This is a genomic window from Pedobacter petrophilus, from assembly GCF_009674725.1.
Taxonomy (GTDB): Bacteria; Bacteroidota; Bacteroidia; order Sphingobacteriales; family Sphingobacteriaceae; genus Pedobacter; species Pedobacter petrophilus.
In genome coordinates, this window is record NZ_WKKH01000037.1 from 1 (window position 1) to 43,886 (window position 43,886).

The 43,886-nt window shown below is 36.1% G+C and carries 31 protein-coding genes; 8 read left to right on the forward strand and 23 right to left on the reverse strand.

Annotated elements, in window-relative coordinates; all coding sequences use genetic code 11:
* Positions 1–65: 65 nt before the first annotated feature.
* Entirely contained in the window at positions 66–1,943 is a 1,878-nt protein-coding gene (locus GJU39_RS18100) for a phosphoketolase family protein (RefSeq protein ID WP_154282410.1), read from the reverse strand.
* 267 nt (positions 1,944–2,210) lie between these two features.
* Complete coding sequence (locus tag GJU39_RS18105) at positions 2,211–3,086, reverse strand: universal stress protein (RefSeq protein WP_154282411.1); 876 nt, start codon at positions 3,084–3,086, stop codon at positions 2,211–2,213.
* 263 nt (positions 3,087–3,349) lie between these two features.
* Here GJU39_RS18105 and GJU39_RS24210 point away from each other — a divergent pair, with 263 nt between their 5' ends.
* Genes GJU39_RS24210 through GJU39_RS18115 form a run of 3 tightly spaced genes read left to right on the forward strand, consistent with a single transcriptional unit; the run spans position 3,350 to position 5,595 of the window.
* Positions 3,350–3,661, forward strand: coding sequence for a PAS domain S-box protein (locus tag GJU39_RS24210; protein WP_342448226.1), 312 nt, complete (start codon positions 3,350–3,352; stop codon positions 3,659–3,661).
* Positions 3,618–4,568, forward strand: coding sequence for a sensor histidine kinase (locus tag GJU39_RS18110; RefSeq protein WP_342448227.1), 951 nt, complete (start codon positions 3,618–3,620; stop codon positions 4,566–4,568). Before GJU39_RS24210 ends, GJU39_RS18110 begins: the two co-directional genes overlap by 44 nt.
* Positions 4,543–5,595, forward strand: coding sequence for a response regulator (locus tag GJU39_RS18115; protein ID WP_154282412.1), 1,053 nt, complete (start codon positions 4,543–4,545; stop codon positions 5,593–5,595). Before GJU39_RS18110 ends, GJU39_RS18115 begins: the two co-directional genes overlap by 26 nt.
* 77 nt (positions 5,596–5,672) lie before the next feature.
* Here the strand turns inward: GJU39_RS18115 and GJU39_RS18120 are convergent, their stop codons facing one another.
* The 3 genes from GJU39_RS18120 to GJU39_RS18130 form a co-directional block, all read right to left on the reverse strand.
* On the reverse strand, positions 5,673–6,545 hold the full coding sequence (locus GJU39_RS18120; RefSeq protein ID WP_154282413.1) for a universal stress protein: 873 nt from the start codon (positions 6,543–6,545) through the stop codon (positions 5,673–5,675).
* A gap of 247 nt (positions 6,546–6,792) precedes the next feature.
* Complete coding sequence (locus tag GJU39_RS18125; RefSeq protein ID WP_154282414.1) at positions 6,793–7,125, reverse strand: single-stranded DNA-binding protein; 333 nt, start codon at positions 7,123–7,125, stop codon at positions 6,793–6,795.
* Between the two features lie 721 nt (positions 7,126–7,846).
* A complete protein-coding gene (locus tag GJU39_RS18130) occupies positions 7,847–9,379 on the reverse strand; it encodes a hypothetical protein (protein WP_154282415.1) in 1,533 nt (510 codons plus the stop codon).
* A gap of 183 nt (positions 9,380–9,562) precedes the next feature.
* Between GJU39_RS18130 and rbsK the strand changes: the two genes are divergently transcribed.
* From rbsK to GJU39_RS18145, 3 genes are read left to right on the forward strand one after another with little or no spacing between them, the layout of a single operon-like run.
* The gene (rbsK, locus tag GJU39_RS18135; RefSeq protein ID WP_154282416.1) at positions 9,563–10,489 is read left to right on the forward strand and encodes a ribokinase; all 927 of its coding nucleotides are present in this window, start codon (positions 9,563–9,565) and stop codon (positions 10,487–10,489) included.
* 9 nt (positions 10,490–10,498) lie between these two features.
* Entirely contained in the window at positions 10,499–11,500 is a 1,002-nt protein-coding gene (locus GJU39_RS18140; protein ID WP_154282417.1) for a GRP family sugar transporter, read from the forward strand.
* A 48-nt stretch (positions 11,501–11,548) separates the two neighbouring features.
* Positions 11,549–14,128: a beta-L-arabinofuranosidase domain-containing protein gene (locus GJU39_RS18145; protein WP_167515718.1), complete on the forward strand. Its 2,580-nt coding sequence runs from the start codon at positions 11,549–11,551 to the stop codon at positions 14,126–14,128.
* Between the two features lie 232 nt (positions 14,129–14,360).
* Here the strand turns inward: GJU39_RS18145 and GJU39_RS18150 are convergent, their stop codons facing one another.
* The 16 genes from GJU39_RS18150 to GJU39_RS18225 all read right to left on the reverse strand — a co-directional run bounded on the left by GJU39_RS18150 (position 14,361) and on the right by GJU39_RS18225 (position 38,000).
* Positions 14,361–15,188, reverse strand: a complete 828-nt coding sequence (locus GJU39_RS18150; protein WP_154282419.1) for a sugar phosphate isomerase/epimerase family protein — start codon at positions 15,186–15,188, stop codon at positions 14,361–14,363.
* 213 nt (positions 15,189–15,401) lie between these two features.
* Positions 15,402–15,977, reverse strand: a complete 576-nt coding sequence (locus GJU39_RS18155) for a gluconate 2-dehydrogenase subunit 3 family protein (protein ID WP_154282420.1) — start codon at positions 15,975–15,977, stop codon at positions 15,402–15,404.
* A 64-nt stretch (positions 15,978–16,041) separates the two neighbouring features.
* Positions 16,042–17,736, reverse strand: a complete 1,695-nt coding sequence (locus GJU39_RS18160) for a GMC oxidoreductase (protein ID WP_154282421.1) — start codon at positions 17,734–17,736, stop codon at positions 16,042–16,044.
* 14 nt (positions 17,737–17,750) lie between these two features.
* Positions 17,751–18,944 carry a Gfo/Idh/MocA family protein gene (locus GJU39_RS18165; protein WP_154282422.1) on the reverse strand — a complete coding sequence of 398 codons (1,194 nt, stop codon included), beginning with the start codon at positions 18,942–18,944 and terminating at the stop codon, positions 17,751–17,753.
* Between the two features lie 30 nt (positions 18,945–18,974).
* Positions 18,975–19,913, reverse strand: coding sequence for a sugar phosphate isomerase/epimerase family protein (locus GJU39_RS18170; protein WP_154282423.1), 939 nt, complete (start codon positions 19,911–19,913; stop codon positions 18,975–18,977).
* A gap of 16 nt (positions 19,914–19,929) precedes the next feature.
* Positions 19,930–20,766: a phytanoyl-CoA dioxygenase family protein gene (locus tag GJU39_RS18175; RefSeq protein ID WP_154282424.1), complete on the reverse strand. Its 837-nt coding sequence runs from the start codon at positions 20,764–20,766 to the stop codon at positions 19,930–19,932.
* An 812-nt stretch (positions 20,767–21,578) separates the two neighbouring features.
* A complete protein-coding gene (locus tag GJU39_RS18180; protein ID WP_154282425.1) occupies positions 21,579–22,502 on the reverse strand; it encodes a DMT family transporter in 924 nt (307 codons plus the stop codon).
* A gap of 47 nt (positions 22,503–22,549) precedes the next feature.
* Entirely contained in the window at positions 22,550–23,512 is a 963-nt protein-coding gene (locus GJU39_RS18185) for an ROK family protein (protein ID WP_154282426.1), read from the reverse strand.
* Positions 23,513–23,657: 145 nt separating this feature from the next.
* A complete protein-coding gene (locus GJU39_RS18190; RefSeq protein ID WP_154282427.1) occupies positions 23,658–24,575 on the reverse strand; it encodes an SIS domain-containing protein in 918 nt (305 codons plus the stop codon).
* 306 nt (positions 24,576–24,881) lie between these two features.
* Positions 24,882–26,225: a right-handed parallel beta-helix repeat-containing protein gene (locus tag GJU39_RS18195; protein WP_154282428.1), complete on the reverse strand. Its 1,344-nt coding sequence runs from the start codon at positions 26,223–26,225 to the stop codon at positions 24,882–24,884.
* An 83-nt stretch (positions 26,226–26,308) separates the two neighbouring features.
* Positions 26,309–27,190 carry a PKD domain-containing protein gene (locus GJU39_RS18200; RefSeq protein WP_154282429.1) on the reverse strand — a complete coding sequence of 294 codons (882 nt, stop codon included), beginning with the start codon at positions 27,188–27,190 and terminating at the stop codon, positions 26,309–26,311.
* 27 nt (positions 27,191–27,217) lie between these two features.
* Complete coding sequence (locus GJU39_RS18205) at positions 27,218–29,065, reverse strand: RagB/SusD family nutrient uptake outer membrane protein (protein ID WP_209437685.1); 1,848 nt, start codon at positions 29,063–29,065, stop codon at positions 27,218–27,220.
* A gap of 34 nt (positions 29,066–29,099) precedes the next feature.
* Positions 29,100–31,949: a SusC/RagA family TonB-linked outer membrane protein gene (locus tag GJU39_RS18210; RefSeq protein ID WP_154282430.1), complete on the reverse strand. Its 2,850-nt coding sequence runs from the start codon at positions 31,947–31,949 to the stop codon at positions 29,100–29,102.
* Positions 31,950–32,025: 76 nt separating this feature from the next.
* Positions 32,026–33,942, reverse strand: a complete 1,917-nt coding sequence (locus tag GJU39_RS18215; protein ID WP_154282431.1) for a RagB/SusD family nutrient uptake outer membrane protein — start codon at positions 33,940–33,942, stop codon at positions 32,026–32,028.
* Between the two features lie 9 nt (positions 33,943–33,951).
* Positions 33,952–37,206: a SusC/RagA family TonB-linked outer membrane protein gene (locus GJU39_RS18220; protein ID WP_154282432.1), complete on the reverse strand. Its 3,255-nt coding sequence runs from the start codon at positions 37,204–37,206 to the stop codon at positions 33,952–33,954.
* 218 nt (positions 37,207–37,424) lie between these two features.
* Positions 37,425–38,000, reverse strand: coding sequence for an RNA polymerase sigma factor (locus GJU39_RS18225; protein ID WP_154282433.1), 576 nt, complete (start codon positions 37,998–38,000; stop codon positions 37,425–37,427).
* A 647-nt stretch (positions 38,001–38,647) separates the two neighbouring features.
* On the opposite strand from GJU39_RS18225, the gene GJU39_RS18230 reads away from it, so the two are divergent.
* Together GJU39_RS18230 and GJU39_RS18235 are read left to right on the forward strand one after the other, a co-directional pair.
* Positions 38,648–39,193 (forward strand): gluconate 2-dehydrogenase subunit 3 family protein, encoded by a 546-nt coding sequence (locus tag GJU39_RS18230; RefSeq protein WP_209437686.1) that lies wholly within the window; start codon positions 38,648–38,650, stop codon positions 39,191–39,193.
* Positions 39,194–39,202: 9 nt separating this feature from the next.
* A complete protein-coding gene (locus GJU39_RS18235) occupies positions 39,203–40,885 on the forward strand; it encodes a GMC oxidoreductase (RefSeq protein WP_154282435.1) in 1,683 nt (560 codons plus the stop codon).
* Positions 40,886–40,919: 34 nt separating this feature from the next.
* Here GJU39_RS18235 and GJU39_RS18240 read toward each other — a convergent pair whose 3' ends face one another.
* Together GJU39_RS18240 and GJU39_RS18245 are read right to left on the reverse strand one after the other, a co-directional pair.
* Positions 40,920–42,089 carry a DUF4861 family protein gene (locus GJU39_RS18240; protein ID WP_154282436.1) on the reverse strand — a complete coding sequence of 390 codons (1,170 nt, stop codon included), beginning with the start codon at positions 42,087–42,089 and terminating at the stop codon, positions 40,920–40,922.
* Positions 42,090–42,199: 110 nt separating this feature from the next.
* The gene (locus GJU39_RS18245) at positions 42,200–43,744 is read right to left on the reverse strand and encodes a family 16 glycoside hydrolase (protein ID WP_209437687.1); all 1,545 of its coding nucleotides are present in this window, start codon (positions 43,742–43,744) and stop codon (positions 42,200–42,202) included.
* Between the last annotated feature and the right edge of the window lie 142 nt (positions 43,745–43,886).

Genomic DNA, 43,886 nt, shown 5'->3' on the forward strand with positions numbered 1-43,886 from the left:
ATATAAGAAAATAAACCCATAAAAACAAGTCAAATAGTTGGTAATCAGATATTTAAACACTTAACTTAATGACATTGAGCGCATGCCAGGATCACCTCAGGATCACCAAGATCATTTCCAGCCCATTCCCAAACGGATGCACCGCTTTCACAATGCGCTACAGCTTCTTCCATCCCTAACCACTGCAGTTCAGGCTGTTTTCCGGCAATCACAACATTAACATAGTTCTTACTCCTCAGGCAATGGTCCATTACAGATAGCAGCGTATTGGCATCGGGCGGTAAATAGATCCTGATTACGCTACTTTTTTTATTGACCACCGTATCGATAAAACCTGGCCCCTGATGACTGTAACCATTATTATCCTGCCTCCATACATGAGATGTTAAAAGGTAATTTAACGAAGCGATTGGCTTACGCCAGGGGATTTCCTGAGTGGTCTTAAGCCATTTTGCATGCTGGCTGACCATAGAATCGATAATGGTTACGAAAGCTTCATAACACGGAAACAGGCCATGTCTGCCCGTTAACAGATAACCTTCCAACCAGCCCTCGCAAAGGTGTTCGCTCAATACCTCCATCACTCTGCCATCCGGAGATAATTTCTCATCTGTATTGATGATTTTCTCCATGAAGCAGCGATCAGTTACCTGAAAAACGGCCTCTAATCTATTAGAGTTCGTTTCATCAGGACAGAACAGCCTAAAGTTCTTATTAGCTGCATTCATGGTAAATATTTCACGCAAAAACTTACCTAGATTACGGGTACTTTCTGCTTCTATTGTTCCCGGATGCGCCACTTTGATACCGTAATGTTTGAAATCTGGCAGAATAAGTTCCTTTAACAATATTCCCCCGTTTGCATAAGTTAATGCGCTCATTCTTTTATCCCCAACGGGCGAGAGGCTCCTAAGGTCAGCGTTTAGTGTACCGTGTTCATCAAAAAGTTTTTCCGGCTCATAGCTGCGCATCCATGCCTCAAGTGCTTGCAATTTTTCAGGATTCTCCTTAACTCCTGCCAATGGAACCTGGTGCGAACGGAACGATCCTTCGATAGGCAGATTATTCCAGGATTTGGGTCCGGTCCATCCCTTGGGGGTTCTTAAAATAATCATAGGCCACTTTCTCTGGTGTATCATACCTTCAGCCCTGGCATTATACTGGATTTTCCTGATCCTATCATAAACGATATCCAAAGTAGAAGACAGCTGATGGTGAACATTGTGTGGATGTTCCCCTTCAACGAAAAATACCTCATATCCATAGCCTTTGAATAATTCACTTAATGTTGTATCATCCATGCGGGAAAATATTGTAGGGCTTGATATTTTGTATCCGTTTAGATGAAGTATAGGTAGTACAGCGCCATCTCTGGCAGGGTTTAAGAAAGCAACTGAATTCCAGCTTGCTGCCAGAGGTCCTGTTTCTGCCTCTCCGTCGCCGATCACGCAGGCGGCAATTAGGTTTGGATTATCAAATACAGCGCCGAAAGCATGCATCAGGGAATAGCCCAATTCACCGCCTTCATTGATTGATCCCGGTGTATGTGCACTTACGTGACTGGGAATTCCTCCGGGAGTAGAAAACTGCCTGAAAAGCTTAAGCATGCCTTTCTCATCCATTGTTACCTCAGGAAAAAGTTCGGTGTACGTACCTTCCAGGTAGGTATGGGCTACTATGGCTGGTGCTCCGTGACCAGGTCCGCACACATACAGAATATCCGCATTTGTATCTTTTATCAATCTGTTTAGATGGACATAGATAAGGTTCAATCCTGGAGAGGTACCCCAGTGGCCGAGCAATCTGGGTTTAATATCATCAGGAGTAAGGCGGGTACGCAATAAGGGATTGGCCTGTAAATAAATCTGACCGGCAGATAAGTAATTTATTGCTTGCCAATATTGGTGTATTTTATCGATTTCTGCTTCTGAAATTTCTTGCATGGTATTTTGTATATAAGGCTTGGAACAGATGTACTGAAATAATCTTTGTGTATAATAATTCTATAGGTTGAACCATATGATTAAATAGGTCCGGAAATAAAAAGCATAACCTTATCTGATAAAATCACCCAACAAACCGTTGTTAAATGTATGTACAGTATGTGAATCAAATATCCTCAACTATTCTGAGCCAGGAAATGATAAGGATCATGTGTAAAGGAGATATTAACCCTGATATATGAAATCAGATCTGACAGGTGGTACTATTTACTCGTCCTGATTATAAACGAGCATTGGAACGCTCAGTTGCCCGGCAAGTTTTTTGGTCACGCTACCCTTTAATAACCTACTAAAGAAGCCATGCTCCCGATGAACCACTACCAATAGATCCATGCGTTTTTCGATCATCATTTTTTCAAAAGTGGAGACCTCATTATCTCCGTTTATTTCCCAAAAATGTATACCGGGATAGCCCAGTTCGCGTCTGAGATCATTTATCATATCATAAATTTTTTCTTTTATTGTTCCATCTGCTTTCCGGGAAGAAATATGAACTATAAATATTTCGGCCATAAACGATCTGGATAGCTTAACAAGCTGACTGAGGAAAACGCTGTCCCCTGGAAGGTCACTGAGGTCTGATGCAAAATAAATGCTCCGGATAGGTTCAAATTTTGATTTCAAAGGAATTATCAATACTGGCGCTTGCAGGGAGTCAATCATCTTTCTTGCCTGGTCTATTTTTAAAAAACTATCCATGCTATTATTATCATGGGTGCCCATAGCAAGTAGATCTATCGGTGTATCTGAAATAATTTCGGCAACAACATCATGGAGGCTTCCAGACTGATTTATAATAGTCAGTTGCGGCTTTTTCATATGAGATTGATCCCGTTCCCGCAGGTGTACCCTCAGTTTATTGAGATTTACTTCGCTCCGGTTCTGGATGACCTCCGGGGATTCGACTGGCCACAAAATCAGGCCCGAACTTGGAAGTTCTGACGGAATAGTCACTGCATTACAAAGGGTAATATTAGCCTGGATCTTTTTGGCAAAATCATAGGCATAGGCTGCAATATGGTTTGCATTAGCGGAGAAATCCGTTAACAATAGTATATTTTTAATAGCAGGTATTTTATTCATTCCGTACTTGTTTTATTTTTTGTAAGCACTGACTGTACCGCATACAGTACCACATTTAGCAAAAGTACCTCAACCTATCGTAGTTAGAAATGATATTCCCCACCTTGATTGGTGATGTTTATCACGAGCGGTTGACCATTTTCCATTTTTGAATGACTATCTTACAAGAGTTGATATTCTTTGTTAGAATAAAAACAAAACAATCACCCTTGGTGATCGTTCTACTAATGCTGCTAAAATATTTAGCTGTTAATCAATAAATTATGGAAAATGCCGTATTGTTAAAAGCAATTATTGACAATGCAATTGACGGATTGATCACTATTGATGACCGGGGCATTGTAGAATCCATAAACCCCTCTGCATGCAAGCTTTTTGATTATGCTCCAGAAGAAGTAATCGGACAAAATATATCAATACTGATGCCCCAGCCAGATAGATCTTACCATGACCGTTATCTTTTCAACTATAAACAAACGGGCAATGCAAATATCATCGGCATTGGCAGAGAGCTGATTGGCATGAAGAAAAATGGAAGTTATTTTCCATTTCGTCTTGGCGTTAGCGAGGACTAAGTACTCAGGCAGGATAGTTTATGCTGGCTTCATTCACGATCTGACCAGAGAAAAAGAGGCAGAAGGAAAGTTACAGGATTATGCGGCACAACTTGAGGTTCAGGTAGAGGAGCGAACACATTCGTTGAGAATGAGCGTAGATGCATTGAAGCGCACACAGGTAGAACTGAACCAGTCACTTGATAAGGAGAAAGAGCTTGGCCAGCTAAAAAGCAGGTTTGTGTCCATTGCTTCGCATGAATTTCGGACTCCATTAAGCCTGGTTCAACTATCCGCATCCTTGATCGACCGGTATGCAGAATCACTGGATCAAAAGAACATCGGAAAACATGTGGGTAAAATTAAAGATGCGGTACTTAATATCACAGCGATTCTTAATGACTTTTTATCCCTGGAAAAATTAGATAGCGGAATGATCAAGCCATCACTAAGTCACTTTAATTTATCGGAGATGGCAGAAGAAATTACCAGGGAAATGCAGATAGTTTTACGGGGAAAGCAAAAAATTATCTTTAAACACAGGGGTACGGGGCAAAAAATCACCCTCGATCAAAACCTTCTGAAAAACTGTATCATCATTTTAATAGACAACGCCATTAAATATTCGGGGGACGATAGTCAGATTCAGTTTTATACTAAAATAAATGACCATAATTGTACTATCAGGATTTGCGACGATGGGATTGGCATCCCTGAAAGTGATCATAAGCATCTTTTCGAAGCCTTTTTCCGGGCACACAATACCGGAAACATATCAGGTAATGGACTGGGATTAAGCATACTATCAAGATATACAGGATTGATGGATGGACAGGTCAGTTTTAAAAGCAGAGTTAACAGGGGAACGTTATTTACACTGACCTTCGCACAAAAGAAAAATCATGAGCAAAAAAGTATTGATAATTGAAGACCATGATGAGATCCGGGCAAATCTGGTTGAAATTCTAGAAATGGCCCGCTATACTGTGTACCAGGCGGAAAATGGTAAGTTGGGCGTTGATCAGGCCATCAGTCATATTCCGGATATAATTCTTTGTGATATCATGATGCCAGAACTCGATGGATATGGCGTACTTTATATGCTCAACAGATATGAGCAGACGACAGGCATTCCATTTATTTTTCTAACTGCAAAGGCTGAGCATGCAGATCTTCGCAAAGGTATGGAATTGGGCGCAGATGATTATTTGGTAAAACCTTTCGATGATATGGAATTGCTAAATGCAATTGATATCCGTTTAAAAAAGAAAGCCGCCAATGATCTGTCCCACAAGAATAAAACTGAGGAGTTCAAAGTTCTGGTTGAGAAAACGGATGGTCTTGCTGAATTCAAGAAGATTATCGGAGAAAAAAAAACCAGGGATTTTAAAAAGAACCAGGTGATCTATTATGCAGATGATCATGGCAAGGGACTCTATCTGGTAACGCATGGTAGGGTTAAAACAATAAAATTGGCAAAAGATGGCAGAGAGCTGATGACCGGGATTTATGCCCAGGGGGATTATTTGGGGATTAATGCCATATTAAATGATAGCGCTTATGCAGATACCGCTACAGCCCTCGAGGATAGTAGTGTTTGCTTGATTCCCTCAGAACAAATGGAAACTATTTTTAATTTATACCCTGAGGTAGCAAGAAAATTTATCCATTTGCTTTCCAGAGACAATAGAGCAAAGGAAGAACAGCTGTTGGAATTAGCTTACCATTCAGTGAGAAAAAAAATGGCCGGTACGCTGCTCCGACTTTATAAACAGAAAAACTCAAATGACGATTTAATCAACATAACCCGGGAAGACCTTGCCGCTATGGCCTGCATGGCTACGGAAACAGTGAGCCGTACCTTGTCTGATTTCAAGGATGAGCTGCTCATTGATAGAAACGGCACAAAGATTAAGGTTCTTAATCACGAGGGGCTTTCTAAAATGAAAAATTAAAGTCTTTTAAAGCTAGCATCATAAATACTCTAGCAAAGTATTTTACGGTGTTACTGCTGGCTAATTGTAACCTACCACTAAAAAAGCATTCCTTTATAACCTTCCGGGATGACCATTAAGGGAATATTGGTATGTCTTGCCATTTTTTGAGAGTGGCTGTTATGTAAAACATCCGACGTCAAACTATGTTTTCTATGGATAACAGCCAGGATATTTGAACCGCCATGACTGCTCAACCAGTTTAACCCCTTTTCTATTTTAGATTGGTATACATTTTCGTAATAGATTTTGTTATAAGTAACCTTGGATTTAAGTTCCTTCATAAAAGTTTCTATTCGATGTGGCAACAAATTGTCTTCACGATTGGTAATCACATGGACAATCAGCAATTCTGCATCTAGTTTACCAGCAAGCAGAGCCAAAAGTTGGATAGTTTCCATATCGCTGATATTCAAATCTGTAGCAAAGGCTATCTTTTTAACTGGCTTAAATTCCGAACCCTTTGGAATAAGCATTAGCGGGTATTCGGAAAAATCGATGCTGTCTCTACTACAGCTACCTTCAATTAAGCGTTTCATGTCGCCATTACCGGAAAGGCCAAGGATAACCATTCCGATATCCTTCATCTGAACAATCTCCCTTAGGAGATCATTTATAGGCCCAAGTGAGGAGCTAAAATTAATTTTAGGGATATGCCCCTCACCGTTGCATGAAACAACAAATTCATTATGTAGCTTTTCGGAAAACTTCTCTAACAACGCATCATTGCGATTGATCATTGTCTGGTGGTTTTCTATTGGCCAGATTATCTGTAAGGGAGAGTCAGCATTTAAAGAAGCTGCATGAATTAGTTGGACGTTGGAGCCTAGCTGCTTGGCAAATTTGCATGCATAATCTGCTGCCTGGTTTGCATTTTCAGAGAAGTCGGTTGCTACAAGGATTGTTTTCATCTTTCCATTTATTTAGGGCAAAGTTTGTCAAACCCCTAAAGAGATACCATGATGACCATCACGAAAAAACATGATGTAAGATTTTAAACGTCCATTCAATTTATTATTAATAAATTCAGAACAAACGCCGAAAATGGCACTCAGAAGAACTACACCTGGATGCACCATTGATATTAAAAACACAAAGGCCTTAAAGTTGTCTTATAGAACATGCAGCATAATCGACTATCACTTACAGCAATACCTATTAACCGGAATTCAAGTAAAGATACAAACATACTCCCCCGAACAACTTGATTTCAGAAACGTGGAACGTCAGCACACCCTTTGCCTCTCCGTCCCGTCCGATATATGCATTAACCCCAACCCTGCCATATATCTGCACTAAACCACCTTTTTTAAGGTATTCGGCAATCCCCTCATTGCGCCAGTACGAACACTCAAAGAATTTGGTAACCTCCCTGCGCTCCTCCCCGCTTCTAAAACTATCATTTACCGCAAGCGAAAAAACCACAACCTTTTTGTCCCCTTGGACAATCCTTGTAACCGCATCTGCGGTCAATCTTCCTACAATTTCCATAACTGCATTTTTTAAGTAAAAACTTGAACCATTTGCTCCCCTTTCCGCCAGTCCAAAAGAATTTTTTCAAAAGAAAAACCGGAAAAAAAGAAAGCAATGAAGACCGTGACCCTTTAAGCTGGTCGGAGAACTAGAATTTACGGGACGGAACCGCGAAGCGGTAAATTCGCTGTTCGTAGCCTGCGGGGGTCACGATATTCGCAGCCTTTCTTTCCGTTTCGATTGAAAAAAATAAATCACCCCCTTCTCTGAAAAAGGCGCTCTGCAATACCCATCACGGCAACTATGGTCGCTGCCTTCGCTTATCGAAAAAAGTTACGTATCTTAATAGCTTATTCGAAAAAATATAGTTTCGTGAAGTAATAGGCGAGCATTTTGGGTAAGGCTTATTGATTTGGACTTTTCTTGTTTATTAGAAAACCAATATCTTAAATGCTTGAGGCAAATTTTGGTTAATTGTTTGATGTTTTATTGATACGTAAAAAATTTATGATAAAAATCTGATGGATGTTATTGGGTAAAAAACAGACGATACTGTTCCCATATATGATGCCGAATTTGAAGAAGAGATAGCAAAAACATTCTTTACTCCTCTTAGAAGCTAGCTTTGTGCTGCTTTGAAAATCAAAGGTAGAAAAATAAATGTTTTTATTGGATGTTAACCCAGAACCTCAGGTTCTTAAAGGCAGTTGAAATTCAATTTCTCCAATGGCTTTGATTTTTAGAATGGATAATCTTCCTCATATTTTTCTTTCAATATAGTTGCCAAAGGTTTTTTAAAAAGCTGACCTTCAGTCCACGCATCAAAATTAAAGATATTTAACACTTGGATTTCGTATTTATCAGTTTTTAGTTTATCAAATGCTTTTTTTGTTTTATTCCAAAGGGCAGTCTTTTCTTTGAAAAGCGTTGGCAAATTGTCTTGTATTAGAAATTTAAACATCAGTTTTTCTAACAAATAAGTTTGATGATTGCTTCCGCTCAAGGTTCTCTTTATAGATCTTATTTCATGTTTAATATAATCATGGTTACCCATTTCAAAATGCACCATTAAGCGTATCAATCTAAAAGTACGGTAAACCGGTAAAGTGTAGTATAATTTGCTCTCCAACAAAATTTCATTTAGTGTAATATGCGCTTTTTCCAAATTGCCTTCTACTAAATAAATTAAAGCGGTATACATGTAAACTTCAGCTTGTTTACTCAGTTCTAACAAATTTAGCTTTTCAAAAAGTATCGTTTTGTTTTGCTCAATCAACAATTTGGCATCGCCAAAATTTCCTTTTTCCAGATAACCAATAGTGGTATAAATGTAAATGATGCGGCGCCTGTTAATTTCATAATGATTTCCAATGGATTTTTGTTGTTTCAACTTTTCTATAAAAAAATGCATCTCATCATATCTTTTAATGCTTTTTAAACTGTCTAATATACCTTCAATGGTTAACAGATAATCTATTTCTGTACCTTCAAATACTTGCGAGCGTTCTTCAAAAAGTTGGTTTAGTTCATAAAAAGTTTTCAGTGCCGAGGAGTAATTTCCTATGCTCATAAAATAATATGATTGAAATAGGTAGTGTGTTTTCTTGCTTTCAAAATTTTCTGCAAAAGATTTAGATAACAGGCCTAGCTCGGTAATTAATAAATCGTTCAGTTCTTGCTTTTGTTCTTTTGTTCTTACATTTCCTTTATAAATTAACCTGTGGTGCAATAACTGATAAAGAGATTGATGTTGGAAAGTATGCTGGGAACTTTTCAGCAAACCCTGTAGTTTCATTTGTTTATTGATAAGCCCCTCCTCTGCAATGGTATGAAAGCTTAATGAGTTAATATAGTGCAATTCAAGCGCTGCAGCCCTTAAATGTATGGTCGGTAATTCCGATTTTTCGGCTACAAACTGTATATTTTTTAAACTCTTAAATCCATCTTCATACAACCCCTTTTCAAATAAAATAGGAATTTTTAGTATTTCTATATTTAATTTGATGTTGATATCCTTTTCTGTTCTTACATGCAGCAATGCATTTAAAAGAAGCTTATAGAGGTAATTGCAAGTAACATCAAAAGAAGAATCTAACTGTTTTTGTGAATATGCTTTTTTAGCTTCATTAAGGCTGAGGCCTTTTTGTATTTCATTAAAAAGCCTTAAATAATCTTTCGTTCCCTGTTGTAAATTACTGTACAGCTTAAAATATCGTTTCTCTCCCTTTGACAGTGAATTAATCAACAAAACTAATGATGAAAATTTTGACATAATTATTTAGGATTATTATTTATTGAACAAAAACATAACAAATTTAATATTTAATTTCTACCTAAAATAATTAATATAGATATATTGACAATTTAGGATTATGTTTTTAACCCTATTATTGGTAACGTTGTTAATTGATTTTTTTTTATTTTTATCTATCCGATTATAAACTATTCTATTATTATGATAAAGTTTGAGATTCTCGTTGTGGGAAGTTCCAATACCGATATGGTAATTAAAGCCGGCCATCTCCCATCTGCTGGAGAAACTATTTTGGGCGGTGTATTTTTTATGAACCCAGGTGGCAAAGGTGCAAACCAAGCTGTTGCCGCTGCCCGGCTAGGAGGTAAAATTACTTTTATCTGTAAAACAGGAAATGACATCTTTGGTAAACAATCTGTCCAGCTTTTTGAAGAAGAGGGAATAAATACTTCCTACCTTTTATCTGACCCTAAAAACCCATCTGGTGTAGCTTTAATTACTGTGGACGATGATGCAGAAAACTGTATTGTTGTTGCTTCAGGAGCAAATGCAACGCTAAGTCCTAATGATTTGCAAAAAACACAAGAGGTAATTGGCAATGCAGGAATTGTACTAATGCAACTGGAAATTCCTCTGGAAACAGTAGAATACGTGGCAGAAAAAGCCATAAATGCTGGAGCAAAAGTTATTTTAAATCCGGCACCAGCTTGTAAATTACCAGACTCGCTATTAAAAAAGCTATTTATCATTACGCCAAACCAAACAGAAGCCGAAATGCTTACCGAAATAAAGGTAATAGATATTGATACTGCAAAACAAGCAGCAAAAATTATTCAGGCAAAAGGAGTAGAAAACGTAATTATCACGTTAGGACAAAACGGTGCGCTGGTTTTAACTGAAGATGTTTTTACACACGTTAAAGCGCATAAAGTAAACGCCGTAGATACAACCGCTGCTGGTGATGTTTTTAACGGAGCGCTTTCTGTTGGCTTAGCAGAAAATTTAGACTTAATTGCTGCAACCGAGTTTGCCTGTAAAGCAGCTGCAATTGCAGTTACCCGTTTAGGTGCACAATCATCTGCTCCTTATCGCAATGAAATTAGCCAGGTGTTTAATAATAATATTTAACATAAAATTATGTTCATCATTCAATCGTACACTACAGCCATCCTATTTTGCATCATCACTATGCTATGTTGGGGTTCATGGGCCAATACCCAAAAATTAGCCAGTAAAACCTGGCGATTTGAATTATTTTACTGGGATTATGTAATCGGTATTTTGCTTTTTTCTATCGTTTCTGCTTTAACTTTAGGGAGTTTTGGTAATGAGGGAAGAAGTTTTATAGATGATTTAAAACAAGCCAGCTTATCAAATATTGGAAGCGCATTATTAGGTGGAGTAATATTTAACGCAGCCAATATTTTATTTTCTGCCGCTATCGCTATAGCTGGCATGTCGGTAGCTTTTCCAGTTGCAATTGGTTTGGCATTGGTACTTGGTGTGCTAATTAATTATTTCGCAGCGCAAAAAGGCGATCCAGTAATGTTGTTTATTGGAGTAGGCTTGGTCATGGTGGCCATATTGCTAAATGCGGCAGCCTACAAAAAGAAAAACGTTGGCGAACAAAAGGTTTCTGGAAAAGGCATAGTACTTTCACTAATTGCAGGTTTGTTAATGTCCTTCTTTTACCGTTTCATTGCCGGCTCTATGGATTTGGATAACTTTGTTTCTCCAGTTGTTGGAAAAATGACTCCTTACACTGCTGTCTTTGTGTTTTCTGTAGGTATATTTTTAAGCAACTTTATTTTTAATACCATACTTATTAAAAAACCATTTATTGGAGAACCAACCAGTTACACCGCTTATTTTAATGGCAATTTTAAAACCCACCTAACCGGCATTGCTGGCGGATTAATATGGGGACTCGGTAATTCTTTTAACCTCATCGCTGCAGGCAAGGCTGGCCCTGCCATTTCTTATGGATTAGGCCAGGGAGCTACTTTAATAGCTGCTTTATGGGGAGTTTACGTATGGAAAGAATTTAAAAATGCGCCAAAAGGAACAAATACGTTGGTAACGGCCATGTTTTTCTTTTTTGTTATAGGATTGGCATTATTAGTTTACTCTGGCTCTTAAATAAAAGTCCATTGATTAAAAATTTCACACATTTTAATGCAAGCTCAAATGAAAATTTCATATTTTAAAACAGCTCTTTTTTTTATTCTCCTATTCTCTTCGGGTAACCTTTTTGCCCAACTTCCTATAAATGGTAAATGGGCATATTCTTTTGAGGATGATAAATCTAGTGCATTGCCCTCTTTTGATGATACCAAATGGAAAACAAAGGAAAGTAAAGACCTAAAATGGGAAAAGACAGATTTACCTGCAAAAGGCAATGTAATATGGATTAGGAAAACAGTTGTTATTCCCTCTTCTCTTAAAAAGGAATTGGATAAAACTGGAGCGCTAGTATTTTACCTTGGCCGCATAAAGCAGGAAGACAAGACTTATTTTAATGGAAAATTAGTAGGAGAAACCACTTCCGGTGATTTAAAAAGAGCTTATATCCTTAATGACAAAGATATAATATGGGATAAGCCAAATACATTTGCTGTGCGTATCACGCATTGGGGCGACAGAAGTACTGTTGATGGAGAAATTGCATTGATGGCAGCAAAGCCAGCACAAATATTTGAAATAAAAGCTAATGCTGAAGGTGTAACCAATAAACAGCAGGTAAATAACAAAAAAACTGTGTACAATGCAATCATTAAAAACAATGTAAACAGAAAGGTAGCCGCAAATTTACTGACTAATTTTTATGACTTGAATAATAAAAAAATCAAGACAGAAAGTAAAAATATCACTTTAAAACCAGGAGATAATATCTTCAGCATACCTTTTCAGTCGCCATCAAAATTTTTAAAAACACAGTATTCCCTTTCCATTCCTGTTTATAGTTATCATAAAATATGGAATGCAGAATATGGGTACATTGACATAAGTTATAAAGCTGCACAACCTAAATTGGCGTATAAAGCTAAAGAGACATTTACTCCGGCATTGCTTGGTAAACAAACCATTAATGGCTGGTTAGGCCAAAGGCTTAATGCAAATAAAGAACAGCGTTTATATAAAGTTGATGAGACAGCATTACTTGCCGGATTTATAAATAAACCAGGTGCACACCCATGGATTGGCGAGCATGTTGGTAAATTTTTAGAAGCGGCCTGCAATAGCTATCAAAATAATAAAGACCCGTTATTGAAAATTAAGATAGACCGTACAGCACAGCAATTAATTGCATCACAATTAAATGATGGCTACCTTGGAACTTATGATACATCTAGCCAATGGACAAGTTGGGACGTATGGTCGCATAAGTATGATCTGGTAGGCTTACTTAGTTACTATGAGCTTTCTGGCTATGAACCTGCATTGGCTGCTTCACAAAAAATAGGCGACTTGTTATCTAAAAGATTTGGAGACAAACCTGGCCAGTTAGATATTATCAAAGCAGGTGCTCATGTAGGTATGGCAGCTACTAGTGTAATAGATCCCATGACTGACCTCTACCGTTTTTCTGGCAAAAAGGAATACCTAGATTTTTGCTACTACATTACCAAAAGTTATAACGGGAAAAATGGTCCTCGGATAATTGCCACCCTTGATTCTATAGGCAGAGTAGATAAAACCGCCAATGCAAAAGCGTACGAAATGATGTCTAACTTAGTTGGTTTGGTAAAGCTATATCGAGTTACAAATGACGAGCAATTTTTAAAACCCGTATTAGCCGCTTGGAAAGACATTACTCAAAAAAGATTATATATTACGGGTACTACTAGTTCTTTTGAGCATTTTCAGGATGATTATTTACTACCCGCAAGTAATAAAGACAATATGGGTGAAGGTTGTGTAACCACTACCTGGCTACAATTAAATTTTCAGTTGCTCAGCATATTTGGTAAAATGGAATATGTAGACGAACTGGAACGCTCTGTATACAATCACTTAACCGGTGCAGAAAATCCACAGACGGGCTGCGTTAGTTACTATACTCCTTTAATGGGTACCAAACCTTATAGATGTGTAATAACGTGTTGCATGTCTAGCGTTCCACGTGGCATTGCCATGATTCCCCTTTTCACAAACGGAAAAATAAACGGAAGCCCCTCCATTCTTTTCTATCAGCCAGGCGTATATAAAACAGTAATAAATGGAAATACATCGGTAGAATTTACAACTAAAACTACTTTTCCTGAAAACGGAGACGTTACCATAGAAGTTAACCCTTCGGTAAGTGGTAAATTTGAAGTATTACTTCGTAAGCCATATTGGGCCGCTGACTATAAATTATCAGTTAATGGAGTATCACAACCGGTAACAGCTACAGAAACTGAATCTATAAATCGAGTTTGGAAAAAAGGCGATAAAATAAATGTGAATTTCAGCCTCCCTGTAAAAGTATTAGATGGAGGTATCAGTTACCCTGGTTCCATTGCTTTTCAACGTGGTCCTCAGATATTGGTATTTGATAAAATGTTAAATCCAAACTTGCCAGTAGAATTTAGCGTTCAGAATAATGCTTTTGAAATGCAACAAATTTTTGATGCATTGCCAGCAAAATGGGTAGGTACACAGGCGTATCAGGTAAAAGTAGTAGCAGACGGTAAACCGACTAACATTATTTTAGTTCCTTATGCAGATGCCAGTCAAACCGGTGGCGATGTAACCACCTGGATTAAAAGCAATAATCTTAAATGATAACACAAACACCAGTGAAGTTTGGGGTATACAATTTTAACTTTTAACTCAAAACATCGATAAAATAAGAAATTTTGCAAGGTAAATCAGATAGCCACATAAACTATTATCAAAAAATTGATCACCCAAGGAATGGAATTGTAATAGTAAAGTAGAGAGATTTAAGATAGCTTCTGTTCATTTTTTATCCTCTACCTACATTTTCTAAATCATTGCGAGGCAATTTATAGGGCTAATAACCAAAATAAGTCTTATACCTATCCATTAATAATTGCATCATGTATACATTTATATCCCACTGGTTTGCCATGGGCATTCCTGTAAATGGAATTGATGGCATATATGGGTATGGCCCAAACTCTGGAGTGATGGTTAGTAAGCTTGTATTTTTAACGAGGTGACTTTTGACAATTTTATCCCACCAATTTAAATGGGCACTGAGCTCTGCCTCCCATTCCTTACCTCTTGGATCTGTTACTTGTGCAGATTGTGCATGACCTACCCTAGCATGAATGTGAACAGTTCGTTCAATTGCCACTTCTACGGCATCATTTTGTTGCTCTAACAGGCTTTCAGATACATTACACCAATGCGAAAAATCGGCAGTGATGACAATACTTGGGTTTTGAAAGAGTAATTCCTTGGCGATGTGTGCCGCAAAAAGAGCCTTGTTTCTGTGCGTCTCATGGGCTATTACCACCTTTGATTCGTTTGATATCCTCAAGGCAAGCTCAAAAAGTTCTTTATTATCTTGAGCGCTGAAATAATCCTTGCCAGTTTGAGAATCTATTAAGATTGGTTTTAACTCCAATATGTTATAAAGATGCTTTTCAAATTCAATTTTATGAAGTTCTAGATTGTCCTCAAAAGATTGATAATATTGCCCAATAAAACGCAAATCATGCTTTACCAAAGCCGCTCTCATTTCCATCCTTTCGTCTGTCAACATAGATACGGGCGATTCAATTCCACTATAACCGGCTTTTTTCGCCTTATGACAAAACGCATCCCAAGAAAGGTTCTCAGAGCCCCATCTTGGGCAAAAAAACTTAATTAACATATCACTTTAGTTTGTAAAATGTACATGATTTTTTTTATAAAAGTGAAATACAATGATTGTAAGTTGAGTATCCAATTAAAATTTCTATGCGTCTACAATACCATTTGATAGAACCTTGGTACCATGTGTTTTCTAATGGAGCACTACTGTGCAGGAAATTCTTTAGCATATTTCCATAAAATTGAAGGAGAGCTTTTAATTTAATAGAGGTTATTAACTGGTGGCCCAAGCTTTATCTCCCTTTTTGTAGCTAATGCAACCCTTATATTTACCAGGTACTGCTTGGTAACGTCGAGCCTTTGTGGCTCCTATTTCTGATGTAAAGTAACCATCAACCGTTAATTTTTTAAATAAGTCAAAATAGTGGATTGAATTTGAGGCAAGATTATTTCCTTTATTCTTATTATATGTTTCTGCCTGGGTCTGAAGGTTCAAAAATAATTTCTTTTTTTGAGCTGGATTTAGTTTTAGGAAGTTATCCTTAAATTGTTCCATTGCTGAATTTTCCATTAGGGTTAAACCCTCTAGAAAAATCCTTCTGTCTTCTTTTGTAAGGCACTCATCAACCATTAGCCTCATGTATATACCGATCTTGGCAGCCTTTGCTCCCCCACACTTGTCCGTTTCAGGAATAATTGTCTCTCCTATTTGATCCAGCAGTACTATATCCTCTTCAGAAAGCTGATCTCTTGACGCTGATTTTGTACAACTAGGCATTATGCCAGCAGAAAGAAAGATAACTCCTCCGGTAAATATGGTTATTTTTTTTATCGCGTCTCTTCTTTTCATAATGGAGCTATTTATTAAAAGGCGTTGCTGTGATGGATGAAATGTTCAATGAATTTACGATTGACTATAAGGTATTTTTCTTAAGCTCTTCTACCGCAAAACTAGCTGCCCTTGCGGTTAAGGCCATATAGGTAAGGGAAGGGTTTTGGCATGCACCGGATGTCATACAAGATCCATCAGTTACGAATACATTTTCTGCTCCCCATATTTGGTTATTTCCATTTAGCACAGATGTTTTTGCAGAACGTCCCATTCTGGCTGTACCCATTTCATGAATGCCCAATCCCATGGCATTTCCTGTATCAGTGGTCTTTATATTTATAAAGCCAGCCTTATCAAGCATCTCAGCACCACTTTTCAGAATATCATTCATCATATTATGTTCATTATCCCCAAATGCTGCATCAATTTCCAATAAAGGCATTCCCCATTTATCGACTTTGTCTTTGCTCAAAGTAACCTTGTTATGATGTGTGGGCAAACATTCTCCCATGCTCACCAAGGTAACTTTCCAAAGGTCAGGTTCGCTCAAGGTCTCCTTTAATGCCGTACCAATTTCCACGCCTTTATCTTTACCTGTTGGCCTGGAGGCACTGCATGCAAAAGCGTAACCACGTAAAAAATCTACCTGTTTCTCACTTCCTAAATTCCTAAATCTTGGCAGATAAGTCCCAGTAGGTCTTCGGCCTTCATAATATTGGTCTTCATAACCTTTGAATTCTCCCGAAATTCTTCCATTGTAATTATGATCCATCAGATTGTGTCCTAATTCACCACTATCATTACCCATGCCATTTGGGAAACGAGAAGATTTAGAGTTTAACAAAATCAAAGTAGAGTTAAGCGTACCAGCATTCAAAAAAATCACCTTCGCAAAATACTCTTTCGTTTCATTTGTAAGGGCGTCAATTACTCTCACTCCTTTAGCCTTCTGTGTAGTTTCATCATAAATAATAGAGTGAACAACCGAATTGGTAATTAGACTTAAGTTCCCTGTTTTTTCGGCAGCAGGTATAGTGGTAGAATTACTGCTAAAGTAACCCCCAAAAGGACATCCCCTAAAACAAAGATTTCTATACTGGCATGGCCCTCTACCTAATAAGGCTTGAGAAAGATTTGCTGTTCTAGAAATTATCAAGTGTCTATCTGAATAGTTTGATGCTAAACTTTTTTTCAAATGGGTTTCGATGCAATTCATGTCCATTGGCGGAAGAAATTCACCATCTGGAATTTGGGGCAAGCCATCTTTATTGCCACTTATGCCCACAAAACGTTCAACGTAACTATACCACGGCGCCAAGTCGTTGTACCTAATGGGCCAGTCAACTGCAATTCCTTCCTTTGCATTTGCTTCAAAGTCCAAGTCACTCCATCTTTGAGTCCATCTTCCCCACATGATAGACTTGCCACCAACTTGGTAACCTTTTATCCAATCAAAAGGTCTTTTTTGGATATAAGGGTGATCGGCATCCTTTACAAAAAAAAGTGCTGTCGATTCCTCATAAGCATAACAACGGCTCAATATGGGGTTTGCTTCCCTGTCTTTTAACGGTAAGATGTTTCTATGCTTAAATTCCCATGGATTCAAATTGGCCGTTGGGTAATCTTTTATATGCTCTATCATCCGGCCCCTTTCAATCATCAGGGTCTTCAAGCCTTTTTCACATAATTCCTTTGCTGCCCAGCCTCCAGTAATTCCAGAACCGATTACAATTGCATCGTAGCTAATCTCAGCAGCTGCGCTTCCATTAATGTTCATCGCGATTAAATTTATTAAGCTTTAAAAATTTTTTGGGTTACTTTTCCTGTAATCTTGTGCTTCAAGATTTTTTTCAAGTCTTTATTGGGCATCACTTCTTCCTTGATTAGAAAGTGTTCATCATCAAATGATGCAAGAACTTCTTCCTGCGCTGTAAATTCCTCTCCCCTCCAATCCTCTATCAGTACAGGTTCCCATTTTTTTGTCTTGGCCGATAAAAAGGCTGCATCTAAAATGGCATTTACTACATAGCCATCATAAAAGGTTTCCAAGGGTTCCCTTTTTTCTTCAATGGCATCAAACATATCGGTAAACATATGTGGATAACCAAGTTCATGGGCTTCATCTCCAACAGGAAACAACCAGCCATTACTTACCTCTGCTTTTTCAGCTACATAAGCATCCGGTTTCCCAACGCTAAAGATTTCAAATCCTGTCCTCAAAAAACTATTGAGCCAAATAGATCCTTCAGTTCCTATAACCTCATCCCTTAAATCCATGCCCCCTCTAAATGTCCAGCTTACCTCAAATTGGCCAATGGCACCATTTGCATATTTAACCAGGCCAATGGCTTGGTCTTCGGCATCGATTGGATGAACCTGTGTAGCTGCCCAGCACATTACTTCCAAAGGCTTTACTTCCTTTCCAATAAAATTTCTACTAATTTCTACACAATGGCAGCCCAGATCTATGATGGCTCCCCCACCAGATTTTTCCTTGTCCCAAAACCAGTCGCTGTGTGGCCCCGGATGTGCTTCCCTAGATTTTGTCCATAATACTTTGCCAATACTGCCTTTTTGAATAGCTTTAACTGACTTCAAGAACTTTGGGGTGTAGCATAAATCTTCAAGGTATCCTGCAAAAATACCGGCCTGCTCAACCATATCTAACATTCGTTTAGCTTCGGCCGCTGTTCTACCCAATGGCTTTGTGCACAGTACATGTTTTTTGCCCTGTGCAGATTTTGCCACTGCTATCTCATGGAGGTCGTTGGGCAATGCTATTAAGACAACATCGATATCGGGATGATTGATCGCCGTGTCCATGTCATCCGTATAATGAGCCAATTGATAATCGTCGGCAAAACGTTTGGCATTATCTAAGTCCCTAGAATAGACGGTAAAAATATAATCCTTACGGCGTTGAGCATGTAAAGTTGTTGCATAAAACCTGGCAATAAACCCAGATCCTAAAATGGCTATTCGCATAATTAATCAATATTTATAGATGATGGGCATTTACCAGCCAAAAGTATTATTAACATAATTCCTACTTAATTTCCAATCCATTGTTAACGGATTTACAGGTTGGTAGTCTTTAGGAAAAGCAAGTTCGATTGCTACATTAGAACCTTTAAAAGGGATTGCTTTTAAAGCATCGGCAATGACTTTAAAATTTGTTGCTCCCTGCCCTAAATATTCTGTCCAGGTTCCATCCGCATATTGGTCCCTGATGTGCATATAAACTATATTATCACCGTACTTTTTTATAAAATCAACTGGGTCAATTCCGGCTCTTATCAACCAGTTTAAATCAGGCCCAAGGTTTATATCTGGTATTCTTGCCAAAGTTCCCTTTAAATCATGCATTCCATTTTCGACTTCGTAAGTATGATTATGAAGATTTGGCTCTATTCCTTCTTCTTTACAAAGCACCAATATTTTCTTTAAAACATCAGCTTGTGCATCTAGCTCTGGCTCAGTTTTTAGTCTATTAGCTTCGCCAACAGTTATTCCAAAAGTTTTTCCTTTTACCTGGGCCAACCTCGTTATTGATCGTGTTACATCTTTTATGATAAGCTCATGCTGGTTTCTATCCCACATTTTTGGCCCAACACCATAAGAAGTTCCAGATACAGGAAAGTTGTATTTATCAATTAAATGTTTAATATTTTTTACCGAATCATCATGTGTAAGATTTATATCCATTAATTCTATACCATCAATTCCCGCAGCACTCATATCCGAGAAAGCTTTTTCGAGATCGGGTGTACTATCCCAATTAGGGGGATATTTACTGGCGTAAATCCATAAATGACCATTCACTTTCACCGTTGATTTTGCCAAGTCCTTAGTTGAGGCACAGGCACCCAAAAAACTTGGAACCAAAAATGCCCCAGTGAGTAACATCCCACTATTTTTAACAAAAACTCTCCTTGAAGAACTTGATTTTTCCATAATTATTTTATTAAAATTAACCTTCCCAACCTGTTGCTTTCAGTGCCGGGTCATTTTCTTTCTTCAAAAAATCGGCATCTACCGTGGGCGCTGACTCCCAATTTAAAATCGCTTCATTTGGCACCACATCTACAGGTGTTTTCCATGAAGTGGACGTTTCATTATAAGCTAAATTAGATTGTGAGCTATAGCAAGAAATGATAGACCATCTTGGATGATCAGAAAGATTTGCCTCTGAGCGGTGCAATAAGTTACTGTGAAAGATAAGTGCATCACCAGCTTCTATTTCTGAATATACAAGTTCCATTGTCTTTAGTGCATTTTCTACCATAGCTATATCTGCCCCTACCTGCTCGCCAGCAAACCCATGGTTTACCCTGCCTAATTTATGTGATCCTTTAATAACCTGTAAACAGCCATTAGCTTTATTTGCTGGAGTTAAAGCCACCATAACACTAATTAACTGATCTGGAAACATGAACTGATTTTTATACCAATACCCATAATCCTGATGCCATTCCCATGCCCCGCCAACTTTTGGCTCTTTCTGCATCAATTTAGAATGAAAATGGCAAACCTGGGCGTCACTATCTAGTAATTCTGCAACTGCTTCTATTACCTTTTTACTACGTGTCAAATATCCAAAAACATCATTCCCTGGTTTAAACCATAAGGAAAGTTTGGTTTTTTTACCTGTTTGATCGTTTAAATCAAGGGCGTTATTAATTAAATTGCGGTCTTCAATTGCCGTATTAAGAAGTTTTTGAGTTTCTGCTGCACTGCAAAAATTTTTGATAACGATAAAACCGTCACGATGAAAATCTTCAACTTGTTTAGGTGATAAATTTGGCATAATATGATAAGTTTATATAAACGGCGTAGTCCGGTTGCATGAATTCTCCCTAATATCCATTTCATTTAATTACAAATACAAATGAACATTAGCAGTAGAGTACGTCTATTCATTTTCTCTAAATCAGTCCAAATAATTCATTTTTTTTTTGTGAAATAAATGCACCTTAATTTCTGGTTTCCAATTATAGATTTTCAAGAAAAAAGTATCCCTTGGTTTGATGGTTTGTCTTTCAAAATTTATATCATTATTACTAAAATTAATCACTATTTTTTTTCTGAGAAAAAGACTCTATCCTAAACTTGAAGGTCCGCTGTTAGTATTGCATTTTCAAATGCATGTGTATTTATTGAAAAATTAGTGTCAATTTCAAAATATGATCATTTTTAAAAAAAGTCATTATTGAATTAGAGCCTGTTTAAATTTATGTTGTAAAAATGTTTATTGCTTATTTTTGAATAAAACAAGGCTTGTTTTTGAAGAGATAGCAGCGCTTCTACCTATAGAAAACATAATGATATTGCAGTCAAAAAGAAGCATAAAAAAATTATTAGATAAATTTTAAACAGACTCTTACAATATCAATGTTTAATCCATTCGCTGTCAAAACACCTTTTTTAGTAATTTTATGCCTTTATATTTCAAGATAATGTCATAGCTACCAATGAAACCACGAGTTTTAAATGCACCAGTATTTCCATAAACCTTGGTATTCCATATTTTGTTAACCAGTTGAGTATATACTTTGCCATGTGACGTAATATTCCAATCCTTGCCCCATAATGCTACTACAGGAAACCAATGCATTAATATTATAATTGCATCCCTACTTCGGCAGCCTTATCTGCCTTTTCATAAGACAAAGTTAATGCACCGGCAATAGCTAAAAATATGCCTATCATTTCTATACTTTTTAAACTTTCTGATAAGAATATGATTGCCAAAATGATGGTAAAAACTGGTTGCAGCGCACCGGCAATGGTAGTTACTTTAGAAGCTTTACCTTTTGATGCATAAGCGGCAAAACTTGCCAATACACCCAAGCCATTTAACAAGCCTGCTAAAGAACCCAAAAGCAATGTGTTTAGTGAAAAATTGTATTGTACTAAGCCTAAAGCCATCATGATTATTGAAATTAATACAGATGAAGCAATAAAGCTGATGTAAGACCATTCTGCAGAAATATAATTGGTTGTTACTTTTTGGGCCGCACTAAATACACCCCAAAAAAACAGGGCGACAAAAGAATAAATTAACCACGAATTAAGCCCTATATTTTTAATAAATGCACTAGGATCATCAAATAAAAGTGATTGTCCAGAAAGCATAACTACCGCAGGAACAGCAAAAAAAATACCAATTACATTAACAAAATTGAGTTTTTCTTTAAACACCAAAATGGCAATAACAATGGTAACCAAAGGATAAAGATTGGTAACAGGAATAACTACCGCTGCCAAGCCCCCACTTACAAATGCCTGATAAACTGCCACATTGCCAATGACTGCAAGTACACCAGCTATCAGCCCCCAGATAATTCCTTTTAGTTGAGGCTTTGTACCTTTTACTTTTTTAATTACAAAAGGCAGGGTAATCAGCATACCAATGGTGAACAATAAATGGTTGGTATAGGGATTAATATCACTAGAGATAAATTTGGCAACTACTCCCCATATACCCCAAAATAAAGCCGCTAATACTGCATAAATAATCCAAAGATTTTGTTTTAATTTCATTTTTTGAGTGAGATATGAGATGTGAGACTTGAGATGATTTATTTAATTTAACTTATAAAAAATAAGGCTGCACTGCCCAAAATACCGGCTTGCTCTTCTAACTTAGAAACGCCGATGGACACTTTGTAATTTTTATAGGGCCTTAATAGCTCATTACTGTAAAATTTTTCTAAATCATTTGCTAAGCCTTTGGCAACACCGCCCCCTAATACAATTTTATCTGGTGCAAATAAGTTGATATAGGTATCTATTCCTATTTTTAGATAAGCAATGAAATCAGCTACCAACAACTCTGCTTCAGGGTTTCCATTGTTCCGCTCTTTAAAGATGTTTTCTGCGGTAATGGGAATATCAGGGTATTTTGTTCTCCAATTTATTCTTTCCGCAGCGTTGCACAAACCTGTAGCAGAGGCAAGTGATTCTAAGCATCCGGTTTTACCGCAATAACATTTGATCTGGTTTGAGGTAATGGTGATGTTTCCACCCATGTGTGCATAAGCTAAAGCTTCGTTTAACTTACCATTGATGGTAAATCCTAGGCCAAGTCCGGTGCCTAATGTTAAAACCAAAACTCGGTTAAAACCATTCCCTTCTCCATACAATGCTTCACCTAAGGTGACTACACGAGCATCGTTATCTAACTTACAGGGTAACTGATGCTGTCTCTCTATAATTGCTTTTAGCGGATAATCTTCCATGAATTCTAAAAATCCATAGGTAGAATCTACCACGCCGTTTTCGAAAACAAAACCGGGTATGCCGAAACCAATACCGATTAGTTGTTTGTTATTTCTTTCGGCGTAAGTTTTAAACGTATTTATAGCCATTGCAATATTGGCTAAAAACCAGTGGCCATCTTTCGTTTCCGTAGGAGAAATCAGCACGTCAATTACGCTGCCATTTTCAATATCTACCAAACCAATTTTAGTACGAGTACCGCCAATATCAATGCCTATGGCAAGCATCTTTGAAATTGAGATTGGAGATGTTAGATTTGAAATTTGAGACATTGAGTAAATTTTATTAATGTACAAGTAAGCGATAGGTGTTAATTTGTTGTGGGTTAAAACTCGTACTCAGCAATGTATTATCAAATCAATTCTTGCTGTTTTATTAACTTGTACACAAGGTGTTAACCTAGTCTTAGCAAACATTTTAAATCACTTCGGTTACTTTACCACCTACCGTAAAAGTTTCTTTAATATTTAATTTCATGGCCAAATAGTAAGCCATAAAATTGAAAGGGACGATATTATTTAAAACAGAAAAATTTTCATCAACGGCTGGCTCTTCAATATTAAAAACATGGGCTCCTGCTGTTTTAATTTTTTTTATCAAACTCGCCGTGCGATCGTATGATTTACCATTGGCCAGTATATTAATCACTATACTACGATTAGCTGTTTCTTTTGGACCATGATCATATTGTGCCATGGGCATTGCGGTAAAAGTAAGCTTGGTACTTTCACTCAATATTAAAGCGGCTTGATAGGCTGTGCCTATATTTGGCCCACTCGCAGTAATATAAATACCATGGATGTTTTCACTGTTTATCAAATCAAAAATATCATCTGCTAGCTGTTTACCTTTAGCTTCGTAAGCTGACATATTTTTAACCAATACATCAATTGCGGGTGCTGCATTAAAACCAAATCCTTTAAAAAGTACCAACAACGTATTGGTATAGGTATTTGACGACGAAAATTGTTCTATACCAGCCAAAAGCGGAATTACTTGTTCTACATTTTTATTGATGCACAAAGCATTTTCTGGGTAATTGGATATAGCGATATATTTATCAAAAAGCTCACTACACCAAAGGGCTTCGGTACTTCTGCCAGACTGCGATAAAATAACTGCCTGCTCTTTGCTCTGCTGCGCATAATTGAAATACTCGGAAGCAATTTCAGGCTGGATATTTAAACCCATAAACTTAAAAGACAGCGGTGCAAAATAAGACGACCCCATACCAAGATAAGGTACATTTAAAGGAAGCTTAAAATTTTTACTGTTTTGCCAAAACTGTTTTGCCGTTACAGGGATTTCGGAAATTTCTAAATATTGTTGACTCATAATTATTTTTTAGGACTATCTCCCATTTCAAATTCAATTTTAGCACCTTCCATTAATAAAGAACGGCTTATCTTGAAATCATAATATGGTTTGACATTACTTAATTTAAAGACTACCTTATTAAAAGATGGTCCATTTAAATAATAAAAATCTTGCATGGCTGCCCATTACATAACAATCTATATGATTTTAAGATTTAATAGATAAAAAATGAAGTAGCCCCGAGGCAGAGCCTCGAGGAATTAATTGAGCAGAAATGATTGTGATTGGACAATGAATTTTACTGCCTATAACTGCTTTTATTATTTAAAAAGATTCAAAAGCTCCACAATCAGGTGCAGTCCCTTTAGGACGAGCAACTCCGAGATAATCTTTGGCAGCAAAAAAGTTACTTGTGCCATAATTAACAGCCGGACTAGCAGCTTGTAACTGAAAATTAGCGATTGCTGGATCAGATGAGAGGGTCACAAAAAGAGGGTCAGCGATTTTATCATTGGTTCCCATTACCTCTGGTGCAGCCCCTCCATTAAGAAAATAAATATTATTGCTATAAATAACATTTGCACCACCAAAATTATTTGTTGAATTCACTCGACCGCCAGGTTTCGCATACATGATATTGTTCATGATCTTACAATCAGTTGCATAACTCGCAAATATATTTGCATAGCCAACAACTAAGCCATTGTTATAGGTTGTATTATTTACAATATCAACATGTTGCGCATCAAAAGCATGGATACCAGAACCACCATTATTAAAGCTGATATTGTTCTCTACTAAGGTTCTGCCAGTATAATACCCTGTGCCAGTTGTTGCCCCATATACACGGTTGTTCACATCCAATATAATCCCATTGCCATCAGAAAGTCTATCAACCTGAATCCAAGGAATGGTTGTTTTGTTGCCATAACATTTATTACCTCTTACAATATTTTTATACCCTGTTGTGTTATCACTATTAAATGGTGTCAAAATACTCATACCACTAGCACCATAAATAGTGTACCATGCATTATTATAAACGGTATTACCTTCAAACGTAATATAATCTGCTTGTATGGCTCCAATACCTCCTCCTGAAAAATCATGCACTAGACAATTTTTTATTTCTACATGATGAGGGAATTTTGAAGCTGTTCTAGGTCCACCAATAGAAATACCACTGTTATTATAAACCCCATCAGAAGTTTTAGCATTGTAAGCTGCCAAAGCATCAGCATAAGTAAGATTTGCATTATTTCCTTGAAGCTCTAATCCAACAATTCTAATATAAGAGGCATTGATATTAATTGAATCATAGATATTGCCCGAAACAATAAATTTTGGTTTTGATCCTGGTAAAGCGGTATAGGTAATATGTTTATCTGCCAAGCCACTCGTAACAATATTTATTGTTCTGGTTATACTATAAGTTCCATCCATAAAGTAAACTATATCGCCAGGTAGTGTACTAGCAACAGCTTTTTCAAATGTTTTAAAAGGAGTACTTTGACTTAAACCTGTATTTACATCATTGCCGGAAGGAGAAACATAAAAGATTTTATCACCTTGAGCACTAAATACTCTTTGTTTGTTAAAATCGTACTTATCACAGCCAAGAAATGCTATTGACAAGATTAAAAGGAAAACTGTTATTTTGTTTTTCATTATTTTACATTGATTTGCATAATTATAAGGCGGAATTAATAATTTAACGCCGCCTAATTATTACTTACTGAAACTCCAATTAATTAAGGTATTACTACAGTCATGGTTTTTACCGATTGGTTAATTTGACCATTTACAAGCGGAAGTCCAACTGCAGTAAGCGTAATCGTATAAGTACCGGGAGCATACGTTTTAGTAATTGCAGGCAACACCCTATTATTATTATTTGTAATAGTTAAATCTGTAGTTATAGCAGGACTACCATCTCCAAAATTCCAAGTATAATTAACCCAGTTCAATGAACTATTCACCAACGACACAGTCTTTGTAGCGGCGTTTAGGGTGGATGTAAAATCAGCTGAAGGAACAAGTATATTTGTATTGATTAGCACAATTACAGACTTCAAATCGCTTGTAACGGTTCTATCACTACTAATAATAGTTAAACCAATTGCATACGTTTTATTTGGGTTGCTCTTTAGAAATGCCAGATCAACACCAAAGTTAAATATGGAAGAATTGCTTTGATCTGCAATTTGGACCGTAGCAGGAATTAAAATTTTGTCTTTAGGTAACACCTCAGTTGCGGCTGTTAAAATGCCCTTTGACTTTAATAAAGTTATAGTGTCTGTATCTAAAGTTAAATTAACATTTACGGAACCCTTACTGGTAACACCAGCTCTTTGCACACCCATCAAGATATTAAACTTGCTCGAACCAAGATCAACCGTATACTTTGGAACTGGATTTATTGCTTCTATATTATTAAATCTATATATAGCATTAGTATAAAGTCCATTCGCGTCTGGGCCTTTCTTAACTAATGCAGCAGTTGATAAATAAACTGATTCTGGAGGAAAAGAAGCATCTTCAATATCCTGGTAATCACAACTAGAAATTGTAAATAACAATCCTGTTAAACAAATTAATAGTTTTGCTTTATGAAATGATAGATAATTTTTCATTTTTTTTTTAAATTTTGCTTTAATTAATTACCAATTTGGATTTTGAATAATGCCTTTACCTACGTTTATTTCTGAAAAAGGTATAGGATATAGATACATTTTTGAAGCATCAAAAACTCTTTTTTCAACAATAAAAGGCGTATGAACAAAAGTAGCTCTTGAATTGCCCGTGATATTTACTCCGTATATATCTGTTTTCAATGAAGCCTCATCCATCCAACGTCTTAAATCCCAGAAACGATGATCTTCAAATGCCAGTTCTATTCTTCTTTCATTTCTGATACTTTGACGCATTTGTAATTGGTTTAAACCATTTTGTAATGGTGGCATTACAACCGTTGCTCTATTTCTTATTAGATTAATATATTGAGCAATTCTGGCATCGCCAGGAGAAACTTCATTTAATGCTTCGGCATAATTAAGATAAACTTCTCCTAACCTAAATAATACCCAATTATGAATCCCAGTATTGTTATTTCCTAAATCCAATCCTTCTTGAATATATTTTCTCATGTAGTAACCTGTCTTTGTTGCATTTGCTATAGGTTGCCCATCTAAACCGCCATTGTAAGTTTGTACAAACTTAGCAGGTGTACCAAATTGTACGCCATATGGTATTTGTGGTGAAGTTGTAGCTATTCCATTAGTAGTCACATTGAATCTTAACCTAGGGTCTCTCGTTAACGAGGTCGCTGTAGGGGTCGAAAAATTATAAATATTATCAACATGAGCAAGATTATTCCAATTAAAAGCTACACTTGTTGCAGTGGCACCAGTCCCAAACTTAAATTCATAAGCATCAACTAGGTTTTGAGTTGGTGTAGTAAGTCCCGATGAACCAGGAAAGCTAATTGGATTGTTATTTCTTTCGAAAGTATTATTGGCAGTGGGGTTTGTCATCAAGAAATTCTCACCCCTACTGAAATTATTCGCTATAAAAAGTTGCTGATAATTATTATGTAGTACAACACCATATTTTGCAGTGGTATCGATTAATCTCTTTGCAGCATCTGCTGCTGCTTGCCAGCGCTGCGATCTAGGAACTCCATTTAATGAGATTAATTCTGGTTTAGAAAAACCATTGGCCCATGTTGGTGTATTAAACAAATCACTTGCAGCATAAAGGAGTACTCTGCTTTTAAGTGCCATTGCAGCATATTTAGTTGCTCTTCTGCCAATTGCAGCAGCATCATAATTAGCTAAAGGAGCATATGGAGGCAGTTGAGGCTCGGCAGCGTCACATTCTGCTACTATAAAATCAATACATTCTTTTAAAGTATTTCTTTGGATAGCATTAAAATCAGTTTCTAATGACAAGGATTCTTTTAATAATGGAACACCTCCATATCTTTTAACAAGCTCAAAGTAATAATAAGCCCTTAAAAATCTGGCTTCAAAGCCCCACCTTTTAAGTTCTGCTAATTGAGCAATATATAGCGCTTGAGAAGAGGCAGATGGGTCATTTTTTGAACCATTTAAATCTACCTTATCAAATGAAACTAAAGCTTGATTACATAACCTTATCTGTCTAAAATACCTAGCCCAAACTGGGTCTGGTTGATTATTAGAGTTCCAACTTCCATTATTGAAGGATTGAACTGAATGCCTTTCAAAAGTATGTTCTGCTTCATCAGTTGCGGAGGCCATCATCGCACTGCCATCTATGTATAACATTCCATCTGGCAAGCCCGAATATAGAGCTGCTATTTCTCTAGATTTATTTGGATAGGAAATATCAATTAAATCTCTGCTTAGGCTGGTATTAATCTCCCTATCTAATTTCTGACATCCAATACCCAGGCAAAAAGTAAGGAGTACCAATAAATATGTAATATTTTTCATTTGTTTATTTTTATATCTTAGATAATAATTCATCTTTGCAACTTTTGTTATTAATGATTAATTGACACTAAAATTGAATCCTCGTTCCTAAAACAAATGTTCTAAGCACTGGGTAGCCAGCTAATGATTCTGGATCCCCATATTCAATATGATCAAATGATAATAAATTATTGCCATTCACAAATAATCGAGCCTGCCCTATTTTAAATTTGTTTAAAAGTTCTTTTGGAAAAGAATATCCAAACTCTGCGCTTCTTAATTTAATAAAGCTTCCATCTTTAATCCAAAAGGAAGAATTCTGGAAATTATTAAGGTCGTTAACTGATGAAAGTCTTGGATAAGTAGCTGTGCTTGCTGTTTCTGGCGTCCATCTGCCAACTGCTATGCTACCAATATTTCCATTATTCTGAAAAGCTTGAAATATACCAGTATTCAGGTTAACAGAATTACCAGTTACGGCTTGCACTACAAAATTCAGGTCAAATCCTTTAAATTTAAATCCTGCATTTAAGCCAAGGGTAGTGCGTGGCTGACCGGTTGGATAGCCATTTGAAACAAGGTCATTATTATCAATAATTCCATCAGGAACACCGTTTAATCCACCAATATCTTGATATTTTAAATCGCCTGGTCTTGCTGTTACTCCAACTGGTATAGGATATTTAGCGGGGTTTGTTGCTCTCTCTGCAATTTCTTGCGCTGTAAAAAATCCAATTGCCATTAACCTTCTTGGTTGATCAATAGAACCTCCTTTAGCAATCAATCCTGCATTTAATTGTGGTAGTTGCGCATTATAAACTATTTCGTTTTTATAATGAGAGAAATTAGCTTCAATAAAGTAGTTTAATTTACCTGTACTTTTGCTGTTATAGCGCAAAGCTAATTCTAAACCTTGATTTGCTGTTTTACCAATATTCAAATCAGGCAATGTAGCTCCAAAAAATTGAGGATAAACGTCAAGAGGCTGCGTAAGTATATTAGATCTATCTCTTTTAAAAACATCAACACTGAACTGTAAATTATTTAACAAAGTAGCGTCAGCACCAATATTTAAGCTCTTCTCTTCTTCCCAAGTAATATTTGGGTTTCCCAAGGCAGCTTCAGCTCCTGTGAAAGTGTTATAATTTGTGATGAATGCATACCTGCTACCTCCAGTATTTTCATTTCCAGCTATTCCATAAGAAGCTCTCAATTTCAAGAAATTAATAACCTTGCTTTTATTCAGGAAATTTTCTTGTGAAACAACCCATCCTAAGGAACCAGAAGGGAAGAACCCATATCTTTTACCAGCAGCATAGTTTTCGGTACCCATATATCCAGCAGAGAACTCTGCTATATATTTGTCACTGTAAACATAAGTTAACCTAGTGGCTACTCCATTGTGCTTATAAGGGTCGCTTTCTGCACCAGAAGAAAAATTTCTAACTTCATTATCGGTATTGAACAATAAAAACGCAGAGAAATCATGTTTATTAATTACCCTGTTATAATTTAGTGCTCCCTGTAATTCGAAATTACGATACTGTGTTCTTGTTGTTTCAACTCCACTTAAAGAGGTTGTTAAACCAATTCCTTGACCTAATATAGGATTTCCATTGGTATCAAACGCTCCAGGTAAAACTGGGAAAAGCGTATAGGTTTTATTTTTTTCAGAACCCGCAATGAAGTAATTATTGATGGAAACAACCCCTGTTGCGCTGAGCCCATTAATAAGTTTATCTAGTTTTTGCGTTAATCTCAATGAGGTTTGCAATGTGCGACCATTTGATTGATCAAATCCGTTCGCTAATAAATTCGCAACTGGATTACTAGCGTATAAATTGTTTCCACCAAAACTACCATCTAAATTTCTTACTGGAAATGCATTTGAAGGTATTCTTTCCAATAAACTAAAAGTGCTTGTTGTATTGTACTCCCAAGGATTAGCTTTATTTTCTACTGAACCAGCCAAATTAAAAGCAACAGCTAAATTATCAGATAAATTAATATCAATATTAGACCTGAAATTATATCTATGGTATGTAGAATTGGTACTTTCTGGATCTAAATCTCCAAAATTCTTAAATAAACCCTGACTACCAAGCGCATTTAACATGACGAAGTACTTAACCGTCTTATCTCCACCTTTAAACCCTAGGTTATAACTAGAAACAGGGGCAGTTTTTCTTAATACTTCATCGTACCAGTTTACGTGTGGAAATGCAAATGGACTATCCCCAGAGCGGTAAGAATTTATAGCTTGCGGAGTATATAACGGTGTTAAGCCATCATTTTGTCTGGCTTCATTAAATAAAGTGGCATAGTCACCTGAGTTTAAAAATTCGGGTAAACTAAACGCTTGACTAAAACCTTGACGTGTACTGAAATTTATTTTTAAAGGTCCGCTACTTCCTCTATTAGTGGTTACCAAAATTACACCATTTGCACCACGATTACCATAAACAGCCGTAGATGCAGCATCTTTAAGCAACGTAATTGATTCTACCTCCTCTGGGATTAATTGAGAAAAAATACTGCCAAAATCATTACCGCCAGCAATAAATCCATCAACGATAATTAATGGCGATAAACTTGCTCCGCCAAAAGTATTTTTTCCACGTACGATAAAACCTGGATTTCCAACCCCTGGTTCAGAATTTCCTTGTATTACAGTTAATCCGGGTAATCTACCATATAATGTATTCCCTAAATTAAGGTTGAAATTTTGTTGAATGTCCTCTCCATTTACAGTAGATATGGAGCTGGTAATATGATTAAATGGTTGTTTTCCGTAACCGATATTCTTTAAATTCTTACCTTTTTCTTTTATATTAATAACCTCAACAGTATCCTTACTGTCTTGAGCATTAGCATTTTTACTAATATTTAGCAAAAGGATTGAGATTAAAAATACACTTGAGCAGTATTTCAATTTCATATATTTTGTTTTAAATTATAATTAACTTAATGGATACGAAAAAAATTGATTCGTATAATAAATAACTATCAAGGATTTACCATCCCGGATTTTGAATTACACCTCCCTTTTGAAATTCAGAAAGTGGGAAAGGATGTAAATACATATTTTTATTAAAAGTTCTTGTTTCTACAGGAATGATTTGCCAATCGTAATTAAAATTAGGAGAAGTACCACCATTTCTTGTTATTTTCATCCCCTCCATCAAACCTTTCATTACTCCTTCCTGCTCTGCAATTAACCATCTTCTTATATCCCACATTCTGTGATCATCAAAGGCCATTTCAATTGCTCTCTCATTTCTTACCCTATCTCTAAAAGCTGATTGAGATAAAAGAGGTAAAGTTGGCATGCCAGAACGAGCTCTTAAGACATTAACAGCATCATATATATTTGCAGTATAGGTACTATTATCTAGGGCGGCGTAAGCTTTTGCAAAACCAAAATGAGCAGCAGCTGCACTTGGGTCAGCTTCATTTTTGGCTTCAGCATAATTTAAATAAAGCTCATTTAACCTTAATATAATATCTAAAGGCACTACAGCTGGAGGTGATACTGCTGGTCTTATATTTATTGGCAACATTTTCCTCATCCAATGGCCTAACGAATTTCTTGCGGTACCATTTGCTCTTGATTCTTCTGACAATTCAAAGATGGGTTGAAAACCACTGTAATAGCAATTGTTGTAAATTAGAGTCTGTTTAAACCTTGGGTCTAGTTCTCTATTTTTCGCAGCTAGGTTTGTACCTGTTGTTGGCCATGTTTGGGGTGTGCCATTTAACTTTTCATATTTCCTAACATGATTCATTAAAGCAGCTAAACCCGACCAAGAAGGTCCCGTTACTGTTGGAGCAATAAATCTCCAAGGATTATTGTTATAATTGCTAGGCGCTATTCCAGCTTGAAAAGTCAAAATAATTTCAGGATTATTGTGAATAGACCAAGACAGTTCATAGTTACCTCGTGTTGGTAAAGTTGCCAAAGGGACAAAAACAGCAGGATTAAGCGGGTCTATATCTCCAGGGTACCTGCCAATACGCTCAATATTACTGGTGCCAAAAACTAATGCAGTACCAATACCTTGTGCCTTTTGAAGGCCGGCTAAAGCAGCTGCCGCCGCTACTTCCCATCGCTTAACATCGTAATTACCATAACAAATCAAATTATTATTTGCAGGATTACTCATAGCTAAATATGGTGTAGCCGTATTAAACATAGGGCTAGCTGCATATAGTAAAGCTCTTGATTTTATAGCATACGGCACTAGGGATGTGATTCTACCTAAAAGGGTAGTTGATTGTACATCTGGCAGTGCATTTGAACTGATCGCAGCATCACATTCTTGTACTATAAAATTAAAACATTCTTCTATCGTGTTTCTTGGTGTAACAACCGTTACACCTGGTTCAAAAATCTCTGTAATAATTGGCACTCCCCCGTATCTTTTCACCATTTCCAGATACATGAATGCCCTGATAGATTTTACTTCTGCAATAACCTGCGCTTTATATGCTGGTGTAATGTTTGGAACCTTATCTATATTTTTTAAAAGGATAGCAATCTGCCTCAGTGCAGTAAAGCGAGTGTAATATCTATTATCACCAGTTGATGCGATGTTGCTGGGCGATATGGTGCCCTGATTCCAGTTAATAGCAGATCCAAAACCCTGCTCATTTAAATCAGATTCGTCTGTCAAATCAGAAGTAGGGTGATATGTTAAATCGCCTACTGATTGGGTTGGAGATAAAGAGGCATCTCCATAATATATTTGAGAATGTAAACCAAATTTATAAATTTCGGTTATCAATTTATCTAGTTGAGTAACAGAAGTAAATAAAGTTTCTTCTGTTAGGTCTACTCCTGGAGCTTTATCGAGGAAGTTTTTCTTACACGAATTTAAGCTTATACATAAAATTGCTAAAACTGTAACAATTATAAGTCTAAAATTTTTCATATTTTTCAATTAAAAATTTACGTTAATACCTGCGTTAATTGTTCTTACCAAAGGATAGGGTTCCTCATTATTCGTGTCATCCCTCGGTATGTTATTTTCAGGATCTATTCCTTTAAACACTTTACTCCATGTAACCAAGTTGTTGGCCGTTAAGAAAAGTCTCATGTTTGAAATACCTATCCTTTTTACCAATTTTGGATTGAATGTATAACCTAGCTCAACATTTTTTAATCTTAGGTAAGAAGCATCAGCTATAAAATAGCTTGAGTTTCCAAAACTTGTAGTATTGGGACTATTGCTATTACCCGCACTTAGCCTTGGGAAATTAATAGGTAATCCTTGTGCATACCTTTCAGGTGTCCAACTTTCTAATAGGTAGTCTGGAGTACCTGCTGGCACTGAATTCAGCCAACCATAAGTGCGTTGAAAGCCTGTATAACCAATAGAAACATTTCCAACACCTTGGAACAGTGCAGAGATATCAAAAGATTTAAACTTTGCATATAAGGAAATACCATAGGTTTTCTCTGGTGTACGTGAGTAACCAATAGGCACATTATCATCTGCATTAATTACTCCATCACCATTTACATCTTTGAATTTAATATCACCAGGTTGAACTCTTGGCCTACTTTCATAAACTGGACGATTAGCATCATTAACTTCATCCCAGGTATTGTACAAACCTTCAGCAATTAATCCATAGAACTGTCCTAACCTTTGGCCAGTTGTTAACCTATACGGCGTAAGTGGATTATTGATTTCATCCCTAAATAAAACCTTATTACGGGCAAAACTAAAGTTTCCTGAAATTCTATAATTAAACTTATCACCTATTTTATCATTATAGGAAGCATCTAGTTCAAAACCCTTATTACTCATGCGCCCCAAGTTTATGGCAGGCTGCCTTAAACCACTCGTATTTAAGATAGTTTGTGGCTGTGCCAAAATGTTATCTCTGGTTTCGCTAAATAACTCCGCAACAATTTTAATTTTATCGTTAATAAGGTAGGTCTCTAAAGCAAGGTTGGCTTTTTTTGCCTTTTCCCAAGTAATATCAGGGTTACCTGTTAAACCTTCGATAACACCTGTATAACCAACATAAGTACCTACAGCCGCTCCAGAGCCAAAACGATAAGCATTTGCATCTTCAGTATAAGAGGTTGGTCTATATAAAAATCTATTACCTCCCACCCTATCATTTCCAACAATACCATAAGAAGCTCTAATTTTCAAAAATGAGATGAGCTTACTTTTAGGAAAGAATGATTCTTCACTTGGGATCCAACCTATTGAACCTGCCGGAAAAAAGCCAAATCTTTTACCTGGGGCAAAATTTTCAGTACCATTGTAGGCTGCATTAAAATCAGCCAAATACTTTCCTTTATAATTATAGGTTGTTCTAGCTACTAAACTTTGGTAACCTTGAGGGACTAAAAATGCTAAACCTGGATCAAAATTCTTTTGTTGATCATAAACAATTAATCCAGTAACGTTATGATTCCCAAAAGAACGTGTGTAATCAATAGACATCTGGGCAAAGGTCCGTCTTCTATTTCCGCCACTGGTAGAAAATTGAAAAGCAGTTGCTTCTGCTAAAGGCTGCAAAACATATCCGTCTGCAGTTCTTTGAGCTTTATAAGTTGGCACCGTAATTTGATTTGTTATAGCCTGGTTGTTAAATGTTTGTAGCGATACATTACCATGAACAGCCAAACCCTCAGTTATTTTATTTAACAAATAATCTATTTTAACCGTACCATTTAAGTTGTTACGATATTCTCGTCTAATACCACCTGAACCACTATTCGTTAGTAATGCCTTCAATGGATTGTTAGAATTTATATCAATATCAACAAGTTGATCATTAACAACGCCTGGGCCACCTAGTGGAGCCGCTCTTGCAATATCTCCAATAATTCTACTAGTTCCTGAAGCGCTATTATTGAGTTTTCTATTTTCAGTTTGAGCTGAAATATCTAATGCAATTTTAAAACTTTTAGTAACATCGAAATTGAAATTGGACCTGAAATTATAACGTTTAAAAGTAGTGTTTGCATCAAAGGTTTTTGTTATATATGTAAAATCATTGAAAAGTCCAGCCTGGTCAAATAGACCAATAGAGATAAAATACTTCACCTTATTTTGGCCACCTCTGATATTTAAGTTGTGTTGGGATTGGCCTGACGATTTCTTCAGTAAAAGGTTATACCAATCGGTATTCGGATAGAAAATCGGATCAGAGCCGGTTCTATATTTCTCAATTTCTTCTGGTGTATATTTTAAAGGGGTGTTTCCCTGAACAACATACCTATCTAATTCTATACCCCTATTCCATGATGATGCATATTCATAAGAATTCATTGATTTCCTTATATCCGTGAAGGAATTGGAAGCAATATTAAATGTATAATTAATTTGGGGTTTACCAATCTGTCCACGTTTTGTTGTAATTATAATAACGCCGTTTGCACCACGTATTCCATAAACAGCGGTGGCAGATGCATCTTTTAAAATTGATAAAGACTCAACTTCATTGGGATCAATATTATTGAAATTCTCAACTTGGATCCCATCCACTAAAACTAAAGGATCAGCACTACCATTAAATGTACCAACCCCTCTAATTCTTAGTGTTGAAGCATCATTACCTGGTTCACCACTTGTTTGTGTGGCAAACAAACCGGGTAATCTACCAACCAGAGAATTACTGATATTAGCTACAGGTGATTGTGTTAGTTCTTTTGTAGTAATAGATGAAATAGCACCGGTGGTTGTTATCTTCTTTTGTGTACCATACCCAACAACTACAACATCATCTAGCTTATTATCTGAGCTGTTTAGTATGATTTTAAAAGCCTTTTGTGTACCTACTGTTATTTGTTTTGAAGTGTAGCCCGTACTACTAAATATAATAATTGAGTTTTGATCTTTAACTTTAATGGAAAATGTTCCGTCTACGCTTGTAGTTGTTCCATTTTTAGTGCCTTTTTCAGCTATGGAAACCCCAGGTATGGTTTTACCTGTTTCATCTACAACCGTCCCTGTAATTAAAATGTCTTCTGCTTTTTCTAAAAAGTAAAGTGATTTAGGTGTAAATAATTTTTTATTAATAGAATTAAAGCTGCTTTTAAAGTTCCCTTCGTTGCTCAAAGTATTACCTGCAATGGCAAAGTTATATAAGAACAATAAAAAGAAAACCTGCAAAGCCATCATCTTCATTTTGGCTTTTGCAAAAGCAAACAATTTTTGTTTGAATCTCATAAATTTATTGGTTTGGTATATTTGTTAGTTAAAAATTGCGTCCATACATTGATCAGAGGAAATTGATCATCATTGAATTTAACAGAGAAAGTAAATTTTTATCATATTTTTTGATTTAAGAATTAATAGGGGACTATAATTTGGATTGTTTGAGACTAGGTTTTAAAATATCGTACTATATATACATTTTTGGTATGTATAAAGAGTACAAACCGAGTTTAATTTTTTACGTGAATAATTTTATTAGCAACAAAATTTGAACGAATGAAGCAAAGTGCTCTAGACATGTGCGTCTTTACCGTTAATGGAGATATATTTAACTTACAAGCTATCTCACTATAAGACATCTCTTCGTATCTAGCTAATTTAAAAACTGCTAATTGCTGATATGAAAGTGAATTTAATGTGTTTTTTAGTAAAAGTTTGTAATCAGAATCTAAAATAAGGTCTTGCATAGAGTTATCCTCAAAAGAATGGGTTTGCTTAAGCTGATTCATAACTTTCCAAAGATTAGCCTGCCTTTTTAAGATATTAAAAATTTCATTCTTGCCAACCGTATAAAGCCACGCTTCTACTGGTCTCTCTATCTGTAGACAACCTTTTTTTGTCCAGAGTTTTAAAAATACATCTTGTACAAGTTCTTGTGCAGCATCTTCACATTTCAAATACCTTAACGCTACTTTGAAAATTCTACTTTCATACCTATTATAGAAAAAAGTAAAGGCTTTTTCACACCCAGAAATTAATAATTCGAGTTGTTTGTTCTCTTCAAGGTTACACGGAATATTATACATAAAACTTATGTTTTATCTTTTAGAACCTTGTAGAGCTTGAAAATTTTTCGTAAAACGATACGGTAATGTTTCTAGTCTATAAATCCTATAAGAAATCTATATTTGGTTAATAGATCAAATAACCAATTTTAAGAAGTATTTATTTTGCTGTATTCGTTATTTTTTATGCTCTAATCTGTAAACTTTCATTCTAATGTGATAATCTGAATGCAAAATGAGCTGATTTGCTAACTTTTGAAAAAAAACAGAGATTTTATGACAAGTGCCTTCCCTTCAAGTATAGAGAAATTCTCACCTAATTTGTGGCCTAAAAGATCCTGCTAGTTTATATTAAGTTTTCTGCTTTTTATGGAAAATTTGACTGGCTCAGTGAATAATAATTGTTTAAAGCTCTCGTCAATTTTCATCAGTAGCTGACTATCAAACGCATTACTATTTACTAAGGAGAAAAAATCATCATACTCCTCAATAGAAGGTTTGCCTTCCAAATAAAGTTTAAGTAGTTTATCAAACTTTTTCGACATTTGATATTTTTTTACTAAACATTGATAACAATCATAAAGTAAAGAAAGAGTACGTGAATGCTATTTCTTCAATTAAACAAAAAAATAGGAGAAATAATTTATTCATGGTACTCTATTAAAGCTATGGATTTGTATTTTAGCAAAATGACACGTAGAAATTACATCCAACAACTGCTTTTATTAATTGGAAGCAGTATGTTGATTCCAGGTTGCGTTGAACCTGGAGGTTTAATTTCTGAAAAATTAAAGTATATCAAACTTACTGCAAACCAGGAAAAAATATTTACACACTATCTAGATAACCTATTGCCTTCTAATCAAACGTATGGTGCTCGTGAACTCAAATTAAACCTCTTTATATTAACAATGTTTGATGATTGCTATTCAGAAAGTGACCAGGAAAGGTTGGGAAAGGGCTTAATGGAGCTAGAAAAAGTATGTGAAAAAAAATCAAAGGATTTTATTGCCATGAATTATGCAGAAAAAAAATCATTCTATCAAATTTTAAATACAAATAAAACACACTCCCAAGATTTTAAGTTTCTTTTAAAAGAAGTTTATAGATGGGCTGTAAAAGGCTATCAAAATTCTGAATATGTAATGACTAAACTTGTTCCTTACCAGCTAGTTCCAGGTCATTTTTATGGCTGTATTAAATTAAAAGCTTAAGTTTTTCTTATGGATGAATTATTTGATGCAATAGTAATAGGCTCTGGGATGACAGGAGGTTGGGCTGCAAAAGAACTTACAGAAAAGGGATTAAAGACTGTTATGATAGAATATGGCAGGGATGTTGAACATATCAAAGATTATCCCACTACCAATATGTACCCTTGGGAATTCCCTCATCAAGGAACGGTTCCATACAAGATCGCGAAAGAATATCCATCGGTAAATAAACATTACATATTTAACGAAAGCACTTTACATTTCTTAAAAAAAGACTCGGAACAAGAATATATTCAAGATAAACCATTTGATTGGATCCGAGGCCAGCAGGTTGGTGGACGCTCATTACTTTGGGCCAGACACACGCAAAGATGGAGTAATTTTGATTTTGAAGGCCCGTTAAGGGATGGATTCGCTGTAGATTGGCCCATAAGATACAGTGACCCTGCTCCCTGGTATAGCTATGTAGAGAAATTTGTTGGGATTTCTGGAAATAAAGATGGATTGGACATTTTACCTGATGGTGAATTTTTACCTCCTTTTGAACTCACCTGCCTAGAAAAGCATTTTCAAGAATCTATCAAAAAAAATTATACTAACAGGCACCTCATTGCATCTCGAGTGGCAAACCTTTCTACACCAAATCCAATTCATATTGAACAAGGGAGAGGGCAATGTCAGCGAAGAAATTTATGTGAAAGAGGCTGCCCATTTGGAGGATATTTTTCTAGTAACTCTTCCACTATTCCTTGGGCAAAAAAGACTGGAAATTTAACAATTATGGCAAATAGCGTAGTTCAGTCTATTATATATGATGAGGGGCAGCAAAAAGCTACAGGTGTACAAGTTATCGATGTTCTTACTAAAGAGATTAAAACAATAACGGCAAAAATCATTTTCTTGAATGCATCTGCCATGAATAGTAATTTAATTCTGCTAAATTCAAAATCAAAAAGATTCCCAAATGGCTTAGGTAACGATAATGGCCTATTAGGGAAATATATTGCTTTTCATAATTATAGAGGAAAAGTTACCGCAGCGTATGATGGTCTTCAAGATTTCGATTCTGAGGGAAGAAGACCTGCTGCTAGTTTCATGCCCAGGTTTACCAATATATTTAAGCAAGAAAAAACTTTCTTAAGAGGTTATCATAACATTATCAATTCTTCTAGGGAAAAAATTCCATTTGAAGGAAGTTTTGGTGATGAATTGAAAGACAAAATAATAAATCCAAAAGCCGGAAAATGGATAATTGGGGCGCAAATGATGGGCGAGACTATTCCTAAAGAGACCAGTAATGTGTCATTAGACCGCACAAAAGTAGATAAATACGGTATGCCTCAACTTCGTTTTTCTGTTGACTATGATGAAAATGATGAGTTAATGATTCAAGATTTTTTTACAGAATTTACTGAAATGTTTACCAAAGCGGGCTATACAGATATTAAAACAATTGACACGAAAAGAGTTCCAGGCAATGAAAATCATGAAATGGGAGGAGTAAGAATGGGGAAAGACCCCGCCACTTCTCTGCTAAATGAATGGAATCAATTACACCTATGCAAAAATGTTTATGTAACAGATGGTGCATGCATGACATCTACCGCATCTCAAAACCCTTCATTAACTTACATGGCGTTAACTGCAAGGGCGGCAAACCATGCCATTGATGCGTTTAAAAAGAGCAAATAGCCTTTAAATATAAACGCTATCCAAATTTATCCCCTTATTTAATCAATACCTTTAGCGGGTGTTTTAATTGCTTACTAAAATTTTCCAGGTAGTTAAACCATGCTACTTCAGAATTGAAATTGCCACTTTTGCTCCAACCTCCACCTTGATAATAAGTTAAATTACGTCTACCAGCCAATTTATCAATGATAAGCAGGTGTTGCTTTGTGTCTTTAAATTCCTGATTTTTAGAAAATGGCACTACCACGCCCACGCCCATAAATCCATTATCCACTTTACCATCTGCCTTATCCCAATAAGCAACTAAATTATTGGAACGGTCAATTCTAACCTTTCCATCTCCAATATGTTTTGTCACACCTATAGAAATATTTAAATCTCCATCAGTTTTGTAGTTATTGGTTATTTTATTCATTTGTGACCCCGCATCTAAAGTGACTATTTTAGTTTCCGTTACCTGTTTTCCATTAACAAGAAAAGGTTTATACATCAATTTAAAAGACACTCTTATCGGACCATTATCTAAAACTTTATAGCTGGAATAATTGATGGGGAAAATGATCTCATCTCCAACAATTGGCTCCGCGTTCCCTGCACCCAAAGTCATGCCTACATGATAGGCATCTACACCCTCTCCATTATCGTTATGATAGTTGTCTAATTTATACCATTTATCTATAACCAGATCAGTAGTTCTTTTAACCCAAAAATCAATGCCTTTGGCCATTCCACTTTGGCTTTCCAAAGCTTCACCATAAAATCTAAATGCAACTTTATCATTTTCCCAAGCGAAATCGTCAAATCGCTCCGGCACTTGTCTGCAATAGGTTTTAACTTTATAAATTGAAGGAATTCCCTTGCTGATAGAGAAGGTCTGATTGGAACTTGCTTTAACATTGGTTTGGAAAATGATTGACTGAGGCGCTGTATTTCCATTGTAAATAACTTGACTCGGAACTTCTTTACCTGTTTTGGCATTTTTCACAATCAGTTCATTACTTTTAAAGCCATTGATTTTTGATAATGAGGTAAGAGGCACTTCAATTGTTTCTGCATTTCTATTATAAGAAGAACTGTTGGTAATTATAACAGAGACCGAAGAAATTTTTGTCTTTTTTAAGGCCTTAAAGGACATTAAGCTACTTAAAATTACAAATGCAAGTAACTGAAACTTAAAAGAATTGGTGAATGATTTTGAAAACATACTGGATTAAATTAATGACTTAGGTCTATTTTTTTTGTAAATTTTAATGTATATGCATTCATAATTGTGCATTTACATTTCTTAAGCATATTGTAGTGCTTTTTTGGTTACTATTTAAATTTAGTAAGTATCGAATTTAAATAAGTTAAGCTTATCGGTACCTGAGTTTTAACATGTTCACTTTCATCTTCAATATAATAATACTTAATACTGGAAGAGTTTAGCGCAGCTTTTATAGCATTGGCGATATCAATTTGTCCAGTACCTAGGGCTACATCATTATTAACGTCTGTACCGCCGCTAAAATTACCTATGACACCTTTTTTAAGATCTTTCACATGCATTAACTTAAACCTGTTACCATACTTTTTAATAAGCTTTACAGGATCAGCACCCGGATGGAAAGCCCATAAAAGATCTAATTCAAAGCTTACGTAATCAGGATTGGTGTTTGTTGCAATGTAGTCAAAATAGGTCCCTTTTTCATAAGGTGCGAATTCGTATCCATGGTTATGGTAACAAAATGTTAACCCAAATTGCTCTTTTAACAATTTGCCACCTTTATTAAAATCTTGGACTGTTTTCTCGGCATCTGCTAATGTAAATCCTGCTTTGCTATCATGAGGCACCCAGGCAACTCTAACAAAAGAAGCGCCTAAAGTTTTGGTATTATTTCCCACCTCATCGGTATGATTTACAAAATCTGGATAGGAAACGCCAAAAGAGGTACAAACCATCCCTCTTTCATCTAAAAGTTTTCTTAACTCAATTGCTGACTTGCCAAATAAGTTAGAGAATTCAATATTGGTTATCCCCAACCCCTTTATATAGTCTAATGTAGCTGGAACATCTTTTTGGAACTCGTTTCTAAAAGTATAGGAGACTACTGCTGGATTGGTTGCCGCACTTTTGGTTTCAATTGCTCTGATTTTGATGTTACGATAATAAACTTTATTACCATGATCCTGAAGTAATATGCTTCCACTTTCAATCAGTCCAAAACCAACAATATCCTTATACTTACTACCCGCAACCAAGTCTCTAAATTCTTTACTTCCCCGCTCGTATGCTATTAACTTAACTCCATTTAGCCAATGCTCAACATGATTGCCTATTGCTATAATTTTGGCCGTATTCCATTCTCCAACAGGATTAACAGGCTTGTTCGCAGGAGCCGGAATTAAATCATACAATGAACCCAATTTACGGTTTCCGTTCTTACCTAGTTTAGCATCTGGATGTATTTCATCATCTAATAATTGATACTCTAGTCCAAGAGCAGAACGAGGATTTGCAGGCTTAGCTTGCTTAACATCGACAAAATATTTTATCCCACTATTTGCTCCTTTAGATAATTTGAAATCAACACTTAACTCAAAGTCTTGGTACTGCTTAATCGTAACAATATCTCCACCATTGGTAGATTCTGCTCCTCCTGAAGGTTCTACCATTAAAAGACCATCCATAATTTTCCATCCGTTTTTCGGAAAATCTGTTAAGAAAGCTCCACGCCATTTTGTAGTTGTTTTACCGTCAAAAAGCAATTTCCAGCCATTCTTTTTTTCATCTTTGGTCAACTTATTCTGCGCATTCAAATTCATCCCCAAAAAGGTTAAACTTGCACCTATTAAAATTGATTTTATAAATTGGTTCATTCTTGGTTAATGGTTAAGTTAATAAGAGCCTGTTTAAATTTATGTTGTAAAATGTTTATTGCTTATTTTTGAGTGAAACAAGGCTTGTTTTTGAAGAGATAGCAGCGCTTCTACCTCTAGAAAACATAACGATGTTGCAGTC

What these genes read in the sequence shown, in the direction of transcription:
- GJU39_RS18145 (WP_167515718.1), top strand. Translation starts at nt 11,549, where the DNA reads ATGAAAATTTCATATTTTAAAACAGCTCTTTTTTTTATTCTCCTATTC.
- GJU39_RS18120 (WP_154282413.1), bottom strand. Translation starts at nt 6,545, where the DNA reads ATGAAAACAATCCTTGTAGCAACCGACTTCTCTGAAAATGCAAACCAG.
- GJU39_RS18245 (WP_209437687.1), bottom strand. Translation starts at nt 43,744, where the DNA reads ATGAACCAATTTATAAAATCAATTTTAATAGGTGCAAGTTTAACCTTT.
- GJU39_RS18125 (WP_154282414.1), bottom strand. Translation starts at nt 7,125, where the DNA reads ATGGAAATTGTAGGAAGATTGACCGCAGATGCGGTTACAAGGATTGTC.
- GJU39_RS18235 (WP_154282435.1), top strand. Translation starts at nt 39,203, where the DNA reads ATGGATGAATTATTTGATGCAATAGTAATAGGCTCTGGGATGACAGGA.
- GJU39_RS18195 (WP_154282428.1), bottom strand. Translation starts at nt 26,225, where the DNA reads ATGAAAAACAAAATAACAGTTTTCCTTTTAATCTTGTCAATAGCATTT.
- GJU39_RS18115 (WP_154282412.1), top strand. Translation starts at nt 4,543, where the DNA reads ATGAGCAAAAAAGTATTGATAATTGAAGACCATGATGAGATCCGGGCA.
- GJU39_RS18230 (WP_209437686.1), top strand. Translation starts at nt 38,648, where the DNA reads ATGGATTTGTATTTTAGCAAAATGACACGTAGAAATTACATCCAACAA.
- GJU39_RS18220 (WP_154282432.1), bottom strand. Translation starts at nt 37,206, where the DNA reads ATGAGATTCAAACAAAAATTGTTTGCTTTTGCAAAAGCCAAAATGAAG.
- GJU39_RS18225 (WP_154282433.1), bottom strand. Translation starts at nt 38,000, where the DNA reads ATGTATAATATTCCGTGTAACCTTGAAGAGAACAAACAACTCGAATTA.
- GJU39_RS18110 (WP_342448227.1), top strand. Translation starts at nt 3,618, where the DNA reads ATGGAAGTTATTTTCCATTTCGTCTTGGCGTTAGCGAGGACTAAGTAC.
- GJU39_RS18150 (WP_154282419.1), bottom strand. Translation starts at nt 15,188, where the DNA reads ATGTTAATTAAGTTTTTTTGCCCAAGATGGGGCTCTGAGAACCTTTCT.
- GJU39_RS18215 (WP_154282431.1), bottom strand. Translation starts at nt 33,942, where the DNA reads ATGAAAAATTTTAGACTTATAATTGTTACAGTTTTAGCAATTTTATGT.
- GJU39_RS18130 (WP_154282415.1), bottom strand. Translation starts at nt 9,379, where the DNA reads ATGTCAAAATTTTCATCATTAGTTTTGTTGATTAATTCACTGTCAAAG.
- GJU39_RS18165 (WP_154282422.1), bottom strand. Translation starts at nt 18,944, where the DNA reads ATGCGAATAGCCATTTTAGGATCTGGGTTTATTGCCAGGTTTTATGCA.
- GJU39_RS18205 (WP_209437685.1), bottom strand. Translation starts at nt 29,065, where the DNA reads ATGAATTATTATCTAAGATATAAAAATAAACAAATGAAAAATATTACA.
- GJU39_RS18190 (WP_154282427.1), bottom strand. Translation starts at nt 24,575, where the DNA reads ATGAGTCAACAATATTTAGAAATTTCCGAAATCCCTGTAACGGCAAAA.
- rbsK (WP_154282416.1), top strand. Translation starts at nt 9,563, where the DNA reads ATGATAAAGTTTGAGATTCTCGTTGTGGGAAGTTCCAATACCGATATG.
- GJU39_RS18210 (WP_154282430.1), bottom strand. Translation starts at nt 31,949, where the DNA reads ATGAAATTGAAATACTGCTCAAGTGTATTTTTAATCTCAATCCTTTTG.
- GJU39_RS18160 (WP_154282421.1), bottom strand. Translation starts at nt 17,736, where the DNA reads ATGAACATTAATGGAAGCGCAGCTGCTGAGATTAGCTACGATGCAATT.
- GJU39_RS18240 (WP_154282436.1), bottom strand. Translation starts at nt 42,089, where the DNA reads ATGTTTTCAAAATCATTCACCAATTCTTTTAAGTTTCAGTTACTTGCA.
- GJU39_RS18170 (WP_154282423.1), bottom strand. Translation starts at nt 19,913, where the DNA reads ATGGAAAAATCAAGTTCTTCAAGGAGAGTTTTTGTTAAAAATAGTGGG.
- GJU39_RS18180 (WP_154282425.1), bottom strand. Translation starts at nt 22,502, where the DNA reads ATGAAATTAAAACAAAATCTTTGGATTATTTATGCAGTATTAGCGGCT.
- GJU39_RS24210 (WP_342448226.1), top strand. Translation starts at nt 3,350, where the DNA reads ATGGAAAATGCCGTATTGTTAAAAGCAATTATTGACAATGCAATTGAC.
- GJU39_RS18105 (WP_154282411.1), bottom strand. Translation starts at nt 3,086, where the DNA reads ATGAATAAAATACCTGCTATTAAAAATATACTATTGTTAACGGATTTC.
- GJU39_RS18140 (WP_154282417.1), top strand. Translation starts at nt 10,499, where the DNA reads ATGTTCATCATTCAATCGTACACTACAGCCATCCTATTTTGCATCATC.
- GJU39_RS18200 (WP_154282429.1), bottom strand. Translation starts at nt 27,190, where the DNA reads ATGAAAAATTATCTATCATTTCATAAAGCAAAACTATTAATTTGTTTA.
- GJU39_RS18100 (WP_154282410.1), bottom strand. Translation starts at nt 1,943, where the DNA reads ATGCAAGAAATTTCAGAAGCAGAAATCGATAAAATACACCAATATTGG.
- GJU39_RS18175 (WP_154282424.1), bottom strand. Translation starts at nt 20,766, where the DNA reads ATGCCAAATTTATCACCTAAACAAGTTGAAGATTTTCATCGTGACGGT.
- GJU39_RS18155 (WP_154282420.1), bottom strand. Translation starts at nt 15,977, where the DNA reads ATGAAAAGAAGAGACGCGATAAAAAAAATAACCATATTTACCGGAGGA.
- GJU39_RS18185 (WP_154282426.1), bottom strand. Translation starts at nt 23,512, where the DNA reads ATGTCTCAAATTTCAAATCTAACATCTCCAATCTCAATTTCAAAGATG.